The 57,671-nt window shown below is 38.0% G+C and carries 33 protein-coding genes (2 of these 33 cut by a window edge); 7 read left to right on the top strand and 26 right to left on the bottom strand.

What is annotated here, in order from left to right; all coding sequences use genetic code 11:
* A protein-coding gene (locus AC4MRQ_RS00965; RefSeq protein ID WP_491195759.1) for a hypothetical protein crosses the window boundary here: on the top strand, window positions 1–179 show its final stretch. Its footprint begins 346 nt before the window's first position; the window shows 179 of its 525 coding nt (coding positions 347–525); the start codon falls outside the window, past its left edge; it ends in the stop codon at window positions 177–179.
* A gap of 53 nt (window positions 180–232) precedes the next feature.
* On the top strand, window positions 233–982 hold the full coding sequence (locus tag AC4MRQ_RS00960; RefSeq protein ID WP_491195758.1) for a VOC family protein: 750 nt from the start codon (window positions 233–235) through the stop codon (window positions 980–982).
* 263 nt (window positions 983–1,245) lie between these two features.
* Here the strand turns inward: AC4MRQ_RS00960 and AC4MRQ_RS00955 are convergent, their stop codons facing one another.
* From AC4MRQ_RS00955 to AC4MRQ_RS00885, 15 genes are all read right to left on the bottom strand, one after another.
* Window positions 1,246–1,683 carry a thioredoxin family protein gene (locus tag AC4MRQ_RS00955; RefSeq protein ID WP_491195757.1) on the bottom strand — a complete coding sequence of 146 codons (438 nt, stop codon included), beginning with the start codon at window positions 1,681–1,683 and terminating at the stop codon, window positions 1,246–1,248.
* A 716-nt stretch (window positions 1,684–2,399) separates the two neighbouring features.
* Complete coding sequence (locus AC4MRQ_RS00950) at window positions 2,400–3,605, bottom strand: TolC family protein (protein ID WP_491195756.1); 1,206 nt, start codon at window positions 3,603–3,605, stop codon at window positions 2,400–2,402.
* A 1-nt stretch (window position 3,606) separates the two neighbouring features.
* Window positions 3,607–6,735, bottom strand: a complete 3,129-nt coding sequence (locus AC4MRQ_RS00945) for an efflux RND transporter permease subunit (protein WP_491195755.1) — start codon at window positions 6,733–6,735, stop codon at window positions 3,607–3,609.
* 15 nt (window positions 6,736–6,750) lie between these two features.
* Window positions 6,751–8,247 carry an efflux RND transporter periplasmic adaptor subunit gene (locus tag AC4MRQ_RS00940; protein WP_491195754.1) on the bottom strand — a complete coding sequence of 499 codons (1,497 nt, stop codon included), beginning with the start codon at window positions 8,245–8,247 and terminating at the stop codon, window positions 6,751–6,753.
* A gap of 80 nt (window positions 8,248–8,327) precedes the next feature.
* The gene (locus AC4MRQ_RS00935) at window positions 8,328–8,963 is read right to left on the bottom strand and encodes a hypothetical protein (RefSeq protein WP_491195753.1); all 636 of its coding nucleotides are present in this window, start codon (window positions 8,961–8,963) and stop codon (window positions 8,328–8,330) included.
* A 10-nt stretch (window positions 8,964–8,973) separates the two neighbouring features.
* Window positions 8,974–9,663, bottom strand: coding sequence for a HupE/UreJ family protein (locus AC4MRQ_RS00930; protein ID WP_491195752.1), 690 nt, complete (start codon window positions 9,661–9,663; stop codon window positions 8,974–8,976).
* A gap of 384 nt (window positions 9,664–10,047) precedes the next feature.
* Complete coding sequence (locus AC4MRQ_RS00925) at window positions 10,048–10,497, bottom strand: hypothetical protein (RefSeq protein WP_491195751.1); 450 nt, start codon at window positions 10,495–10,497, stop codon at window positions 10,048–10,050.
* A 919-nt stretch (window positions 10,498–11,416) separates the two neighbouring features.
* Entirely contained in the window at window positions 11,417–12,694 is a 1,278-nt protein-coding gene (locus AC4MRQ_RS00920; protein ID WP_491195750.1) for a sulfate adenylyltransferase subunit 1, read from the bottom strand.
* 28 nt (window positions 12,695–12,722) lie between these two features.
* Complete coding sequence (cysD, locus tag AC4MRQ_RS00915) at window positions 12,723–13,628, bottom strand: sulfate adenylyltransferase subunit CysD (RefSeq protein WP_491195749.1); 906 nt, start codon at window positions 13,626–13,628, stop codon at window positions 12,723–12,725.
* 174 nt (window positions 13,629–13,802) lie between these two features.
* Complete coding sequence (locus AC4MRQ_RS00910; RefSeq protein WP_491195748.1) at window positions 13,803–14,648, bottom strand: enoyl-ACP reductase FabI; 846 nt, start codon at window positions 14,646–14,648, stop codon at window positions 13,803–13,805.
* 130 nt (window positions 14,649–14,778) lie between these two features.
* Window positions 14,779–16,434, bottom strand: coding sequence for a DNA repair protein RecN (gene recN, locus AC4MRQ_RS00905; RefSeq protein ID WP_491195747.1), 1,656 nt, complete (start codon window positions 16,432–16,434; stop codon window positions 14,779–14,781).
* A gap of 1 nt (window position 16,435) precedes the next feature.
* Window positions 16,436–17,332, bottom strand: coding sequence for a type IX secretion system protein PorD (gene porD, locus AC4MRQ_RS00900; protein ID WP_491195746.1), 897 nt, complete (start codon window positions 17,330–17,332; stop codon window positions 16,436–16,438).
* A gap of 12 nt (window positions 17,333–17,344) precedes the next feature.
* Window positions 17,345–18,553, bottom strand: a complete 1,209-nt coding sequence (gene coaBC, locus AC4MRQ_RS00895) for a bifunctional phosphopantothenoylcysteine decarboxylase/phosphopantothenate--cysteine ligase CoaBC (RefSeq protein WP_491195745.1) — start codon at window positions 18,551–18,553, stop codon at window positions 17,345–17,347.
* Window positions 18,554–18,662: 109 nt separating this feature from the next.
* Window positions 18,663–19,001: a DNA-directed RNA polymerase subunit omega gene (locus AC4MRQ_RS00890; RefSeq protein WP_491195744.1), complete on the bottom strand. Its 339-nt coding sequence runs from the start codon at window positions 18,999–19,001 to the stop codon at window positions 18,663–18,665.
* Between the two features lie 10 nt (window positions 19,002–19,011).
* On the bottom strand, window positions 19,012–19,845 hold the full coding sequence (locus tag AC4MRQ_RS00885) for an outer membrane protein assembly factor BamD (protein WP_491195743.1): 834 nt from the start codon (window positions 19,843–19,845) through the stop codon (window positions 19,012–19,014).
* Window positions 19,846–20,207: 362 nt separating this feature from the next.
* Between AC4MRQ_RS00885 and AC4MRQ_RS00880 the strand changes: the two genes are divergently transcribed.
* The gene (locus AC4MRQ_RS00880; protein ID WP_491195742.1) at window positions 20,208–21,461 is read left to right on the top strand and encodes an aminotransferase class I/II-fold pyridoxal phosphate-dependent enzyme; all 1,254 of its coding nucleotides are present in this window, start codon (window positions 20,208–20,210) and stop codon (window positions 21,459–21,461) included.
* Between the two features lie 78 nt (window positions 21,462–21,539).
* Here the strand turns inward: AC4MRQ_RS00880 and AC4MRQ_RS00875 are convergent, their stop codons facing one another.
* The 7 genes from AC4MRQ_RS00875 to AC4MRQ_RS00845 all read right to left on the bottom strand — a co-directional run bounded on the left by AC4MRQ_RS00875 (window position 21,540) and on the right by AC4MRQ_RS00845 (window position 26,950).
* On the bottom strand, window positions 21,540–22,391 hold the full coding sequence (locus tag AC4MRQ_RS00875) for a hypothetical protein (RefSeq protein WP_491195741.1): 852 nt from the start codon (window positions 22,389–22,391) through the stop codon (window positions 21,540–21,542).
* Between the two features lies 1 nt (window position 22,392).
* Window positions 22,393–23,010 (bottom strand): cytochrome b/b6 domain-containing protein, encoded by a 618-nt coding sequence (locus AC4MRQ_RS00870; RefSeq protein WP_491195740.1) that lies wholly within the window; start codon window positions 23,008–23,010, stop codon window positions 22,393–22,395.
* Window position 23,011: 1 nt separating this feature from the next.
* On the bottom strand, window positions 23,012–23,959 hold the full coding sequence (locus tag AC4MRQ_RS00865) for a hypothetical protein (RefSeq protein WP_491195739.1): 948 nt from the start codon (window positions 23,957–23,959) through the stop codon (window positions 23,012–23,014).
* 90 nt (window positions 23,960–24,049) lie between these two features.
* The gene (locus AC4MRQ_RS00860; protein WP_491195738.1) at window positions 24,050–24,463 is read right to left on the bottom strand and encodes a c-type cytochrome; all 414 of its coding nucleotides are present in this window, start codon (window positions 24,461–24,463) and stop codon (window positions 24,050–24,052) included.
* Between the two features lie 25 nt (window positions 24,464–24,488).
* Window positions 24,489–25,367, bottom strand: coding sequence for a DUF5777 family beta-barrel protein (locus AC4MRQ_RS00855; RefSeq protein ID WP_491195737.1), 879 nt, complete (start codon window positions 25,365–25,367; stop codon window positions 24,489–24,491).
* 11 nt (window positions 25,368–25,378) lie between these two features.
* Window positions 25,379–25,759 carry a hypothetical protein gene (locus AC4MRQ_RS00850; RefSeq protein ID WP_491195736.1) on the bottom strand — a complete coding sequence of 127 codons (381 nt, stop codon included), beginning with the start codon at window positions 25,757–25,759 and terminating at the stop codon, window positions 25,379–25,381.
* Between the two features lie 69 nt (window positions 25,760–25,828).
* Window positions 25,829–26,950 carry a collagen-like triple helix repeat-containing protein gene (locus tag AC4MRQ_RS00845; RefSeq protein WP_491195735.1) on the bottom strand — a complete coding sequence of 374 codons (1,122 nt, stop codon included), beginning with the start codon at window positions 26,948–26,950 and terminating at the stop codon, window positions 25,829–25,831.
* A gap of 349 nt (window positions 26,951–27,299) precedes the next feature.
* Between AC4MRQ_RS00845 and AC4MRQ_RS00840 the strand changes: the two genes are divergently transcribed.
* Window positions 27,300–27,995 carry a Crp/Fnr family transcriptional regulator gene (locus AC4MRQ_RS00840; protein WP_491195734.1) on the top strand — a complete coding sequence of 232 codons (696 nt, stop codon included), beginning with the start codon at window positions 27,300–27,302 and terminating at the stop codon, window positions 27,993–27,995.
* 439 nt (window positions 27,996–28,434) lie between these two features.
* On the top strand, window positions 28,435–28,830 hold the full coding sequence (locus AC4MRQ_RS00835; protein ID WP_491195733.1) for a hypothetical protein: 396 nt from the start codon (window positions 28,435–28,437) through the stop codon (window positions 28,828–28,830).
* On the opposite strand, the gene AC4MRQ_RS00830 is transcribed toward AC4MRQ_RS00835, so the two are convergent.
* Together AC4MRQ_RS00830 and AC4MRQ_RS00825 are read right to left on the bottom strand one after the other, a co-directional pair.
* Window positions 28,827–31,199 carry a DUF5686 family protein gene (locus AC4MRQ_RS00830; protein WP_491195732.1) on the bottom strand — a complete coding sequence of 791 codons (2,373 nt, stop codon included), beginning with the start codon at window positions 31,197–31,199 and terminating at the stop codon, window positions 28,827–28,829. The two genes, AC4MRQ_RS00835 and AC4MRQ_RS00830, sit on opposite strands and share 4 nt — an antisense overlap.
* Window positions 31,200–32,008: 809 nt before the next feature.
* Window positions 32,009–32,896, bottom strand: coding sequence for a pseudouridine synthase (locus tag AC4MRQ_RS00825; protein ID WP_491195731.1), 888 nt, complete (start codon window positions 32,894–32,896; stop codon window positions 32,009–32,011).
* Between the two features lie 272 nt (window positions 32,897–33,168).
* On the opposite strand from AC4MRQ_RS00825, the gene glmM reads away from it, so the two are divergent.
* On the top strand, window positions 33,169–34,551 hold the full coding sequence (glmM, locus tag AC4MRQ_RS00820) for a phosphoglucosamine mutase (RefSeq protein ID WP_491195730.1): 1,383 nt from the start codon (window positions 33,169–33,171) through the stop codon (window positions 34,549–34,551).
* Window positions 34,552–34,708: 157 nt separating this feature from the next.
* Here glmM and AC4MRQ_RS00815 read toward each other — a convergent pair whose 3' ends face one another.
* On the bottom strand, window positions 34,709–45,382 hold the full coding sequence (locus AC4MRQ_RS00815) for a T9SS type A sorting domain-containing protein (RefSeq protein ID WP_491195729.1): 10,674 nt from the start codon (window positions 45,380–45,382) through the stop codon (window positions 34,709–34,711).
* A 490-nt stretch (window positions 45,383–45,872) separates the two neighbouring features.
* Between AC4MRQ_RS00815 and AC4MRQ_RS00810 the strand changes: the two genes are divergently transcribed.
* On the top strand, window positions 45,873–46,229 hold the full coding sequence (locus AC4MRQ_RS00810; RefSeq protein WP_491195728.1) for a response regulator: 357 nt from the start codon (window positions 45,873–45,875) through the stop codon (window positions 46,227–46,229).
* Between the two features lie 61 nt (window positions 46,230–46,290).
* Here AC4MRQ_RS00810 and AC4MRQ_RS00805 read toward each other — a convergent pair whose 3' ends face one another.
* Window positions 46,291–57,671, bottom strand: partial view of a DUF8693 domain-containing protein gene (locus AC4MRQ_RS00805; protein ID WP_491195727.1) — the 3' portion only. It continues 4,285 nt past the right edge of the window; only the last 11,381 of its 15,666 coding nucleotides appear in the window; its start codon lies beyond the right edge, outside the window — the gene reads right to left on this strand; it ends in the stop codon at window positions 46,291–46,293.

Raw genomic sequence — 57,671 nt, 5'->3', positions numbered from 1 at the left:
AAGATTACTTTCTGGAAGGGATCTTTTTCAAAAATAATAAATACACTGAAGGTAAGATGCACATGCCTGATGGTACAATAAAAACGATCAACCTGTTATTTGAAAATGATGAAATAAAAGTTGACATGGAGATTGACGGAACTTCATTCCAGGAAGCTTGGAAGCGAAAAGAGCTCTAACAGCCAAAGCAAATAACTATATAATATTACAACCACTTCTAAAATATATTACCATGGTACTCAACAATCCTATATTTTCAGATTTGTCGACCTACAACCCTGAGGAAACCATTCCATTTTACGAAAACGTGTTTGGATGGACGTACTATCACTCCTATGGTTACTATACAGCCTATTTAAACTCCAAAGAAGTAGCCGGCCTTTACCAAACGCCAGATAAATTCAAGCAAATGCGCATGCCTCATTTCTGGATGACATATATTGCGGTTAATAATGTGGATACAACCGTGGAAAAAGCACGCACATTAGGCGGAATTATCGAAATGACGGAGACAATACCAGGTTATGGCAAGGTGGCCTTAATTCGCGATCCTAAAGGCGCCGGATTTACTGTTTATGAAGGTGACAAACTGAAAAATACGCGAACCACTAACGTGCCCAACACATTAGTATGGAATGAACTCCACGTGTCTGATATTCCAAAAGTTATTCCTTTTTATGAAGGAATCTTCAACTGGTCATTTGAGATAAATAAACATGAAATAGCCCATGTTTTTAATCATAACCATGAGCATGTAACCGATATACTGGAGATACCTAACGAAATGAAGGGGAAATATGAATACTGGATTTCAAGCTTCGGTGTTGAAGATCTCAAAGAAAGTCAAAAGAAAATACTTGAAAACGGGGGTACTTTAATATTCAATGAAGGTCATCGTATATTATTCGCAGATAATTCGGGGCAGGCGTTTTTCTATATCACAGAACTATCATTTATAGAAAAGCAGGCAACTAAATCATAATAATTCGGGAAGCAGATAAAGAAAAGAAGGAGGATATTCTATCCTGCCTTCTTTTCTTACGCACACCTGTTTCCAATCTTAATTTTCTTTAACCAGATATGTCATTAGGGTATCATAATGAAGGTTCAAACAACAATAAAATCAAGTATTTGAATGAGGAATCATATCCTAAGCTATGCTGACGAGAACAAATGCAATGAAATGATTGATTTTGAAGCTGTTTGAATTTGTAATAGATAATCTAATAGCATTTCTGGATTTATTTACCGGTTTTCATTTACGATCTTCTTCCCTACTTCAATAAGTTCATCAGGACTATGATAACCGGCAGTGCGAGATACAACCTCACCATCACCATTAATAAACAGCAGAGTTGGATAACCTCTTACATTATACCTCTTCGCCAGTTTAACTCCCTCTCCTTTTTCGGCATCAACAGCGTAGTTAACGAAGTTCTGATTGAAGAACTCACCCACATTGGAATCTGGGAAGGTTTTTGCCTTTAACATTTTACAAGGACCACACCACGAGGCATAAACATCTAAAAAGACTAATTTATCCTCTGCCTGAGCCTTTTTCAAAACCGACTCCCAATTACCCTTTTCAAATGCTACTCCGGTATGATCATTCGTTTCAATTGTACCCATCGAACTTAAGAATACACCTAGTATCAAAACCGTAATTGCTTTTAAAATTTTCATGTCTCTTGTTTTATTTGTTATTACTTTTTTCAGCTTCATCATAACCGCCTCTTATATCTTTTGAGGTTTCCTATTTATTAAGTCGTTTTTTCATGAAAATCCTTACAGTTTCTCAGATAACCCATCATGGACAATCAAAACTTCCTTAGCATCTGTGAGATGCTTAGGAAGTAATTGTGCATACCTTGGTATTTACTATAGTATCACTCGTCGCCCGACTAAATTGACTTAATGCTGATTAGTCGGACGACGAGTAGGGTAATGAAACCTCAAACAAACTCGCTTATACCTAGGAAGTATATTATTCGATGAGTATTGGCATATTATGCAACAGTTGAAGTAAATATGTAATGTGTCGCACCTTCAGTGCTTTATTCTCGTCTTTATCATTCATCGCAGGGTTTCACACCCTGCGCTATTATGTATAGACCTTACAGGCCAGATTGAAAGCGAGGTTTAATAGTCCTGAAAGGACGACACATACTAGCATAGTCCGCAAGGGCTATGGTTAACAGACAATGTAATTGAGGGCTGGAAGTCCGGCACATCTATATGGTACTTATCCGATGAATATTGACATATCGCTTATATTCATCGGATAAGTAGCAGGTATAAAAAAAGAGGATTTTCATCCCCCCTAAACTAATATCACTCGTCGTCCGACTGATAGCCATCAATTCTATTTAGTCAGGCGACGAGTATTATGTGAAAAACTCTTAAAGCGCTACCTTATAAAGATCAATATAAGAAGTTTTAAAGGTCATTTTTACCTTCTCTAACTGATCCTGCAGGTCGTAATAAACGCTTAGCTGAGCGTAATATTCCAACAGTGAGATATAGCCTTCTTCAAGAGAAAGCATCAAGTGATTTAGCACTTTACCTTCAGGCAGATTATTGCTTAAAGACTGTACCAGGTCGGCATTATAGCTGGCCGTTTGATACAGTTTCTCAAACTGTAATGCTGCTTTCAGACGCATATCGTCTTCATTGCTTTCAGCATATATCTTTTCGAGTTTCGCTTGTTTAACCGTGTTTTTATTCTCCCACAAAGGAATGGTTACACCAAGCGATGGTCCGTTCATTGTGAAGGCATTGTTCTTCTCCTGACGGTAACCCACCATTAGCTTAGGTAATGATTGGCTCCTTTTAACACCAATATTTACATCGCTGATCTTTGATTGATAAGCTGCCTCAATAACGGCCGCATCAGAGTTAACCCATAAATCCTTTAGCTGAGTCTTTGCTTCATTACTCTTATCTAAAGACAGGTGAACAGATGCCAACTCACTTAATAAGTTGCTTTGAGCATTCATATCACCAACAAACAAAGCCAAGTCTTGCGAAACTGAATTAAGCTCTACCATCCAATTATCAAGCCTACTTTGTACCAAAGCACTTTCCATTTCTGCTTTACTCAACTCAATGGCTGTGATATCACCGTTCTCAAAACGTTTTTGCATCAATTCTTTCACATCTTGCGACTGTTGGGCACGTTTCTTCGCCATGTCCGACATTTTTAGTGCATAAGCATAATTGGTAAAGGCTTTGTATGCTTCGGCCAGAATATTTTGTCGATAAACACGGTATTCACCTTCGAGACGTTCAATTTCCAACTTCGATCCCTTACGCTTTTGAGTGTAAACAGTAGGAAAGTCAAACTGCTGTGTTACCTCAATCTCCTCGTTGTAATTATCTCCATCTGATATTCTTACATAATTAACCTGGGGATTGGACGGATTTAAGTTGGTTTTAGCCCCTACTTTAGTTGCTTCAATCTGATCCTGATAGGCCTTTAGCGTAGTACTGTTTTGCTCCACCAGTTCAATAAACCTTGAATCTATCGGATTATTTATCTGGGCTTCACTCCTTACAAACAAGAATAAGCCCAATACAAATATCATCCATGTATATTTACGTTTCATACTAATCCAGTTTAAAGGTTTCATTTATTACAGGTTTCATACCTTTCGCATCCAGATATTTCTCTCGTATCATAAACACAATCGGCAACACGAATAAATTCAGTAAAGTGGATGATAATAAACCTCCCAGAATTACAATTGCCATCGGGCTTTGAATTTCGTTACCGGCCGCTTCAGAAGCCATGGCCATTGGAATCAGTGCCAATGCAGCTGTAAGCGCTGTCATCAAAATAGGAACCAGTCGATCGGTTGACCCTGTCAGTACAGCTTCAAAATAACCAATTCCCTCAGCTTTTAAGGCATTGTATCGCGATACCAAAAGAATTCCGTTTCGGGTGGCAATACCAAACAGGGTAATAAAGCCAATGATCGCAGGAATATTCATTTCTCCTGATGTCAGCCAGATGGCAAAAATACCACCGATCAAGGCCAGGGGTAGGTTCAATAGAATGATAGCTGTAGTCGCTGTATTTCTGAACTCCTGATATAATAACATGAAAATGATCAGAATCGCAAGAATGGACGCTATCCATAGTGTTTTAGAGGCTTTCTCCTCACTTTCGAACTGGCCTCCATACTCGATGGTATAACCTTCCGGAAACTGAACCTTACTTTTAATTTGCTCCTGAATATCCAACACTACGCTCCGTACATCACGTCCGGCCACGTTGGATGACACCACCAGTTTACGCCTCACATTTTCGCGATTAATAACATTAGGTCCTGATGTAGAATTCACTTCTGCCACATATCCTAAAGGCACAGATTCTCCATTAGCTGTGGTCATCCGCAGATTCTTAATATCTTCTATTGAGCGGCGCTTATCTTCCTTAAATCTTACTACCAGATCAAACATGCGCTCATTCTCAAATACTGAACCAACAATTGAACCGCCAATTCCTGTTTCGACAAAACGGTTAAACTGATCCATGGTGATACCATAATTATTCAGCATAATTTCTTTGGGAATGATCTTCACTTGTGGTGTATTCACCAACTGCTCAACAGCAATATCTACAGCTCCTTCCACATCAACAATAGCAGTTTTCACTTCTTCACCAAGCTGATGCAAGCGTTCAACATCAGGGCCAAATAGTTTAAGTGCAATAACTGCTCTCGTACCCGACATCATATGATTTATCCGGTGACTAAGCGGTTGCCCCAGTTCATAAACAACCCCCGGAATAGTGTTTAATTTATCCCTGACTGCTTCAAGAAAATCTTCTTTATCACGATCACCTAAATCATAAGGTGCATCAAACTCCATCTGGTTCAGGCTGGCACTGTGTTCTGCCAGTTCGGCTCTACCTAACCGACCTTCTACCACTTCAATTTCATCAAAAGAAAGCAGAGCATTTTCCAGTTCACGCATGGTTCGCTGAGCATCTTTATAAGATACTTCGGGTAGCGTGGTTGCAATTATGGTAAAGCTGCCTTCGTTAAATTCAGGGAGGAAACTACGACCAAATGTCCCCATCAACAACAGTGATCCTGTTAACAATATAGCCACAGATGCCAATATCAGACGCTTATATCGCATCGATTTGCTTAATATCCAACTATACCATTCTTTCAATTTCCGTTCGACCACACTTCCTTTCGCATGTTTCTGAAGCAATTTCTTATCTGTCAGCAAGTAGGCTTCAAGCACATTTGTCAGGGTCATGGCAATTAGTAATGATGCAAATAAAGAAATGATGTAAGTTAACCCCAAAGGTTTTAGCATTCTGCCTTCCATCCCACTCAGGAAAAACAGTGGAATAAATGCTGCTATAATAATGAAAGTGGCATTCACAATGGACGAGCGTATCTCAAGTGACGCTGTATAAATTACTTTTATAGGATTTTGACGTTGATCATCCGGCAGCAAGGAGTTCTCTCGCAAGCGCTTGTATACGTTTTCCAGATCAACAATGGCATCATCCACCAGTGAACCTATGGAAATGGCCATACCTCCTAAAACCATGGTATTAATGCCATAACCCATCAGCTTAAGCGTAATTACCGCAATTAATAATGAAACCGGTATGGAGATAAGAGAGATAAAGGTAACCCTGAAGTTCATCAAAAATATAAACAGAATGATGGCCACAAAGATTCCACCTTCCATTAAGGCCCTTCCTACATTACCAACGGCTGCTTCAATAAAACGCTTCTGCTTAAATATTTCGCGGTTAATCTTAATGTGCGAAGGAATGTTCTTTTCGATATCATCCAAAGCCACATCAATTTTATCCGTTAAATCCAGGGTATTAACATTCGGTTGTTTGGTAATCAACATTACTACAGCATTCTTACCTCCATACGTTGCTCCACCAATAGTTGGTGCCGAAGCTGTTTTAACATCTGCAATATGACTGAACTTAATCGGTTCACCATCCTCCAGTCCTACAACCCTGTTTTTGATTTTCTCAACATCAGCTGTGCGGGCCATCCCTCTCACAACATAGCGGTTGCCGTTACCCTCAATAAAATCACCGGATACATTGTTATTCCCTTCCTTTAATATATCCATCACCTCGGTAATACCTACATCGTAGTAGGCCAGTTTATCGGGATCGATTAGTACCTGATATTGTTTCTTCTCTTCGCTATAGACAGTTACCTGGGCAACACCGTCTACGGCCAATAAGCGGGTTCTTATGTTCCAATCAACAACCGATCGTAAATCCATGTTGGAAATGGAATCAGATGTCAATGCCAGAATATAAACCTCCCCCATAATGGATGATTGGGGCATCAGTGTTGGGCTTCCTACACCATCGGGTAGCATATCGGCTACCGTTTGTAACTTTTCAGTTACCACCTGACGGGCATTATATACATCCATGTCCCAGTCAAACTCTACCCAAACAATTGAGAATCCTTGGGCCGATGAAGATCGAACTCTCCGAATCCCTGTTGAACCATTTACTGCTGTTTCAATAGGGAAGGTAATAAGTCGCTCCACCTCTTCCGGCGCCATACCACGGGCTTCGGTCATTACAACAACTGTAGGCGCTGTCAGATCCGGAAAGACATCTGTATCCATGTTGGAAGCTGTGTATACCCCGCCAATTGTCAGCAAGATGGTTGCAACCAACACAAATAGGCGGTTCTCCAGCGAGAACTTTATAATGTTTTTAACCATACTCTAATTTTTTTGTTAGTGTGTATGCTCTGGTATTTCACCACTTGATGCAGCTTGTTTTACCCTGTAGGCACCTTTTGTTACCACCACATCACCAGGTTGAATGCCTTCCTTGATCTCTACTTCTTTACCATTTCGGCTGCCAATCAACACTTCCTGCCGTGTATAGTTTTCACCTTCTAATTCAACGTACACCCAATAGTTTCCTTCATTTTCCAGCAAAGCTGATTCAGGAATAACAACTGACTTGTTATCGTTGGCTGCCTTGCATAAGACCGAAATACTTGCAAAAGAATTTGGTATTAACTCGGCATTGGCAGGCAGGTTAAAATAATAGGGTATATATGGCGATTTACCTGCTGCCAGTTTATTCCCGTAAAGCGGAACACCCCCCATTTCACTCACCTTTAAGGCATCATTTGTACTCATGTACTCGGGTACAAAGTTAGCATCTATAACCTGTGGCAAACGAGCTGATTCATGCTTCGGGAAATCAGCCTTCAATAAAAATGATTGTCCGACTGTTACCTCTGCTATGACATCTCCACTGCTCACATAATCGCCATTTCGCACATTTAAGACGGAGATAATACCATCGCGTGGACTAACAATTGAAAGCACTTTACGTGGATTAAACTCTCCTTTGCTATTGAAATCACCAAAGGTCAGCATTTTTGCTTTTGCACTTTGGTAATCGGCTTTAATCCGACTGAATTCCTTCTTTGAAATTGACTGGCTTTCAATCAGACGGGAAGCTATGTTATAACGTGCTTCAATATCTTTATACTCGGCCAAAGTTGTCTTATAAGCAATCTCACGGCTATTTTCCAGATCCTTTCCGCTAATTCCGGCAATTGACTGACCTTTCTGCACTTTTTTACCTGCAACTGTGTTATTGTTTAATTTGATAACTCCATTACTGTGAGAGATGATACTTATCCGACTATCAACAGCTGGTAAAATTTCGCCGGATGTATGAATTACATCTTCAAACGGTTTTAACTCAGCCTGGACTACACCAAATTCACCTACCCATGCCTGTTCCTTTAAAAACACAATATCGGGCTCCAGTTCTTCCGGTGCATTTTCTTCCGCGTCATGAGCAGAAGCGTAAACCTGCGAGTGTTTAAATGTAAATGGATATTCATTACCCGCATATCGTAATACAGCTCTTAACTGTCCTTTAGTGGCTGAGTTTGGTTTATAATTAAGAATAAATATACCATTTCGCAGTACTTTGGTTGCTCTGTCAACTTCCTGACCATTATAATATAGAATGGCAGTTGCATCCGAAATGGGCTTATAATTTATCAGGTTGGTAAAATGAGCTATAAACCTTGATGTTTCTCCTTTTACCAACAATGGATATTCAGCGAATATCTCGACACCGTCCGTAATCTGGCTGAATTTTACGGCCGGTATCTCATGATCGTGACCATGGTCGTCCTGTGCTTTCATCTTAGCAGAAGTAAAAAGATGAAACACCACTATTAGTAATATAAACTTGTTCATGATACTATGTTTTAATGGAGAGAGGAATGGGCAAGTAATGACTATCCCTTGTCCTCTCTCCTTTTTGCAAACTATTAGCGTTAATTAATCAACTCGTATTGACCTTTAACCCGTAGCTTAACCGTTACATCTTTCGACGTATGGTTTTTAAAATACCAACCATGCTTTCCGTGAAATGGCGCTAAAAGCGTTCCTGCCATATTATTGGAATAGGCGATTGTATAACTTTGATACCAGCCTTTAGTCGTTAAAGGATCACCATGGAAATCATGAAACAGGGTGACATCTTCGCTATTCCATTCATATTTGATCTGCCCATGTTTTTTGATCTTCACTTTGTACTCAAGTCCTCTGCCGGCAGGAACAGTAATCTCCAACTCGTCGTTTCTTTCACTGTATTGTTCTTTTGGAGCAGGATCATTTACTTCGGCAGGTATTTCCTGTTTCAGTATGTATTCACTTTCTATATCACCAGCAAGTGTTATAACACGGCGTTGTAATACCTCTTTTGGCTCAGCCTTAACTTCAACTGACTCCACTGTTTCGCCGCTTTGAACTTCATACAGCTTATTTAATCCAAGTAGTTTACCTGTTCCAAGCGGATCAATTCCAAACTCAGCTGGCATTACGGCTGCAATTACAAGGAATGTTCCTACTACAAATGATATTATAAATAATTTAATGATTGTTTTTGTTTCAAGTGTATTTTGATTCATGATGATGTTTTTAAAGATTAGTAAAGTAACCTGTCATTTGGAAGCCAAACAGTAGAAATCCGGCTGCCATTAAGATGGTATTTGTTAATGTGGCAAAGCGCCGGAAACTATTATAGCGTCGCCATAAACTGATAATGCTTACTACGAACAGCAATGCTACAAACTGACCAATTTCAACGCCCAGATTAAAGCCTAAGAGGTTGGCCAGCAAACCGTCAGCACTGAATTCAAATTCCTGCAGTTTGGTTGCCAGGCCGAAACCATGGAACAAACCAAAGATCAATACAGATAATTTTGTATTGGGTTGCTTGCCAAATATTTGTTTAAAACCACCAAGGTTATCAAATCCTTTATATACAATTGAAAGGGCAATAATGGCATCAATCAAAAATGCATTCATTTGAATATTAGCCAATACTCCCAACAAGAGCGTTATACTATGACCTAAAGTAAAGAAACTTACATAGGTCAATATCTCTTTGGGTCGATACAAAAAGAAAATAACACCAACCAGAAATAATAGATGATCGTAGCCTGTGATCATATGTTCGGCTCCAATATACAGGAACGGGCCAAAGGCCACACCTTCGTTACCAATCAAAAATGCCTGCGTGTCACCATCAACACCATGTGCTAATAACTGCATTGTAAATGCACTACTGATCAGTAATAACAGTAATGAAATAATTTTTTTTAACATGATTAAATGTGGATTAATTATCTGAATTAACAGTTAGACTATTAAAAAATCAACTACTTACGCGAATCAACAGTTAAAAATAAAGACATAATGTGTCGCACTTTCAGTGCTTTATCTTATTACTAAACGTCGCAGGATTTCATCCTGCGCTATTATGTACAGGCCTTTCAGGCCAAATTGAGAGCGATGTATAATTATCCTGAAAGGACAACACGTGTTAGCATAGTCCGTAAGGGCTATGGTTAACAGGCAACGTAATAGAGGGCTGGAAGTCCGGCACATCTATACATCTCACGCTCTTTTTCAACCGTTGATAATATATCAAATTCCAAATGGTATCAGATAGATAGTAGTTTGAGCTGCTTCTTTATTTCGCAACCCTGATTAAGCTCTGGATGGAGGGCCACGAAGTGAATGGGGATCACCTCGCCATTTTTCAGGCTTTAAAAGCGACTCAATAATTGGATAGGAACACTCATCACTTATATTTAAGTCGAATGAGTAATATAAGGTCGTCAATAAAACAGCGCTTAATTCAAAGTTTTCTGTTTTATTACGCAACTCTTCCTGATGTGATTGATGAATATGAGGTATATGATGATGTTCTTCATCTGCAACTTGATCATCAACTTCCTGAATAAGCTCAACATCATGGTGATGTTCATGATGATGATCGTGAACATGAGCATAAACTTCATCAACATGCTCATTCACCAATTCCAACTGGTGTAACTTATGGTCATTTTCATGGTGGTGCGAAAATAAATTATGCAGTAATAAGGTCGCATAAACCATAGCCAGCATAAGAGATATGTACTTTCGCATTCTACCCATGCTGCAATATTATAAAAATAAATGACTAATCTTGGTTAATGCTATGTTAATTTAGGTGAATGTAAAAAGTCATATTAAGTAATCAGGTCTGTTTAATGACGTATTTCCACTTGGATTAGTATCTGATTGATTGCTAATTTCTTTGTTAGTGTCCAGTGCACCAAGGCAATTGTATTTAACTGCTTTAACCACCTCCCCATTTCGTGGTACTCCTCCTTCAAAAGGAGGAGAATGGCGAAAACCCGTCCCCTCCTGAATTTTAGGAGGGGTGCCGACAGGCGGGGTGTATATTTATTTTTAAATGCGATTGCCGCGCATTGTGCACAGTGCACTGAGCTCAATAAACGGTTATTCTTCGGGTTGGTTCCATTATGCTAACCCTCTGAATCTCCTTAAAAAGGGAGACTTGAAATGCACTTATTTCCACCTTGCAAATCCCAACTATTCATATGTGGTAAACTAATTTCATGTCCTTCGTCCGCACTTTTGAGGAGCATCATTGTCTGGGCGGTTTTTGGCTCAACAGTTTTGCGGAGTACAATTATGTGGACAGATATTGACTCCACACTTTTGCGATGCATCATTATGAGAGTAGATATTAATTGCTCAGTTTTGTGGAGTGTCATTATGTGATCGTATTTTGACTCAACACTTTTGCGGAGCACCATTATGTGGACTGGTTTTGGCTCCATACTTTTGCGAATCATCATTATGGGATCAGATTATGACTCCGCAGTTTTGCGGAATGGTAATATGAGGTCATTTTATAACTACTCAATTCTGTGGAGCGCTATTAAGGGGGCGAATTATGACACTACATTTTTGTTGGGTGTCATCGGGTAAGTTTGGTATAATCGGATAAAAACAAAAGCCGTTTCTCAATATGAAAAACGGCTTTGCTAATTATTCTAATATCTTCTTAAATGATCATTCCTGCTGCAACAGTTTCGTTGGTGGCTTCATCAACAAGGATTATGCTACCTGTAATTCGGTTGCGACTGTATGAATCGAAAAATAAAGGCTTGGTCGAACGAATCTTAATACGTGCGATATCATTCATGCCAACTTCTTTATCTTCTGTATTTTTCTCTAGCGTATTGATATTCATCTTATATTGAATATCGGTTACCATACAACGGGCATCTGATGATGTATGTTTAACCACATACTTACCGCGCGGCATTAGCTTACGCTCGTTAAACCAACATACCATGGCTTCAATATCCTGACTGTTTTTAGGCTCAGAACCGTTATTCTTTTTAATCAGCATATCGCCACGACTGATGTCAATCTCATCCTCCAGTGTGATGGAAACGGATTGCGGCGCAAAACCAACTTCTAAAGGCTCTTCCATCATGTCGATGGTTTTTACCTTTGAGCTAAATCCGCTTGGCAATACTCCCACTTCATCTCCTACTTTGATGGCTCCACTGGCAATACGTCCGGCATATCCACGGTAATCAGGCCAATCTGCCGATTGTGGACGAATCACATACTGAACAGGGAAACGGAAATCTTCGTGGTTAATATCGCTGCTGATATGGATCTTTTCCAACAAATACATTAAAGTTGGGCCATCGTACCAATTCATTGTTTCTGATCGCTCAACCACGTTATCACCTTTTAAGGCGCTGATTGGTACAAAGCGAATATCTTTAACTGACAGCTTTGATGATACAGCATCAATATCAGACTTAATTTTTTCAAATGTCTCCTGGTTGTAATCAACCAAATCCATTTTGTTGATACAGAAAATCACATGAGGAATCTGTAACAAGGATGCAATATAAGCATGACGCAAGGTCTGCTCTAATACACCATGACGGGCATCTACCAAAATCAGAGCTACGTTAGCCGTACTGGCTCCTGTTACCATGTTACGGGTATACTGAATGTGCCCTGGTGTATCGGCAATAATAAATTTACGCTTAGGAGTCGCAAAATAACGATAGGCCACATCGATGGTGATGCCCTGCTCACGCTCCGAACGCAAACCATCTGTCAATAAAGCTAAATTTACTTCTTCATGCCCCGAACGCTCACTAACGCGCTCAATGGCTTCCATCTGATCTTCAAAGATGGCTTTACTATCGTATAACAAACGACCAATTAATGTACTTTTACCATCATCAACACTTCCTGCAGTGGTGAAGCGTAAAAGCTCCATATCTAGATATCCTGATTCTTTTCCGGACATATTATTGAATTTTCAGATTTAACAAAGTTTAGAAATAGCCTTCACGCTTACGGTCTTCCATAGCCGACTCGGAACGTTTATCATCAGCTCGTCCGCCACGTTCAGTAGTTCTTGTCGATGCAACCTCGTGAATAATATCTTCAAGTGTATTGGCTGTTGAAAGTGTTAAACCGGTACATGTTACATCACCGATAGTACGACAACGCACATCAAGGGTCTCTACCTCTTCATTATCCTTTAGTTGCATAAATGGTAGTTTAGCCAACCAAACCCCATCGCGGTTAAATACTTCGCGCTTGTGAGTAAAATAAAGACTTGGCAACTCAATTTGTTCCATGTAGATGTATTGCCACACGTCCATTTCAGTCCAGTTGCTGATTGGGAACACACGGAAGTGCTCGCCCATATTTTTACGACCATTGAAAATATTCCAAAGCTCTGGTCTTTGATTTTTTGGGTCCCATTGTCCAAACTCATCACGGTGCGAGAAGAAGCGTTCTTTGGCACGGGCTTTTTCCTCATCACGACGTCCACCACCCATAGCCGCATCAAACTTATGTCCTTCAATCGCATCTAAAAGTGTTGTTGTTTGCAGTTTATTACGACTGGCATTTACTCCTTTTTCTTCAACCACTCGTCCCTGATCAATTGAATCCTGAACCAATGCCACAATACACTTGGTTCCTGTTTCTTCCATCACTCGATCTCTGTATTCCAATGCTTCAGGAAAGTTATGCCCTGTGTCGATGTGCATTAACGGGAATGGCACCTTAGCCGGCCAGAAAGCTTTTCGAGCCAAATGAAACATCACAATTGAGTCTTTTCCTCCTGAGAATAACATCACAGGATTTTCAAATTGTGCTGCAACCTCTCGAATAACATAGATAGACTCTGCTTCCAGTTCCTTAAGGTGATTTATTCGGTATTGATCCATGATAAATTGATTTGTCCTACAATATAACTTGGCTGACGAATTGTCCACTGCCATCTTTTACAAAAACGTCGCCAAATTTAACGATTAATACAAGACTATGAAAATTTTGAGTGCAGTGCTTTTATGGAAATTAAGCCTACAAAAAAAGGGTGCTTTGAGCACCCTTTCTATGTTTTAGTATTTTGTTTCAAGGTCGCCTATGTCGAAACTCTTATTGTATTGAGTCATGGCTCTTAAACTCATTCCAACATTCGAGAATCCTCCGTCGTGGAATAAGTTCTGCATGGTAACCTTTCTCGTCAGGTCGGAGAACATGGTAATACAATAGTCGGCACAATCAGCAGCATCTGCATTTCCAAGCGGTGACATACGGTCTGAGAAGTCGATAAGGCCATCAATACCTTTTACTCCACTACCGGCAGTTGTAACCGTTGGCGACTGTGAAATTGTGTTTACACGCACTTTGCGTTCGCGACCATAGATATAACCAAAACTACGAGCAATTGACTCTAAAAGCGCTTTAGCATCTGCCATATCGTTGTATCCGTAAAGGGTACGTTGTGCTGCAATATAACTTAAACCAAGAACTGAGCCCCACTCACTGACTGCGTCCTTTTTAAAAGCTATCTGTAGCATTTTGTGAAATGAAATAGCCGAAATATCTAAAGTCTTGTTTAGATAGTTGTAATCTAAATCATGATAAACCCTCTTTTTACGAACGTTTAAAGACATACCAATAGAGTGAAGAACAAAATCTACTTTTCCTCCAAGCACTTCCATTGATTTATCAAAAACATTCTCAAGGTCGGCCACACTTGTTGCGTCGGCCGGAATGATTTCTGCTTCACATTTTTTACCTAACTCAACCACTTCGCCCATACGGCAAGCAACCGGTGTATTAGATAGTGTAAAACGTGCACCTTCTTCGTAAGCTCTTTCAGCTACTTTCCATGCGATAGACATGTCGTTAAGGGCTCCAAAAATAATTCCTCTTTTTCCTTTTAAAAGATCAAATCCCATATCAATTTAATTTTGAGCGCACAAATATACTGCATATGTTGTACAACACAAGTTTCAATGTTAATATTCTATACCTAACCTATTACAACAAGTTTGTTGCGAAAAGGTTTTTCAAGCTGTAATTATCTGATTAGTTATTCAATAAGGCACGTGCATTCTCAATGGCTGCATCCGATAATGTTGAGCCACTCAACATTTTAGCAACCTCTACAACTCTGTCTTCATGAGTCAGTTTTCTAATATTTGAGATAGTTTTGTCTGCTTCATCCGTTTTAAATACCTTAAAATGATGATCTCCTTTAACTGTTATCTGGGGTAAATGTGTTATACTGATTACTTGCATTGATGTGCCCATTTGTTCCATAATGCGTCCCATCTGATCGGCTACTTCGCCCGATACTCCCGTATCAATTTCATCAAATATAATAGTTGGTAACCCTTTTGATGATGAAAGAAGTGATTTGATGGATAACATCACGCGGGATATTTCTCCACCAGATGCCACTTTATTAATCGGTGCAGGCTGGCCTCCTTTATTTCCGGCAAATAGAAACTCAATTTCATCCTTGCCACTTTTGGTAAACTCTTCGCTAAGCCGATGTTCAATGACAAAGTTGGCATGCGGAATTCCTAAATTCTTCAAGTTATCTTCTATACTGGCCTTAACCGGCTTAAAGACATCTTTCCTTGATTTGGTAATTTTACGACAGATTTGTTCCAACTGCTTTTTCAGTTTTTCCAACTCTGTTTTTTTGATATTCAGTTCTTCATCGAAGAAATTGACTTTATCTATTTTGCCTTGCAGGTCTTCTTTTAAAACAATCAATGCTTCAACGGTGTCAAGGCGATGCTTTTGCTGTAAGTCGTATATCTGATTTAGTCGATCCTGTACCTGTAGTATTAACTCAGGGTTATAATCCAGATCTTCAGCTCGTGTTTCAATATCATCAGCCAAATCTTTCAAATCAATCCGAGCTGATTCGATTCGTGTGATTAGCTCACCCCCATCTGGTAAATAACTCGAAATCCGTTCCAATTTATTAACTGAGTCTGTCAACAAATCCAAAACCGGCGAAGGTTCCTGACTCAGGTTATTTACCACATCTACCAGGTTGGTTTTAATTTCCTCGGCATGTGATAATTGCTCTAATGATTGCTCCAGTTCAGTCTGCTCTCCTTCTTTCAGGTTAGCATTATTTAATTGTTCGAACTGAAATTGCATATAATCCAAATCTGCTTTCTGTTTTGCATTATTGGCAATCATCTCATCAATCTCCTTCTGCAGGGATTTATAAGTCTGATATTTGCTTTCGTACTCTTCTAATGTTGATTTATTTTTGGCCATCGTATCGATCACCATCATATGAAAACCATTGTCATCGAGCAATAAGTTTTGATGTTGAGAATGCACATCAATCAGTTGCGCACTTATACTCTTTAAAAAGCTAAGATTAACCGGCGTATCATTCACAAAGGCTCTTGATTTACCGGAAGGTAGCAATTCACGGCGAATAATGGTTACATCGTCATAATCTACATCACTCTCTTCAAAAAAGTTTACCAAGCCGTAATTACCAATGTAAAACTCCCCTTCTACAATACACTTTTGCTCTTTATTAAGCAATGCGCCCGTATCGCTTCGCTGTCCTAATATGAGAGATAGTGCACCAAGCAACACCGATTTACCAGCTCCTGTTTCACCTGTGATTACAGATAAACCGCTATCAAAAGCGACTTCTACCTTATCAATTAAGGCATAATTTGAGATAGATAATGACTTAAGCATATTATTTAGATGATAATATCTTTTCGTATTTCTTATTGTTGGCCGGATCTACTTCCTGTAAAAGCTCAACAACCCGTCCTTTTTCCATGGAAAAGGATTCTTCAAATATCTTCACTAGCTCATCTGACTTAGCCGTAAAGAATACTTGCGTAAAAAATGAACTCGGACGTTGACGGTGTACCTTGCGAGTCAACTCCAATGCCTTTGTAATTTCAGCACGCCCTTCTTCAACTTTATCGCTCATCCGATCTAAACCCTTACGATGATATTGATACATGCATTGACGCAAAGGACGATGGTGTTCATTCAATATATTTTCAATTAACCAGTAACGATTTCTCTGATTCTCAAACGACTTCCAGCCACCTTCTCTGGCAGTTTGTGCCCTGTTCACAATTTGTTCTGCTTCCTGAAAATAAGCTGTTCCTCCATTGTTTTTATAAGAATCATAATCCAGCCCTAAAATAACATTCGCATAATAAGCTAAAACAGCTACCAGATTTGAATCAAAGTTATTCGGGTTGTACACCAAAGGCTCAAACTCTACGTATTTAAACTGAAAATCCTGATCCTGATGATTAAACAGCACGGTGTAATAACTTGAATTATAAACCGGACGTCGCGCCTGTATCTGAATTGATCCCTTAAATTCATCTATGGAAAGAACTTCTGCAACATTAATCATGATATTGCAATCAATACGTTCCTCTGGTGCAAACTTATCATCTGTCCATTTCTGGTTATTCATAAACTCCATAATGGCCGTTTGAAGGGTTTCGAATACCTTTTTATTCGATCCCTGCACCTGCGGACTTACTACCTGAACAGCACATTGAAATTCCTGAGCACTACTATGCCAGCCCAGAAGTATAAAGATTGTAATGATCAGATATCTCATAGCATTTATTCGTTACAGATTTGAAAGTTTAGCAACCAATTCATCAACAACATCTTTGGCTACTTCAGCTTTAGACTTTAACGCAAATTCGTTGATTTTATTTTGATTATCCAAAATGGTAATCTTATTGGTATCCGTATTAAACCCTGCTCCTTCGTCTTTCAGGCTATTTAAAACAACAAAGTCAAGGTTCTTTTTGCTGAGTTTTTTTTGAGCGTTTTCAATAGCATTTTCAGTTTCCAGAGCAAAACCAACTAAAACTTGTTTTTCACTCTTTTGTGTTCCTAAGGAAGCAGCAATATCTTCATTTGCTTCCAACTCAATTGAAAGATTGTCCTCAGTCCTTTTTATTTTTTCATTCGCTTTTAAAGATGGTCGATAATCAGCAACTGCAGCAGTCATTATAGCAGCATCCATCATCGGAAAACAAGAAATACATTCTTTGTACATTTCCTGTGCACTCACAACGTTAATCCGGTTAATTCCATTATGATTCACATCCAATTGAGTAGGACCACTCACCAATGTTACTTCAGCACCTCTGTCGGCCAACTCCTCAGCGATAGCATACCCCATCTTACCTGAGGAATAATTACCAATAAATCTAACTGGATCAATTTTTTCATGAGTAGGGCCAGCAGATACCAGTACCTTTATCCCTGCCAGATCGTTATTATTTTCAGAGAAAAACTCTTTTAAACTGGCAACAATCTCTTCAGGTTCAGCCATTCTCCCCTTACCAACCAATCCACTTGCCAATTCTCCTGCATTGGGTTCGATCAAATGATTGCCATAAGATCGTAAAGTATCCATGTTACGCTGCGTAGAAGGATGTTGATACATATCCAGATCCATGGTCGGGGCCACAAACACTGGACATCGTGCTGAAAGGTAAGTTGTGATCAATAAATTATCGGCCACTCCGTTTGCCATTTTACCCATCGTATTTGCAGTAGCAGGTGCAACAATCATTGCATCAGCCCACAAGCCACTATCTACATGGCTATTCCACTCTCCATTTTCAGGATTAAAAAATTCAACTAAAATGGGACGTTTTGATAAGGTAGCCATTGTCAAAGGTGTGATAAACTGCTTAGCCAGTTTGGTCATGATCACCTGCACCTCTGCTCCTTCTTTAACCAGCAACCTTGTCAGCTGTGCACATTTATAGGCTGCTATCCCACCTGAGATTCCAAGAATAAACTTTTTTCCTTTAAGCATAGTTCAAAAATAAAAAAAGATAAAAGAGAATACACCATCCTCCTTTACCTTTTATATTTTAACAACTGAAAGCTTTATAAGCTAATCAGTATGTACCAAACTAATAATATTAGTCTTGTTTCTCTTCTTTATCAGGATTGCGATGATACACATTCCCTTCAACAAACTCCTGTGTAGCAATACACACAGGCTTAGGTAAACGCTCATAAAATCGTGAAATTTCAATCTGCTCACGATTTTCAAAAACCTCTTCTAAATTATCAGTGTAAGAGGCAAACTCCTGCAGCTTTTTATTCAGCTCCTCCTTCATCTCTGAACTAATCTGATTAGCTCTCTTACCCATAACCACGATTGATTCGTAGATATTACCGGTTGGTTCAGACAATTCGTTTTTGTCCCAGGTAATGGTTGAAACCGGTGCGTTTGTTTTTTTGTAGTCGATTGACATATGATAACTTTTAATTTACTGCAATTTCGTTGTTATATATTTTCAGCATATTGTCTGTATCTTCAAAAATACGATCTGCCTTTTTGCGAAATTTTCCTTCCGGAAACTCATTAATGAACGAATAATATTCATCCATAGTATCTCTAACACGCTCTTCCTTCTTTTCCTCAATACTATTAACAGCCTGAATGTACTTAGATTCCAAAATCAGGAATGACAGTTCTTCGCGATATTTGGTATCAGGAAAGTCTCTCAAGCTATTTTGAGCAGCGATAACAGCTGACATATAATTATTACCTAAATAGTCGCCCAAATTATAATAAAGTTTCGCATTTAAGTAAGATTTGTAAACCAACTTATCACGCAATTCATCCATCAGACGTGTCGACTCCTCAACACGAGCACTATTGGGGTACATATTAATAAACAGCTGAAATTCCTGAATTGCCTCTTCAGTTGTGGTTTGATCCAATCGAGGTTTCGGCGAACGCATGTAGTAACAATATGCACTCATATACTGGCATTCTTCCGCATAATCTCCAGCCGGAAAGTTCTTGACATACTCGCGGTAATAATGTCCTGATGTTAAAAAGTCATTGAGTCCATATAAGCAGTTTGCATAAACGTAGTTGATTTCCTCTGCTTTATCTGTACCACGGTATATATTAACTAACTGCCCTAATAAAGTTGCTGCACGCGTGTAATCTTCCTTTTCATAGTAGCTCATTGCTTCCGTATACCATAATTCATAGTCCTGGCTTTTAAGTAGTTTTTGATACTTACTACAACCAGTGCCTACGATAGCTAATAAGGTCGTTACAAACAATAAGTGCTTCAACTTCATATATTTGATCTTAACTGTAAATGTTACATTAATTAAAAACAGCCCTACTTGAAGACTGTTTTTACATCATGCAAAGATAATCTTTCGTATCAAACCTCACAAGCCCCAATTTGATATATTCAACATGCACAAATAATTGCATCTATTAACGTCCGTTTTTTTTCAACAAAAAACATGTCAATCGCGCATATAATGACAAAGGAAATATCACGTAAAAAACAATTACCACATATACCCGATAACCAGCTAAAACACCCATTTTCATTAAGAAAACGGGACTCAATCCTTTTTTAATAAGGTTTCTTTCAAAAAGATAAGATAAAACATTACATTTGCAGCGAAAATTTTAAAAGCTCAGTATAGTGGATATTTTCGATAAAATAAAAGAACATATGGGCCCTTTGGGTCAGTATGGTAAGGAAGCACACGGTTACTTCATGTTCCCAAAGCTGGAAGGCGAAATCAGCCCAAAAATGAAATTCCGTGGAAAAGAAGTACTTACATGGAGTTTAAACAATTACCTTGGATTAGCTAATCATCCTGCAGTACGTAAAGCAGATGCTGATGCAGCAATAGATTACGGTATGGCTTATCCTATGGGTGCTCGTATGATGTCAGGTCAGACAAGCAAACACGAAGAATTAGAATCTAAACTTGCTGAATTTGTTGGTAAAGAAGATGCTTACCTTCTTAACTTCGGTTATCAGGGAATGGTATCTATCATTGATACTCTAGTTAGCCGCAACGATGTTATTGTATACGATTCTGAATCGCATGCCTGCATCATGGACGGTATCTTCCTACACAAAGCAAAAGGTGGTAAAAGCTTCGTATTTGCTCATAACGAAATGGACAAATGCGAGAAAATGCTTCAGTTTGCTACCAAGCGTGTGAAAGAAACCGGTGGTGGTATCTTAGTAATTACCGAAGGTGTATTTGGGATGGCAGGTGACCTTGGTAACTTAAAAGATATTGTTAAGCTTAAAGAAAAGTATAATTTCCGCATTTTAGTTGATGATGCACACGGTTTTGGTACAATGGGTAAAACTGGTGCCGGTGTTGCTGAGCACTATGGTGTAGTTGACCAAATTGATGTGGTATTCAACACTTTTGCCAAGTCAATGGCAGGTATTGGTGGTTTTGTTGCTGGCACTGAGGAAGTAGTTAACTACCTTCGTTATAATATGCGTTCTCAGATTTTTGCTAAGTCGTTACCAATGCCAATGGTAATGGGAGCTCTTAAGCGTCTTGAGATGTTACGTGACGAGCCTGAGCACAAAGCCAACCTTTGGAAAGTTGTTGAAAGATTACAAACTGGACTTAAAGATGCAGGCTTTAACCTTGGTAAAACTGAGTCTCCGGTAACTCCTGTTTTCTTAGAAGGAAATGTGGCTGAAGCAACTCAGTTAACTATGGACTTGCGCGAAAACTACAATATCTTCTGTTCGATTGTAGTTTATCCGGTAATTCCAAAAGATCAGATTATGCTTCGTATTATTCCTACTGCAGTTCACACTATGGAAGATGTAGACTATACGATTAAAGCATTCCGCGAAGTACAAGAAAAATTAAAAGACGGTAAATACAAGAGCGATAAAATCGCAAGTGTTATTTAATCGTTTTTAAATGAACATATAAAAAGGGTAGCCAAGTTATGGTTACCCTTTTCTTTTGGATTATAAATAAACTCAACACTAATATTTAAATCTCAATAATAAACTGACAATCAGTAAACCTAAGCTTATATATTTTAATTCAATCCAACGATCAAAAACTAAACTTAAATCTGCCAGCTTTAATTGATCTGCATTTCTGCCCGATTCATTTTTTTTAGATATCACCCATCCTTTCAATCGGTAATTGTTACAATCATTCAGTAATACGTCTTTATAATCACTAACTGTATTGAAAAAACGCACTTTGGCTTCAATTCCTATTTCATTTTGAATATTTGGATTTTCATTATTAGCCAACAGCTTGACAGCAAAAGGCAACCTGTAATATTTACCTGAATCATCCTCAGCTTCAAACAAGGCTCGATCTTCACCTATTCGCATAGAAAGCTTATAGTAATCACGTTGAGCCATCACTGTCGAATAACAGAACAAAAGCAATGCTACAACTACTAAAACGCCAGACCAATCCTTCTTAAACTCAGCCAAACTCTTACCAATATAGGCACCGACAACAATTGACAAAAACACAGATAAAAATAAAGCTGGTGTCTCGAACAAGCTTATAGGAATAACACCTGCTGCTCTCTCTGGCCATATAAAAATGTGCAATGCCAAAACAAACAAAACACTGCCAGCAGCCGTTACAAATGAACCATCGGTAATCCTTTTTATAAAACCTGAATCGGAAATAATTCCAATGCAAAGGCCAAGAGTTGATAGTATTAATAGAAAATACAAATTCTGAGGCCACACAAGTCTCACTAATCCAATAGTTCCGATAATTGGATTTAATAAGTAACCAATCAACAATATTCCTAAGGAAATAAGAACCCCATTCGAAAATCTTCTCTGTTTCGATACTACATCCATATTAATGAGTTTCGTGATAACCGTTAACAATGCTCTTATAATTAGAGAAGAAAGACGCTCCCATTGTAGCAAAATATAAATGAATTATTAAAAATATACTAGCCAGGAAACCGGCACTTGCATGCACCAAAGCAGTTAACAAAGTTCCTCCTATTCCAAAAAAGTTATCAATAATAACCTCGGGAAACATCAATGGCAAACCAGTTATAATTAAAACAGGAAGCAAAATAAACAGAACTACCACATAGGTTACCTGCTGCAAAGGATTAAACTTAGCTTCTTCTAATGTCGGAAATGGAGGCTTTTCACCTTTAAATACTCCAAAAGTATAAAACTTCATCTGAATAATCAGGCGTTGAAGTAAGCCTTTGAATTCTATTTTGTAGTGCTTTCTATTGGAAGAAAAACTAAAAATAAACAGAAAGCAAAGATAAAGTACTATCAATCCTACTCCAGCTATGTTATGACTTGTTACTGCCAAATTAAATGGCAATAAAGGAACATCCGGATTTGAATATTGCATACTAAGACCGGATATTAACAATACGAGAAAAAACACAGCATTTAATGCATGCCAGATCCTGACCCAAATCGGGTACAAATATAATTTACCACTCATTTTATTTCTTTTTAATCAGAGTAAGACGCAAGGTCAAGTGAACTAATAAGCCTAAAACAATCAGTCCAAATAAACCAATACTAACATAGTTTAATGTTCGATTTCTATTGGCACCAATAATATAGCCTTCATTTAAAATTACAGCATTTACGAAACCTGATTCCGCACGATTTTCTCTAGCACGGTGTGCGTATAAAGACTCCATTAAAACTGAATTTGCACTATGGCATTCAACACAGTTTTTAAGCGCCTCTTCTTTCGGAAGAATATTATGAGCAACTAAAATATCCGCCTGAACTTTTGTATGACAATCAATACACCTGACTTTATCAAAATGACGACCTTGCTTAGGCAACCACGCATGTACTTCTGCCATATTTTTTGGCTCTTCGTCAGATGTCAATCCATATTTAAACTTATTATCATGGCAGCTTAAGCACATATTATTGCTGATGCTGACCACCTCTACAATTGGTTTATCTTCACGAAGAGCCAACTCATATCCATGCGGATTGTGGCACATCCAGCAATTAAATCGCTCATCAGAAGCCTTGTAATGGACGCTTTCCATAAAGGACTCTTCAATTCCTTCAAAGTTGAATTTTGCGAAAGTTTCATCTCCACCATGACAGTCCATACATTTATACTTCTCTTCGAGACGCAACTCTCCGCTATGAGGAAATGTTTCATACTCCATTGAATGGCAATCAATACATGCAAACATTTTATGCACTGAAGTATGTAGTTTCACACTGTCAATATGGTGAAAAGGGTTGAGCGGCTTTCGATCAACTTGATCGGTCCACTCGTTATGATATTCGTAAAAAACCTGACCGTGGCATTTTAAACATTGACTGTTGTCAGCAACATCCTGTGCTTTTAACAACACATTAAGTGCAATAAAGCAAATAACAATGCCGATTTTTAGTATTAGTCTTTTTATAACCATTGTATTAAACACTATAGAATAAAACAAAAAACTGCCAGCAAAAAGTTTTAACCTTTTGTGCGGGCAGTTTTATAAATAATGGCGATTTCTTTACTTTTTAAGTGTACGGATGTACGTCACTATTGCCCAACGATCCTCATCATCAGGAATTTTCTTTTCGAAATTTGGCATTTCATCGCGCCCAATAAAAGACTGATAGTATATTACACCATCCTTTTGTGCCTGAAATTCTGCTGATGTAAAATCACCCAAATCTGCATCTATACTTCTTGCTTTTGGGCCATCACCTTTCCCCATATTGCCGTGACATGATTTACAATGACGGGAGTAATTCATTTTCCCAACCTTGATCATTTCAGCATCATCAGCTGCCTGAGGGTTTTTCATACTTTGGTATTTAGCCGGTATGTCCCAAGGCTTCTTTTCATGAACAAAAGACATCAACACAAAGCTTAACATCACCAATGTACAGCTTATTAATACAGACATTTTAACCTTTCTCATAATATCAGTTTTTACGAATTATAATCTAGAAATTCCACAATCGCGTAATATTAAATCCAAATCGGATACTTTCACTATCAAACTCACTTAAGTTATGCATATATAACTCTTGAGGCAATATTCCCATACCATTTGTTATAAATATTTGGAATGCATGCGTACTGGTTGACACCTCATAACCAATTGAAAAATGCGGTTTTGGGTGATTAGTGAAAGATGTATGTTGAGAAATACCTTCAATTTTTAACGGTACTCCTAACTCAAGTGTCAATGATGATTGTGGACTAAATTTAATACGGCCTCCAAACCCCAGACCAATTTTATCGTTATCCAGTAAGCTATCCACTGCGTTGTAGTGAGTAAAATTAGCGCTTGCCTGAACAGATAACCAATCGTTTACTTTTCGTCCTACGATTATCTCTGAAAAGTAAGACATTCTATCCGAAAATTCATAATTCACTCCAAAGTCCTCATCTGCCCGTCCATCAATTGCAGCATTACCATATAAAGTTAAACTGACTGGAATCGTATTCTCACGTGTTTGTTGAAATGGGGTATATTTTGCCTGAAAGTCCTGATATTTCTTCTGACTATTTGTACCGTAGCCTACCACCAGGTTATCCAAAATTGAATAGTTAAATCCAATACGAATGTTTGCACCGGGAGCCATGATACCAAAAACATCACTAATTCCGTTTTCAACAGGTCCAAAGCGGTGACTAATCACCATCTCTAACGTGTTTTTATATTGTGTAACGCTTGTTTGGTGGTTAACCAAGGTTCCGGATTCCCACGGAGATCTTACCGGTTTATCAACTTTCTTTTCTGCTTGTTCTTCTTCCTGGGCCAATGCAAAGTGACCAGAAAACAGAACTAAAACAATAAGATATATAAGTTTTTTCATTACAATCGTTTTTAGTTATTCTCTGCTCCCTGATCGATCCAGGTTGTAATTATTAATTTCTGATTTCCAACATAGGTATAGCTTGAGTGTAAACCTGATGATCCGGGCACCGTCACTATCTTACTATTTTCTGAATTATCTAAATCCAGTAAATTGTTATTCATCAGTGATTGGTAAGCTTCACCTTGCTTCAGGCTAAATAATCCGCTCCCATTGTGACAATTTGTACAATTTTGTGTAGTCCAGATAGGCTCAACTTCAGCCGAGAAACTAATTGGTTCCTCCGGATCAATCGGATCTCCTGTATCTGGTGTTATGTATTTATAGTCGCAGCTCGTTGCAAATACTGCCAACAGTATTACAGAAGCTAATATTAATTGAATTGCTTTCATATGACCTATTTAGTGAGTTAAACAAAAAACTGAATGGCTATGCTCTATATAGCCATTCAAGTGATTTTATTAATTAGTACCTAAATAAGTTCTGGCAGCATTAATCAATTTCTGAGTATATTCCCAATTATGGATTCCATAACTATGATCATTCTTAACAAGTGCAAAATTCCAGTATGCTGCTAATTGCTGGTGAGTCCATGTTCCACCAATTAGGTGACCTTCTGCATCAGCTATACCTGCATCAATCAAATCAGTATGCAAGTCTTCCAATAATATTTTATTTGCTGCCATTATACCTGGTAAATCTATATTTTTGCCTCTATCTGTATGACACTCATTGCAGTGTGAAAACACAGGTTCACCATCCAAATCAGCTATCTTAAAGGAGTGTCCACCTACATATTCGCCATAGTTCCCTGTCATCGGATTGCTATAATCCTCACCAAATGACGACATGTGACAATTTTTACAACTATGTGGTCCACTTATTTCTGATGGAACTGTCGGATCAGTTGTGCCAATATACCCACCAACTCCACCAAAAATTGCACCTTGCGCACCATAGTGAGGTCCCCAGTGAGCGGCGGCACCTGCTGATATCTCAATTGTTCCATCTTGTGAAGGATCTGGTTGGCTATCTCCCCTGTGACGTGGCTGATGGCATTTCACACATGTATTACTTGATTCTCCTGCGTCAACAGATAATTCAGCAAATACATTATTCTCATTTTCATTAAGATAAAGATCTACTTCATTTGTATAATAAAAAGCATAATCTTCACGTGTATAACTTGTATGAATCTGGTGACATGTATGGCAAGACATTGCGGTGGCTTCTGGATGCAATCCACCATAATTAGAATCATCTTTAATAGCTTCCTGAAAACCATTATGTGAGTGACACATCGAACATGAACCTCCTGCATAATTAGCATATCCTACATGCTCCGCTCCGCCAATAAAGTGTGTTGAATGCTCAAATTGAGCTGTAAAAAGCTTTAATGTATCATTATCTGCATCTGTATGGCACTGGATACAACCAGTAGTACCATCAATACCATTTGTGCCATCTAAACCATCTGAACCATCAGATCCCGGAGGGCCTTGTGGACCTTCCTTTGTACAGCTGGCAAAAACTACTGCCATAGCCACGACTAGTAACCAAATAATTTGTTTTAATTTTTTCATAACGAATGGACTTAATGAACTATGATTTTTTCTTAATAAAATTCTTTTAACAATTTTAAACATTCCAATCAAGAATCACACAATGTAAATTATACATCTATTAATTGACACAAATCAATATAACACACGCATCTATCTGAATATCTACACTATACAATTATCATTTCCAATAAACATGTACGTCTCTATTTATATTCAATCCAACTAAACAAAAGAAACAATCGTCAACAAATTACAACCCAATCACATAACTCTTGAAGTCTTAATGAAGTGAATTTATCATTTGCAGAATAAATAATTTATCTATAATTTCATTACCTACAATCCTTTTAGTTATTAAAGTACTAATATGACGAATAAGTTAGTTGACATTACAGGATGTGAAATGTGTCACATTAAATTCCAGGGCTTTGATACATTAAGTAAAGATGAACTATTAGCTTTTAAGCAATCTCATTGCAAGGTTGTATACCAAAAAGGTGAAACGATCATTAAAGAGGGAACTCGGTGCAATAATATTATTTGCATTAGAAAGGGATTTGCTAAACTATTCATTAAAGGACTTGAGAATAAAAACATCATCATTAAAATTTTAAAAGAGGGAGATTTTATTGTAAGTCCAGGGTTATTTACTGATAATTTAAATCACTTCTCTGTTTCTGCTATTACTGAAATGGAAACATGTTTGATAAGCTCAGAAGCTTTTACCAAAGCATTTCGACGCAACAACTTATTTGCTGAACAGATTCTTAAACTTAACCATCAAATCACAAATAATCTTTATAGTCAATTAATTAATTTTTCCCATAAAAAAATGACGGGAAGGGTGGCCAATACAATTCTTTATTTATCTGAAATATATAATGCCAGACGGTTTTATACAACATTGAGCAGACAAGATATCGCTGATTTATCAAGTGTATCTAAAGAAAGTCTAATAAGAGTATTAAAGGACTTTAAAGAGAGTGGTATCATTAAAATTGAAGGTAACCACATTGAAATACATGCTATGTCGACCCTTCATAACATTAGCAGGGTTGGTTAACCTCATTCAACAAAGAGTTATTTTTAAACAAGTCAAGTCTGCACTAATCTACTCAAATCTGTGGGTAGCATTTTCTGTTGCTACACTTACTTGTGTTGCTGCAATTCATCTCAATTGGTGGAATATCAGATCATTTCTATTCAACTTTTGCATTGCTTATACCGGTTATAATTATATCTATTGGTCTGTTTACTTCTTATCACCTGAAAAAATAAAAGTTCGCCGTTGTAGTTGGATGAAGAAGCATCAGTCAGTGGTCATAAGCAGCAGCCTTATAACTGCGCTGGCAGCTATATTAATATTTTTGAAATCAACAAATATTAATCATTTTGCATTAATTACTTTCATATGCCTATCGGTAACATATGTGATACCTGGTAAAGGAAACAGAGGTATCCGGTTTATACCTTTTCTTAAAATTCTGATAATAGCTATTTCCATGACCCTACTAATTACCATATACATACCGCTCGAAATATTATCTGACAATAAAATCTTATTTATTGCACTATTTGCTTTCATCGTTGCATATACCATCCCTTTTGATATCAGGGATTTAAAATCAGATCCTAAACAACTCAAAACAATCCCGCAGCTAATCGGCACAAGCCATTCTGTGCGGTTGTCACAAACCATTGTAATAGTGGTTATCTCAATATTGAGTTTTAAATCGAATAATGCCTTGATTTATGTAGCCAATTTACTGTTTGGTATTCTCTCTCTAATAGCATTTGAGAAGGTCAAGCACAACAGTAATCGCGACTACATTAATTTCTATATTGAAGGTTTACCTGTTTGGTGGCTGATTCTATTACTTCTTCCCGCATTGGTTTAAAATGCAAATTCAAGTCCTAACTTGAAAGCCCAGTTATCGATAGCATCGGGCAATTTATAGGCACCATAGCGATAATGAACTGATAGTCCATATTGAAAAATAAAGTTTGAAAACAGGTTTTTAAAATACACACCTGATTCATAATACCCTTTACTAAAGTCTTTAATTCCAACTGGGGCATTACCAAAAGCAACATTGGTACTTAAAATGATTTCCGGTTTGATACGATTTTCGGTATTCAAACCTAGTGGAATTCCATGAGACAGGTATAATGCTCCGAACTCGTTGGCTGCAAATTCATTCAAACGCATCGTACCAAATGTATAGGGAACAAAAATTGTGAAAGATTTGTAACTACCCAAAGCGCTATACAACAAAGTAGAAGAGTATTCTCCACTTAAATAACCACCTTCAAGCCGAAGCGTAGTATACATGGAATTAGGATAATTAAATTGCTTATGTATTCTGGCTTCGTAACGCTCATAGTCCATTTTCTCATTGGTTTCCATACGGCCAAATCCAGCATTAACCCATACAACGGGCCATTTGGTTCCATTCGATATCTTTCCCAATGGTGAATTGGTAAAAGTTTCTTTCTGCGCCCATTTTAATTTTAGCTTAGTCTCTTTTTGTTCAAAGGATGCTGCCACATCTGTATTATCAGAAAAATGATATGGTCGTAGCGGGGTTACATCCTGATTGGAATATTCAAGACCAGCTTTCAAGTATTTCAGAAATCGAAATTCAACTCCTGTTGTATATCCTTGACTCATATCCATAGTCTCAGTCAGAAACCGGCTAAAGCGCTCACTCGACATAGGTCTCACACCATCAATAAACTCAATGTCTCCGGTTGCCATCACATCATCCTGATATTTAACAAATGCCTTGTGTTCTTTATTTTCAAATGGCGTAATAGCAAGTTCGAGTCCATATTTACTTGCTTTATCACTAAAGCCATAAGTGTAATAACCTCCCGTCGAGAACTTATCAGACAGGCGCGGACTCGTATAAATACCAAGTCCTAACTTCAAGCCTTCATAATCGTTATAATCGATTAATTTAGACATATCAAGCTGTAGTTTCCCCATGGGAAGATATCCTTTAATCATTGAAATCTGTGTCTTGATTAAGGCATCCAAATGGTTTTTACGCCCGATACTATCCAGAAAACGATAGGTCAAAGAGTCTTTGGCTGTTAATGGTTCATATCTGAAAGTTGCCACATCATTCATCTTATCTGATTCCGAAATTCCTTCTAAAATAACATTATCGAAATCTTTGGCATCAAAATCCGGTTCCGTATTAATGGCCGTTATATAACTTTTCCCTTTACCTATTATAGGGAAAGGGAGTCTGCGAGCCGCTCCAAGCTTTCCAAACTGTAAACTACTTTCCAATTGCTTTGGAAACCATAACCCATTATCTGACAGTTGATACTTCTGGCGGACAAATAAACGCATACCGTTATCAATACCAGTGGTTGTGGCCGAAACAGTTTTAATGGCCATGGTATTACCATCTATATGAAATGTACCTGTTAGCCCCCGGAAGCTCTTATCCGGTTTTGGTCGATATGAAATGTAAAACACAGAATCTCCGTTGGCTTCTTTAATGGTTTCCTCCAGAATAAATTGATATGATGACAACCCTACCTTAGAGGCCGGATTAAGGTATTGGAAGCCTAAAAGCTTAATGGAATTATCGTAAAAAGAAAAAGGTTGAAGCATGGCAGGAAAGGATGCCAAAAACGGATCTTTCAAACCGCTTACCCGGCCAGATATAACTTTTTCTTTACCAATCCCTTTCTTCCAATGTTTTTTCTCTGAAACCGATTCGAACAGAAATAAATAACTATCACTTTTTAAACCAAGCGAATCTTTTAACTCGTTTATCTCTTCCGTGCTTAAATCAACCGGATAGTCAAAATCAAGCGTCATCTTATGATACATGATACAGCTAAACGGCTGGTAGTTATCTGTATTGTGTTTGCTTTTCTCAGCCACTACCTTGCGCATAATGGCTACTGCCGGATTTTCAGTTGGCAGTACATTAACCGTTGGTAAGCTATATTTAAGTGGACGCAGGTATATTTTATTATTCTTTAAAACCTCATCAACAGAAACCTGCCTGGATTCATAGCCCAAACAACTGATGGTTAACTCACTTATCGATACATTAGTCCTGATTTCAAAACGACCGTCAATATCCGTTACAGTTCCTGCCCCCTCGCTGTATACCACATTTACAAACGCAATTGGCTGCTTTGTTTTCTCATCAAGAACCTTTCCTTTATACACCTGACTGTAAGCCGAGGGGCACATCAGAAAAATTAATAGTATTATCAGTGGTAAAACGCGTTGATTCATCGGTTGTTGAGTTATGTTTGATTACAACACCGAAATTATAAAAAAACCTTGGTGTAACCTTAATTCGGCAGCTGGAATTTTACAGCCCTCTGATAGCGCGAATTTGTGATGAAAATAGTTTCAGGTATTTGGGTGAATAAAAACACATGGTAACCCAGCTATTTCAGGACAAGCCTGAAAAGGTTGTTAAATGAGAATTGGGTTCCTTTCTTACTCACCAGCTGATATTTACATAATGCTAATAGTCGGCAGGTGAGGTCAAGAACGTTTCTATTGGTATCACAGGTGATGCTCATGGTGCCGAGAACGCTTCTTCAAGTCGTTCGGACGTATCTCAAGGTGATTCGAATGCATCTCTTGTTCTCGCGGACGATGCTCGTGGTTCCGAGGATGCTTCTTCAGGTTGTTCAAACGCATATCAGAGTGATTCGAACGCATCTGTTGTCGTTGCGAACAATGCTCATGGTTCCGGGTATGCGTCTTCGGGTCATTAGGATACAAGTCAGAGTAATTAGAACGCATCTATTGTTGTCATGAATGATGCCCATGGTTCCGAGAACACTTCCCGGGAAAAGAAAAACTATAGATGCTACATTTTTTCAGGGCAAGTCTGAAGAAAAGTTACTAAGTGAGAATTGGGTTCCTTTCCTACTCACCAGCTGACATTTACACACCACTAATAGTCAGCAGGTGAGATCGGGAACGTTACGGTCGTGACTACGAAGTGCTAAAGTCGTATAGAATACGAATCGTCCGACTAAATTGATTTGATGTCTATTAGTCGGACGAGGATATGTTCATTTGGAATTTTATTTTAGCATGCCTGCTTTTAAGCGAGTAATTTCCTTGGCCGATAAATAGCGCCATTTGCCTCTTGGTATGGTCTTTTTGGTTAAGCCGGCAAAGTAAACTCGGTCAAGTTTCATCACTTTATACCCCAGATGTTCAAACATGCGACGTACAATGCGGTTTCGTCCTGAATGTATTTCAAGACCTACCTGTGTCTTATCATCTTTCTCTACAAAACTGATGGCATCGGCGTGTATAGGGCCATCTTCAAGGGTAATGCCCTGAGCCAATTGATCAAGGTGACTGGCGAATACAGGCTTATCGGTAAATACGTGGTAAATCTTTTTAGCATTATACTTCGGATGTGTCAACATCTTTGTTAACTCTCCGTCGTTGGTCAACAACAACAATCCGGTTGTTTGCTTATCCAGCCGTCCAACGGGATAAATTCTTTGTTCGCAAGCATCCTCAACCAAATCCATTACTGTTTTCTTAGCATGCTTATCTTCTACCGTCGTCACAAAACCTTTTGGTTTATTTAACAGCACATATACTTTTTCTTCCGGATCGAGTTTTGTGCCCTTATAATGCACATCATCCTTTAAACCTACAGCGGTACCCAATTGTGTTACAACCTTACCATTCACGGTTATTTCACCTTTTTCAATCAGTTTATCCGCATCACGCCGGCTGCATACACCTGCATTAGAAATGTATTTATTAAGCCGTATCTTACTTTCTTCTTTTGGTCCGGCTGCCTGCTCTTTGGTTTTAACCGGTTTCTTTCGCAAAAAATCAGGAATCTCACCTTCCTGCTTTTTGTTACGTCCCGGTCTTTTATTCTCAAATCGGTTGGAATCCTTTTTAAAACGACCTTTATCACCGTGTATATTTCGTTCTCTGCTCATCTTCTGTTCTCTCTGATTTAAGCCACAATCAATTGCAGGCTATTTTTGAATCTGCAAAGTTGATAAAAAAGCGTCGAAAAAAAGCTTATTCATCGAAAAAAAGCAGTTCGAAAGCTATTGAATAAATATCCATAATGCGAATGAATCACTTCGAAACCTTTCGTAAGTATCTGCCTTATCTAAATTGACAATTAAAAATGTTTCGTAAGAAAAAGTTGGGTTTTTAAAAAATATAAGCGAATTTTGCCTACTTATCTAAAACTAATTTTCCTATGACATTAATAAAATCCATTTCTGGAATAAGGGGAACTATTGGAGGCCAGACCGGAGAAGGTTTATCTCCACTTGATGTTGTTAAATTTTCAGCGGCTTATGGTCAATGGGCCAAGAACAGGCACTCAGGCCGCATTAAGGTGGTGGTTGGACGCGATGCCAGAATTTCTGGTGAGATGGTTAACCGCTTAGTTATCGGAAGCCTGCAAGGTTTAGGAATCGATGTTGTTAATATAGGTTTAGCTACTACGCCTACTACTGAAATAGCAGTAACTAACGAAAAGGCTCATGGTGGTATTATCCTCACAGCAAGTCACAACCCAAAACAATGGAATGCACTTAAGCTTTTAAACGAAAAGGGTGAGTTTTTATCTGCTGCCGATGGTGCTGAAGTATTGAAAATTGCGGAAGATGAGAGCTTCATTTTTGCAGAAGTTGATGATTTAGGACAGGTCTCGGAAGATGATTCGTATACCGATTTCCATGTACAACATGTGCTTGATTTGGAAATGGTAGATGTTGAAGCTATTAAAAAGGCCAATTTTACTGTTGCTATTGACTGTGTGAATAGTGTTGGTGGTATTGCATTACCAGCTCTTTTGAAGGCTTTGGGTGTTAATAACGTTGTTGAACTGTATTGCGAACCAAACGGCCATTTCCCACATAATCCTGAGCCACTACCTGAAAACCTGACTGAGATTTCGAAAGTGATTAAGGAACAAAAGGCTGACCTTGGTTTTGTAGTTGATCCTGACGTGGACCGATTGGCCATTGTCAATGAAGATGGTTCTATGTTTGGTGAAGAATATACGCTTGTAGCGGTGGCCGATTACTTGTTAAAACACAAAAAAGGTAACACTGTATCAAACCTTTCGTCGTCAAGAGCATTAGCTGATGTAACCAATGGTCATGGCGGCTCTTACCAACCGGCTGCTGTTGGAGAGGTTAATGTGGTGGCAAAAATGAAAGAAACCAATGCTGTAATCGGTGGTGAAGGAAATGGTGGTGTTATTTACCCTGAAAGTCATTACGGACGAGATGCTTTAGTAGGGATCGGTTTATTCCTGACGCATCTGGCTAAATCGGGCTTAAAATGCGCTGAACTGAGAGCTCAGTACCCTGAATACCATATTTCGAAAAATAAGATTGAATTGACACCTGAAATTGACGTGGATGGTATATTAGAAAGCATTGAGCAGAAATATCAGAATGAAAATATCAACACGATTGACGGTTTGAAGATTGATTTCCCTGAAAAATGGGTTCAGTTACGCAAATCCAATACCGAACCAATCGTACGTATATATGCCGAAGGTCAATCAATGACTGCTGCTGATGAGCTGGCTCAAACGATTATTGAGGATATAAAGGCTCTTATTTAATACAATGCCAAAACAATTTGGTGAAGATATTAAAGGCCGTCTCAAAAAGTAAATTGAGACGGCCTTTATATTTTATCACTAGTGTATGTAAGGAGATTTTCACAAAAAAGCCGGCTCGAATTAGAATTGAGCCGGCTTTTTATTTTCAATTATTTACTTACTTATTCACAAATATCTTTTGCTCAAATTGGTTCTTATCACCAATTATTTTTACCACATAGATACCTGGTTTAAGATTTAGATCTTTCGTATAATCTTCGGCTTTAAATTCATCGTTTTCAACCATCCGGCCTTTAAGGGTATAAAGCATCACCTGCTTCTCACCTATCCAACCACAATTTACTATAAGGGTTGACTTATTCTGAATATAAACCTGTACTTTATCTTGTTCTTCATCGGTTCCATCACCGATATCTGTCGGTACTTCGGTTTTTCCAAAATGCAATACGAAACGATCGTTATTTTCTACTTCTTCAGCTGTAAAGGCGTATTCTGAATTAGCATCCAACGGTACTTTAACGCCTACTGCTTTGTCTTCCAATTCAAAATCGTACTGATCAGTTAAAGTATTTATGCCTTCAATCCGGATGGTGTGATTGCCTTCTTTAGATTTTATACCCAATTGCACTGTCTTATCCTGCATTTCTTTTGGCACTACATTAATAACGGCTTTATTACCATCTACCATCGAATAGATGTAAGAAAGGTCATTTCCATCTACAAATCGCTGTTCGGAATCCATTCGCGTATAGATCATCTTACCGTTCTCACGAAGGGCAATTACCGCTTCGTCTTCAAGTCTACCATTACTTAGCTTAATACGCAAAACATCACTGTCTGTATTAGGTGCTGATTTCAATGTTACTTTATTCACATCGTGGATTCGATTACCTTCACGCATATATACCAACTGACCTGCTTTGCCATCATCTGTTTTTACATAAAAAGACTGAGATGGAGCAACAATACCGTTTGTAAATGTTTCCGGAGATGCTAAACCAGAAATAGTATTAAATGTTTCAAATGTCTTATCACTGTTTCTGGTTGAAACCGTTACATACACCGTTCCTGTTGTGTGTTCAAAATCGGCACCTGCTCTGGTTTGCTTTGGTAATTTATAGTACGAAGCATATGGGTTTGCTATAATCTGCCATCCATCCTGAAGTTGGCGCTGATAAACCGCATTATCGTTTAACTCACCTACATGAGTCACTTCTGCACCCGTATCCCTGACTTTAAACAGGAAGCCTTTCAATTCGTTTTGTGCAGCCAGATCATAGGTACCTGCATTGGCAGATACTTTATAGTAGCTATCACCATCCTGATAGTCGTACATGGCATAATCGTTAACCGGACGCAGTGCTTCATAGCTGGTCATAACGGCATTACTAATGGCATGCCCTATAAACCACCAACGAAGGTTATCGTAGGTCCATTTTATCGAAACGTCGCCATTGACTGTTCCATTTGTAATTAAGGAAGATGGATTGGCATTGGTATTTTCTACATATAATCGATCATTTGTGATTAAGGTTCCGTTTACCGTTAACTGTGAACCCGGCTGCATGGTTAATCCTGAGCTATGGTCGATGGTTAAATCATTCACCTGGGCAACAAGTGCGTCATTAGGAATAAATGGCGCATTTCCTGCATCATTCAGTGTAATGTTCGTGCCTGCTGACGGCAGTACTCCACCTTGCCAGTTGGCTGTATTAAACCAGTCGCCATCAGATCCTGTTCCTAACCAGGTATAGGCTGGTATAGATATCGAACCGAATGTAAAGTAGTTACCTTCTGCTGCAAATTCATTGTAACTTATTCTTGATGCCGACTCAACGGTACCAGCACTATTATCACCTGCCGGTGTATCAATAGAAACCTCATTCCAGTCTGAAGTGGATTTCCATTCAACCACTCTAAAGTTGGCATCTGGTGTTACACCACTCAGGTTATCCCATCTCAGCTTTACCTTCGCCTGTCCTGAAGCCGGTCCCTGGATACGCCAGTATTCGTTCTGACTAACAAACTGAACGTCGCCGGCAACACTGGTTGGGTCTTTACTCTCGTTAGCAGGACTGTTATTAAAGTACTCTGCTATCCAGTAATCGGCACCTGAGGTTATAGTACTACTGATTAAAACATCACCTAAGCGGTCGGCGTCTCCAACCGGGAAGCTAAAACTATCGCCATTATTAACCAGTTTGGTAAGTGGTCCCTGGACGTATGAAGTTGCTCCCCCACCAATTATTGCTGAAGCTAAATTACTTTTAACAACCAGGTTTTTATCGTTATTGTTGAAGATAATACCACTCGACAAGTTCAGGTAATTATCGATGTCAACATCAATATTAATGGCAACACCATTTGTGTTGTTAATCTCAAAATAATCAATCCCATTTGTTCCGGTAAGTGCAGATGTCCCTCTTATTGACTGCAAAGAGGTACCGCTAAATACAACCCTCGCACCATTATCACCCGAATCAAATGCACCGGCGTCAAAAATGAAATCTTTTTTAAGAATTAAGTTTTTGTCATTATTGTTGACTACTGAAGCTCCATTAATCTGCAGATCACCTAATATGGTGAGGTTATGGTTTGGTAACCTTCGTTCATTGGTTCCTGCAAAAATCAAGTTATTTACACTGGTTAAGTCTCCCAGCATACTATAATCTGTAGAGCCGGTATATTCCAGTGTTCCTCCCGATGATGATATAAAGCTATCATAAACACCAGCAGGCATAACACCTGTTTCGGCTGAAAACTTACCAGTTCCATCAACATCACCTAAGCGATGAGCATAAGTGCTTCCAATAGCAAGTGTACCATTAATGGTGGTTTGGTATGATGATACTGCATCTGCCGTAACCGAAACATTTGTACCTACGTCTACAATAACAATTGATCCGCGAGGTCCGCCAGCCGGCACTGCACCTCCGGCCGTTGGATAAGTATCCCAGGTTGATGCCTGATTCCAAGGTCCATCTGTAATTGATATATAGGTTGGCACTCTGTCTGGAATTGCCGGATCAACACCTGCCGTATAATCACCAGTAATTTCCGAGCTTGTTATAGTTGTTGTCAAATCAAACACCAACTCTTTATTTCCCTGATCAATCGTACCAAGATCTTTATTCCAATCTCCTGAACCATCAGCTAATAATCTGGCTGTTATATAGTCATCAATTGTATTAGCACCACTAACATTAACATCACCAGCATCGTACTTCATACGAATTTCGCCAGTAAATCCGGTTATATCTTCCGATTTCAGTATCCAGTGGTAATCCAATACATTGGCAGGATCGATGGCACTTGGGTGATATTCATCTGCAGCTTTCACTGTAATGTAACCAGTTGATGAAGTGTTCGAATCAATCCGAATTGTAACAGGTGTATACTTTCCACCTGATCCCATTGGATAAACAAATGTTTTTGGTGTAGTATTAAAGTATTTTCTTACACCATTGTCGGTAAACGAAATATTCGTTTGGATCATATTGGATGCAGAGAAAGGATTAACCGCTTCAATGGTACTTCCTGAATTAAGCATCAGTAAGTTCTTGTCAATGTTAAATACTCCATCTTCTAACCTTAAATTCTTCTTAATGGTTAGTTGGTTACCTAACGGTACATCTACACCAGCACTGTTGTTTATGGTTAAAACATCGAATATACCTGAACCAGACAAGGTTTGTGCAATAGTTCCATTGACAACAATACCTTTCCCGCTTGTATTTTGATGCTCTCCGTCGAAGCTTATATTTCGCTGTATCTCTATTTGGTTGCCATTATCGGTTAATGTTCCGCCGGCAAAAACCAAATTGTTATCTATATCCAGATTAGCACCTGATGCATGTAACACCAATTCGTGGGTTCCGCTTTTTTCAAGGTCAAAGAAGTTAACATCTCCCGAAATAGTCTGTCTTGAGGCCCCATTTAAGTACGTTGTGTTACTATTATGGGTAAATGTTCCGTTATTAACAAAGTTACCTCCAACACTCAGGTCTAATCCGGCTGCATCAAACTCTGCCAGTGCATCAATTTGGAATGCTCCACTTAAAGATAATCCTTTAACACTAAGGCTGGCTATTGGATTGTTGTTACTAGAATTATCAACAGTCAGGTTGGCTAAACCTATTGAAGAATTAATACCTAAAATCTGGCTCGCATTTGTGGAAGTACCACCAATCATTATCGTAGATGCCGAACCAACGCTTGATGTTTCAGGGTCGAGTAATAAAGCTGCTACTGTTGGTGTTGTCTGTGCATTTTCAATGTATAAACTTCCACCGGCATGAGTGAAGTTACTACCTGAACCGAGTATTTCAAATACACCTCTATTATTCACAGTGGCAGATCCTGTACCAATTCGAACGGTTCCTGCTGTCTGATTATAACCTAAGACTCCTACATCTGAAACAGTTCCTCTTCGAACCTGTCCTCCAACAATTAAGTTACCGCCTGCAACTTCAATTAAGGCATTACCTGATGCTGAATAGATAATCGGATTATCTCCTCCATCCATATCAAGTGTTCCTCCTTCTATTCGAAGTAATCCATCCAATTCTATTCCTGAGTTACCTTCTGCATTAACTAATCCATTTTTAATGATCAAGGCAGATGTAGATGGAAGGTTAAAGTGTGCATTACCTGTCGTCAGGTCAATGTCAATACCTGCATTATCAAGAATAAGAGTACCACTTGTTAATTCCAGTGCTTTAGGATCACCATCGGTGGCTCCATTCAAATTAAAATCACTAACAAAATTAGCTGTTACTGATTGATCAACACCTTTATTGACAACAATACGATATAAATCAGCTGTTGAGGTAGCATCTTCTACATCGAAGGTCATATTTTCGGATCCTTCCAAATAAAGCGTGACGTGTTCTGCAGAGTTCGAGGTCCACAAATCTAATCCATCACCAGATTCTGTTTGTGAAATATGCCTGTTCACCCTCAGTTGATGATCTAACATAGCACCACCTGTTCCTCGAACCTGTATTGTATTATTACTATTATCCATAATGATGTCTCGCCCGATTGTTACCGTGCGCGCTGTTCCTGTATTTTGGTATGCTAATTCAGCACCTCCTCCACTTGAACCGCGCATAAACATGAAAAAGTCACGACCAATCGTTAAATCGCCATCTGCATCATTTGTTAATAGAATATTTGCATCACCTAATACCTCAAGATTTCCATTTGTAACTATATTCTTTGTGAAACTAACATCTCTATCATAACTTCCCCAACCAGGTGAGGCAACTAATAAATTAGGTAACTCATCTGGTGTATTAGTTAATTCTCTTACATTACCCGAACCTGGGTCTGAAAACTCATAAAGAACATATGAACTATCGTTAGCAGCAAATTCGCCTAAGTCCATTGTACTCATATCTGGATCACTGTGCCGGTTCCAGAACATTCCTTCACCCCTTACCATTTCAGCTGAGAGCTGACCTGTACCATTGATACAGATCGCAGGTCGGAATTGGAAATTATAGCGGTAAGCACGCGGAACCGGATTACCGCTATCATCTGTCATCTGATCAAATACAATCTCCGCACAAGTAATGTCATCGCCGCTATCTACACAAACACCATGCGGCAGTCCATAACTGGATGATAGGGAAGCCTGGTCGTCCCATGGTATCCATCCAATAACAGCAACATCTCCATTGCCAGGTATATCACCAGCCTCTGCCTGACGGCTATCATGCTTACCATAAGATGCATTCGCACCAAATGTCCAGGATGAATTCTCATCCCACTTGGCCTGGTAAGCGTCACTACCTCTATACTTGGTATAGAAAACCCTTACTGACCCCGTAAAGCGATTGGCAACTCCTGCAGAATAATTGGCATTTTCCAGTGTAAAGCCGTTTTGGGTATTACTCTGCTCCGAACCTCCACTAGTTGTTTTTGTATCATTAAAAGTGATAATGTTATTGCTGGTATTAACATTGCCCAAACTATTTTCATATGAACGTGTGTAAGGATTCTCATCTAATACTTTACCCGGATAGAAATTAGCCTCATCACCTGCCAAATCATCTGAACCATCGTATGTAAAATTATATTGGGCAGTTGGTAATGTTGTAAAATCTGAGTGACTTACACGCCAATAATAATCCAGAAGATTTCCTCCTGTTAAATCGGTTGTCTTCAACTCTCCATCGACAGGACGAACAGTTACATATCCATCATCGCTAAAATTAGTAATAGTTAATTCAGCAGGTGTGTACTTACCTGTTACACCAATTGGAAACGAATAAGTTGAATTACCTGTTATTAATACCGAAAGGCCACCATTGGAAGCTCCTCCGTCGGTTAAGAACATTTCATCCGTTGCATTACCTGACGTAACATTATAAGGATTAAGCGTCCCCCCTTCGTGGATATAATCAACCTTTAAGTTATATGCACCTAAATTCATTCGTCCGTGATGGTAGCTAATTCGCTTGATGACTACATCACTGGTTAAATCAAAAATACGGTCAGCCGGCGACGGATTCATTTTAATATTACCTAATACCGAACCATTTTCAGTGGTAATACTAACCACATCCTTAATCATAATCAAGGCATCTTTATGTGTGGTGCCATGTTCGTAAACACCACAAACTCCATCTGCACCCACATACATTGGTCCATACAGTCGTATCGCCTGATCTCCCTGATCAAATGTACCACTCTCTACCCTTAATTCATTTTCTACCTGAATAATTCGTGCATACCACAGGTCAGAAGGAGCATTAGCTTCAACATAAGGTGCTTTTTTCTCAGCACTCGATTCGATTAATAAGCTCTTACCAACAGGTTTATTGATTGTTAGATTATTAATGTTTAACTCATAGCTATCCAAGGTTGGATGACCAATATAGAATGTTGCATCCTCCGTTCCGTTAAATGTAAGAGTGTTATCATCGGCTGTTGAATATCCATGATCATAGGCATTATCTGCAATTGTAAAATTACGACCAACAGTTACGCTGTTACCCTGGTGATCAAGGAAGCCAGACCCGTTTATCGTTAAATCATTTAATACGGTCAGTGCAGTATTTAAAACAACTGTGTGATTTCTATCTGTTCGTTCATGGTCAATTGTTAAATTGTATACAGGTGGAACCACATACATGTCATAAGATTTATCGGCAGCTCCATTATAATAAAACCTGATGGTACCACCTGTAACATTGGCATTATCTGTTGTTGATGGAATATACAAATCGTAGGTATAACCGGAATCATCATGGATTAATATTTCCCCACCAGACATAGTAAATACATCATCAGCCGATGATAATCCAAAAATTGCATGTGAAGATGATATCTCACCCGATTCAGTTTGATTACCACGAACGATAACTTGTCCACCCGTTTGAATATAAGAAGCGCGACCAGATGCAGTACCTGTTGAGCGGAATTGTGCTATATTAACAATTCCACCATTGACTTCAAGAATTGCATTACTTGAAGGCCAATAAGCAATACCGGCACTATTACGTGTACCAAATAATCCATCTTCAACTTTTAACTCTCCGATCAGAGCCAAGGCCTGACTACCAGAACTTGATCTAACCGATGAAGCATCACCTTCGAAACCAGGTATCTGGCTTTGAGCAGATGCAGTTGAATAAACTGTTACATTTGCACCTGCAAGCCATAACCGGGCAGTTTGTCCAATGGCAAAGTCTCCTTTACTAGCGCTGGCTTCCGACAAGGTTGGAATGTGTATACTTCCTGTTAATTTGAGCGTGCCATTTTTTATCCACAAAGATTTCCTGACTTCCGGATTCTCAACGCTAAATGGTGATGTTTCAATACGCGCTAAAGTATTGGCTCCAAACAATCTAAAGTAATCAGTATTATCCGCATATACTTCTAATACATAGGTATTGTCAATACCTTTATCGATAACCAGATTATTTAAGTTGGTTGTATTGAACAAGCTTAGTGAATTATCATTTGCTCCTTCAAAACGTAAAGTAACACCTCCAGTTGTGGTCAATGTATTGTATTGAGGTGCTGTTTCGTTAGTAAAACGAACAGTTCCTCTGTTTGTAAAGTTTCCATTAACAATAAATTGATGATAAATGCTATGATATTGTCCAATTGCCGGTAAAGTGCCAGCTATAGAGTATGAGCCAATGGTATTTCCTTGCCCAACAATTAAAGCTCCACTTCCCAAGACTTCAACATTGCCACTAACATTAATTGTGATAATATCGGTCGATACATCATCATTGATTTTGATCTGCCCCTGTGTTACCGTAAGGTTATTATTAATTGTCAGATCTCCAAGAAGCGTCACAATTTGCTCTGATCCGGACAAATTAACTTCCATATCGAAAAATGTCTGATCATTACTGATGGTATATCCACCACCTTGATAAATAACGGTTCCCTCACCCTGATTTTTCGATACAAAGTGAGTTGCATCACCTGTTGGAAAGTTATCAGCTTTCATGTATACGCGTCCATCCCCTAATATCTTATTAAAAGAATGACCCGATGTTTCTTCTAAATATAAAACACCTTCAACTGTCAGGAAGTTACAAGCAATATTATCAACATTCATTGTTATCTCCCTACTGTTTTTAATTACAACCTGATCGGTTGCTCCCTGAGGATAATAATTCGTAGGGTTGTTATAAATTGCACCTGACGGATCTAAAGTCCACACACTTGGATCGTTCCAGTTTCCGGTTTTTAGTGTGTACCAAGCTTCTGATGATCCACGAGCTGTCCATACTCCTTCAATAACATCAGTACCAGTTGTCGTTAATTTGTTTGTCGTTGTATTGATAGCAGGATTAGCAGGATCCTCCCATGTACCTCCTGCTGAATCATATCTTTTAAGCTCGTAATCTGCTTCTTCACCTGATACATCGGTGTCCAGATAATTAAACTCAATATCTGCACTTGTAAGAGTAATATTAGCCTCACTTAGTTCCCAATATCTCAGTAAGTCAATTGCTGAAGCTTCAGGCGCAGTAGCATTGACCATTTTAATACCGATTTCACCTGTTCCGGTTACAGAACCATTCATATTGGAAATTGTCATCGGTGTATAATCCGTACCAGTACCAATTGGTAATGTCATATTAAATGAAGCAATGCTAGTCGCTTGTTTTTTAACAGCTCCACTACCTCCACACACTATCATATGCGTATTATCAAATGTTCCGCTAAGTGTTGCTCCATCATTAATAGTTAAATCATAATCTCCTATTAATAAGTTACCGTTTAATAGATTCAGATCATTCGAAACAGCAACGGAGGCGCTCAACGACACGTTTGCTGAGTTATCAATTTGAAGTTCGTTAATTATTGCAGGAAGTCCATTACCTGTAATTTGAGTGGAGCTACCATTATATAGATAATTTGCACCTGCATCATAATTACGAATGTTTGTTTGAATATTACCATCGGCATTACCAGCAGTTGTGATTCCACTGGCATGACCTATACCTAATGTAGCAGCATTTGCTAATGAGAAAGTTCCTGTACCTCCAATAACATAGTCTACGCAGTATAAGTTTGAAAGAATGTTAGCTGTTCCAAGTACATCAATATTTGAAGCCAGGTATTTGTCAGCTGAATTTGAAAACTCTATATTAAAGAACTGATAATAGGAATTGATGTTTTGTTGTGCTCCAGAGCCATTAAAGCCAACAGTTCCGCTTGCAGCAACTGTTCCATCATTATCACTTGTAATTGCACCTCCTGTAATACTCCCTCCAATATTTAAAGTCCCGTTGCCATCAAACCTTATAAATGTTCTGGCTGCAGTGTTGTTCATGGTAATATCACCATCAACATTTACTGTACCATCATTAATGAGAATATATGCATCACGTGTATTGTAATCATTACTTTGAAGTTCCAGGCTGCCTGTACTAAATGTTCCATCATTTACTCTGATGCCTTTTTCATCATTTCGATTAGTAGAGTTAATAAAAGTTAAACCTGAAACAACAAGAGCATTATTTCCCTGTATATCAATATACGAATCTTGATTCCCCCCGGGAATACTTAAATAACCAATCTGATTTGCAGGTGATACATCTAAAGTAATAATTCGTCTGTTAGAAATTTCAACTTTAGCAGGTGATGAGTTTTCTCCCGGATACCCTTCTAAAACTGTTGGAGTTTCCCATGAATCTCCATCCCACCTTTCCCAATTAGTTCTGTCAGACCAAACTCCAGTTTGAGCAGATGCCTGATAATCACCTATTACAGGTTTGAGATCACCAGTTATTTTAACATCATCAATATTCCAGCCCGAATAATACCAACTTCCATCAGTAGAACCTAGAGCATACCTTATTTGAACATTAGCATTGTCATCAGCATAAGCAGATAAATCAATAGATTGCGAAGTCCAACTATTATCGTCTTCTGTAGTAGTCCCATTCTCCCAGACAACATTCCAATTCGTACCATTTGTTGAAACCTCAATATAAGCATGGTCATACGATGAACTCTCAACATTCAACCAACGCTGAAAATCCAGTTGAACACTAACATAACCACTACAGTCTATAATTGGCGATGTAGCCAAGAATTCTCTATCAACCAAATCATCCGGATAAGCACCATCCAAATCTGTACCAATAGCATTGGTACCACTATAAGCTGATGTCGGGTTGGCATTCCCATGATCACCTGCACCACCTGATGGAGTACCCCTCTCAAATTCTCCTGTTAACGTCCAACCTTTATCTGTTTCAAAGTCATCGGACCAAATTGTTTCCTGCGCCTTGTTTTCACTAACAAACAATAAAAGGGTTACTATTATACACCCTAAATAATTTGTTTTCATCAACATACTTCTTTTAAAGTTATATAACTTGCTTCTTTGATAGGCCTACTAAAATATTTCCATATTGTATAGATATACCTTAGCATTATCCCCAAGATTAATAATGACCTATCGATATTTTCGACTACAAAACTATAAATATTCAATATTCTAATACTGATATAACGGAATTTGGTTACATGTAGTAAATTCTTAAAATTCAACTATCCAGTTACATACTCTATTTTACAAGGAATTAGAGTATGGTTTTTTTTGACTAATAGGTATTTTTTATGGATAAACGACTATTTTCTTAATGCCACTACTTACTCTTTTTAAATATTGATCAATATCGCCAGAAGCCTGACTAAATGCTTGTATTTGTACATTAATAAAGGATTTCTATAGACTAACATTAGCTATATCACAGCAGCATCAAAACATTACTGAAATTTTAGATTTATATTAGATATCATCTAGAAAATCAAAGAATACACAAACAATAAACAGCATGAAAAAGGTTTTAATAGTTGATGATGCAGCCGATAGTCGCCTGATCATTAAAAGCATGCTCAAAAACTATGATATTGAAATTTCAGAAGCCCATGATGGTATAGAAGGATGGAAGAAAATTATCGCTGAGCAACCCGATTTGGTATTACTGGATTTGCATATGCCAAATAAAGATGGTTTCTCTATTCTTGAAGACTTGGATGAGGAGTGGTTGGATATACCTGTCGTTATAATATCCGGCGACTCTAATGATGAAACAATTAATACATGCGAATATTATGGCGCTAAAGCATTCCTTAAAAAGCCAATAATTCTTGAAGAGCTTAAAGAGGCTATTAAAGTTTTACCAATTTAATAAGAAACGCCCGACATCTTATGCCGGGCGTCTTTTTTATTCATTTTAGTTCTGAAGATTTTTACCTCACCAAGATTTTTTGTTTGTATGAATGATCTTTGCCAGCAACTTTTACAACATAAATACCTGGCTTGACATTTAACTCATATTCAAACTGCTCTCCTTCAAATTCCTCATTCATAACTTTCGTACCTGAAATGGTATAAATAGAAACTGTTTTCTCCTGAATTGTCCAATCACAATATACTTTGAGCGTATTATTATCGGCTACATAAACACGAACAGTTTCTGCCGACTTATCATCATCTATACTTGTTGGAATAGGTACTTCATTAAAATGAAGCACGAAACGATCATCATATGTACCTGCTTCACATGCAAAATCATAACTTGTCTGATTATCCATAGAAACCATGTTACCAGTAACCTTATCTTCCAACACAATATCATATGTATCTGACAAGCTTTCAATTCCTGTAATCTGAATACTATGATTTCCATCCTTAGCTTGTAAACCAACGGCTTGAGATAATCCATCAACATTTTTAGGTAAAACGTTAATCACAGCCTTGTTTTCACCAATTATCGAGTAGATATATGATACATTATTGGTATAGAATCGCTGCTCTGAATCCATTCTTGAGTACTCAAGATCGCCATTATCCCTCAGTGCAATTACAGCTTCATCCGTTAACTCATGTTCGTTACTCACATTAATTCGTAAGACATCTGATTCACTATTTTTAGTTGATTTCAGTGATGATCTAGCTGCATCATGAATTCGTTTATCAGCCCTCATGAAAACATCTGTTCCGGCTTTTCCAGCATCAGTTTTTACATAAAAGGCCTGCGATGGAGCCAAAATACCATTAAAAGAATTTGGTGAACCAATACCACTTAGCGTATTAAAAGTGTGAAATACTTTATCAGTGTTTCTTGTTGATTCCGTTACATACACAGAACCCGTTGTATTTTCAAAATCGGCACCAAGACCAGGTTCTTCTGCTAATTGGTAATACGCCGGATATGGATTTGCCATTATCTGCCATTCATCTTGCAATGGGCGACTGTAAACAGCATCTGTATTAATCGTACCAGTATGAACAACTTTTGATCCTGAATCTTTCACCTTGAACAGGTAGCCTTTCAGCTCATTCTCTACAGCTAGATCAACTGAACCTGGTTTATCGGATAGCTTGTCATACGTTCCATTGTTCAGATAATCATACATAGCATAATCACTTCCTTGTGGTGCTCGAATAGATTCGTAACTGCTCATTTGCGGATTTGATATACCATGACCAATAAACCACCAACGAAGATTGTCATAGGTCCATTCGACGGTGACATTACCATTAACCAAACCATTACTGATGTATGATGCAGGGCTCACATTGGTATTTTGAATAATAAACCCATCAGCAGTATTAACATCACCATTCGTGGTCAATTGTCCACCAGGCTCAATTGTTAATGTTCCTCCCAATGTTATATCAAACCCATGTATTTCAACTGTAGATGAATTGTCAATAATTACCGTACCATCTGCTGGAATAGTAACGGTAGAACCTGCATCAGGCATCACATCATTGTACCAGTTTCCGGCATCGAACCAATCGTTACTAACATCACCTTCCCAAGTGTAAAGGCTCACAAATGGCCAGCGCAACAAGCCGGATGATGGTGAAGGTGTTCCTTCATCATCTTTTTCGAACAAGTAGTTACCCAGATCTCCGCTTGCATCCTCAAAATGGAATACAGTTGTTCCGGATGTTCTTGTTACATTATAAGTAGGCCCTGAGTTGAATACAAGGTTACGTAATGTGTCCTGAGCTGCAGCCATATCATGAAGTATCGTCATATAACTACCCGATCCCGGATCTCCATTTGAGAAGATACCATTAGATAAGTCATACGTTTCATCAATATCTGCTCCTGAATGCATATACAACCCATCAGCATCTGTGTAATCCACATTGTAATAACTTGCTTTAATAGAAGCTCCAGAGTTAACATCAAATGAATATCTACCTGCGGTACTACTTGTTAATGTAGCGCGGTTCAATTCATCAGTACCAAGCAATTCAATAGCTCCTCCTGAGTTCACATTAAGGCCTGCTCCGTCAGCCATATCCAAGGTTGCTCCTGCATTTATTAGTAGTGTACCTGAAATAGCTACCTCATCAGTACCTGAACCATCACCTATTTGTAACGTATTGGTTTGAACATCCACCGTACCTGCAAGAATATTCATCTGCTCAGATACAGTCATATCACCTGTTAGATTATAGATTACTCCTGAAGCATTAACATTTAAATTGTAGAAATCAGAGCTACCTGCCTGAATAGTTTTCGTACCTGAAGTTGCTGTTAAATAAACAGTTCCTTGCTGCGCATCAAATGTTCCTGAATTAGTCCAATCACCTTCTACATATAATGAATAATTGGAAGATCCTACGTCTAACGTAGCCCCTGATTCAATGGTCAAATTAGTATTTACATCAGTATTACTGGCTAGTTGATATTGAGTTGTTCCTGAAATAGTAAGAGAATAAAATTCCTCTCCTCCATTATCAATTGTTTTTGCATTTCCTGTTCCATCAAATGTTACGTCTCCATTTAATAAAGCAGTTGCAACGCCACCAACAGTCCAATTTCCTTCCACTGTAATTGAATCCTCAGCGGAAATCGTTCTTAAAGTTCCGTCAATTGTTAAATCTCCATCAACATTCATATCTATTGCATGATCTCCAACAGAAGTATTTATTCTTAGTTCGGCACCAGCCTCAATAGTTAAATTACCTGTTTGTTGACCCGCAATGGTTAATATTGGTTGATTCACTGCACTTGCAATCACAACATCATTGGCTGCTGTTGGTACAATAGAACCTCCTGAACTAGCTGTCCAGTTAGCTGCTGTATTCCAATCTGTACTAATTGATCCATTCCATGTTAATGAAACAGGCCCTGTCCAATTAATAAGATCACCCGGATCATTATCATTACCCTCACCGGCAAATACACCTGTTGAGTTATAGAATTCTAAGGTTCCTGAACCTGCTGTGTACTTAGCAACATTTGAGGCAGTACCTCCCGGATCATTTGGAAACGAAACATTTTCAATACGGTTTCCACCTCCATCGGTAAAACTTTGCGTATTTTCTATCCTTAATTGTGGACCGCTTGATGACGAGCCGGAGAAGGTACCGTTGCTAAAATGATATGTTGCATCGATTGTTGATGAGGTGGTTAAGTAGATACCAACGCTCGACATATTTTCGAAAAGATAATACTCTGCCGCTATTTCTCCTTCTACAGTGAACGAATACGAACCACCTGAATCATTATTTGATACTTTAGCTATCCCTGTTCCATCTCCAACAACCTCAATTTTTCCTGTTGAACTTACAGTTAATGAGGTACCATTTCCAATACCAAGTACTCCACCTGCTCCAACTTTATATGTTCCATCAATAGTTACTACATCAGAACCTCCATTTCCAAGGTTAATTGTATTTCCATTTCCGTCAAATACTCCTGAAGTCAAAGTAAAGCTGCCATCTAAAGTAATATCATCCTGCGCAGTATAAGTTGCACCACCATTAATTGTAATATTCCAAAATTCTGATCCATTTGCACCAATATTAGCAGAGCCCGAAGCCTTATTTAAATAATACGAACCTGATTGTACAAAGCTACCGGAAGCATTTGCCACTAAATCTCCACCAACATAGATGGTTCTGCTATTTCCGCTAAATTGTCCGCTTGTTACATTTAGATTGTTTTGAACGGTAAAATCATTTACTACATTGTTGTTTGCATAAACAATGGCACCTGAGTTAATAGTTAAATCATAGAAATCATTGCCATTAGCTGCTCCAATGTAAATAGATCGGTCTATTGAATTATTAAATATTACTTCTCCTGAACGACAAATAAAATTACCTCCACTACCATCATCATTATCCCAATATCCACCAACTGTTAAGGTGTAATTACTTGTACTTACATCTAAAGTAGACTCAAGGAATATCAGGTTTCCTTTTACTTCTGTGTCACCTGTTAATGTTTTGGTATTTGCATTATCAAAATATAGATGACCATATGAAACGCCTTCTATATTCTGATCAGATGAACTGTAATACCTCGTAATACTGGTTGCTGACAAGTTATAAGATGCAAATGATTTAGGGAAATTATCGGCTCCATATACATAAACATTAACAGCATCTTCAACAGTGAATGTACCTGATCCATCACTTGTAATTGTGTTGGTTTGAAGGTCAACACGATTAATTCCATTTCTAAAGGTCATATCACCATTGATGGTAACATCTTCTTCCAAATACAATCTTTGGGCAGTACAATTAATATCTAAATTATTAAAGGTCGATGCATATAAATATTGGTACCCTGAGGTTCTGTTAAAGACAATTGTTCCTGAACCAGAATAAGTTCCTGATCCATACCAATTAGTTCCAGTGAAAGTATGACTTTCACCACCATCAGCAAAAGTACCCGCTGCATCAATATTAACATCACCTGTAAATGTAATGCCTGAACCCGCCTGAGCACTTAATGTCGAATAAATATCCGTGTTTCCGTTTACAGTTATTACTCCCGTGAAATATTTGGTTCCACTACCATCTACCTGAAGATTTTCAAATGCACCTGCCGTAACTGTTTGGTCACCGCTCGCTTTTAATACAATGGTTCCATTAGAAGCTCCATTATGATCGAAACTACCGTTTGTGATGGAATAATCTCCATACAGGTTAATTATATGATTATTTGTAGTTGGAGATAAAGTTCCATTTGCGATGGTTAAGTCTCCTTCGATATTCAGACTTGCAGAAGATAAACCAAACGTGGTACTTGCATTATCGAATACAACATTATTGAAGTTTGAGGTTCCTGGCGTAATGGTAACATAACCATTTCCCGAGTTGAAGGTTACAGTGGCGTCCCCATGCGTAAAGTTACCGAATGTACTAACTGTCCAATCTCCTCCTACATATATATTACTTCCAGAAGAATTTACAAATAACAAACCATCTGTAATAGTCACATTTTCAGACACTGTGATGTTATTATCACTTTCCAGCCTTAATATTCCATCTGTAATGGACAGACTCTTACATATAGCATTTCCACCAAATATAATTGGATCTACAGCCACATCAGGAATAATAGCATCCATTAATTCTGTAGGAACTCCATTATCCCAGTTTCCATCTTTATGCCAATCTGTATCAATTGCACCTGTCCAATATGTTTCAGTAACTAGAGGCCAACGACATAAACCATTATCATATGCCACCGCCTGATCATCATCCTCAAATTTATATTTACCCAATGCTCCTGAAACATTCTCGAATGTTATATCTGTTGAAGCTAACTTACGCTCTACGTTGTAGTGCCTTCCTTCAGCTGGTATTCCATCGTAATTAAATACTACATTAGTAATATTTCCTCCTGTATAATCCGCCTCTAATACAAGATAACGGGCATCCTGCTGATCTCTCATATTAACAAATGCGCCATCTGAGAAGTTATTCACTGCGTCCAACGTAGAACCCGGCATCAAGTTAATTCCTTCATCGGCAATATATTCAATTATATAATAACGTGCTGCCATGGTCGCACCGGACTGAATATTAACCTGTGTTTTATTTACATTACTTGTTGTTTCGCTGGTAAGAGTAGCTATATTAGATGCATCGGTACCCACAACGTTAAATGCTCCATACACATCTAAAGTTGTCTGTGAATTATCATTATTCACATACAAATATGATCCTTCATCAATAGTAAGCGTTCCGTCGATTGTATGGGTTACCGCACCGGTATTATCTCTTCCTAAGTACAACGTTTGATTATTTAAATCCAACTCTGCATTTGTTCCAATGTATAATTGGTTTGTGAATCGCGTTGCCGTACTTACAAGATTATATTTTACAGATGCTCCCGGGGTAAAGTCTACATCGTAAAAATTATCTCCTCCACTTGTAATGGTAACTGGAGATATTGATCCATTAAATGTTACTTTTCCGTTGCGATCATAAAATGTTCCTTCGTTTGTCCAATTACCTGCAATAGTTATATCATAGTTCGAACCATTTCCTACATCCAAAGTAACTCCTGATTCAATCAACAAATCACCTCCTACTGTCCAGTCTGAACTTAAATATTTAGTACTACTGCCACTACAAGTTATATTATTTACTGCAAAATTTGGAGAATTTACTGTCTGACCTCCTCCATCTAAATTAATATTTGCATTAGCACTAATTAAAGTACCGCCTGACGTATTAGTAATTTCATCCTGTATTGTATAATCTAGACTTCCAAGATCAACAGTACCTTCATTTATGGTGAAATCATTGTTGATATCTGCTCCATTATTTACAAAGGTTTTAGTTGAAGCACCTGAGAATACAACAGTATGAAAATAATTTGAAGCATCCGGTGCACCGGGATCAATTGTTTGATCTGAAGTTCCACTAAAAGTTAAAGAATTAGCTGTTTGTGAATAAGTACCATTATTAGTCCAGTTTGCACCATTAAAAGTAATATTCTCATATGCGGTTACAGAAATTCCAGGATTAATTGTAAGATCTCCATTAATAGTTGCTACATCATTTCCATCACAAATCGTCTTTATTCCTGTACCGGTAAATGTGATATTTTGAACTATTACCTGATTATTTACATCATCTCTAATATGCTGATCTCTTAAACCATCCAATATAATTGTCCTGTCACTTGATGAAGCCACATAATCCGTTAAATAAATGTTTGCTCCGGCCACTTCAATATCTGTGCCTCCATCATTATAGGTAGCATCTTCAATATCGAAATCTCCATTCACATCCAGATTAGCTACACCATCCCCTGTTACAGTTTTGGATGATGCTGTATAAAATGTAAGGTTTCCATACGCAATATTTGACCCTGTATATACAGTCTGGTCAATACCGTCACTATATAAGTAGTAACCACTATTTTCATTAAAGTCGTATGTTCCAAACCCTTCCGGGATAGCTACACCATCTGTTGCCGGTCTTGAATTTCGTATTGTTGCACCTGTCTCCATTGAAAGTGTACCTGAAGCTGTACCTGTTATATTTTTGTAATTATTTCTTCCACTTGAAGTATACATAAACAGATCTACCCCACTTTTAATTGTTAAATCACCTGTAATAGTCAAGTCACCTTGGGTATACTTATCATCAGTACCTGCTAATATTAAGTGATTAAATCCTGTTATGTCTGCATCAATATACCAACGCCCACCAATATGCTCCAGAATAGCATCACCTGTTCCCCAGGTCATTGAACTATTGCCCCTTAAATCAATATTATCACTTAAAGTGACATTAGCATCATTAGTAGCTAAATCTAGAATTGCATGACGAGTTGTACTGTTCATGTACAGATCATTGGTAATGAATAAATCACCCAAAGCTGTTTTTGTTGAGGTTATTCCATCTGTTAAACTCCTTAGACTTAAGCTTCCGTATGTTGTCGCTTCTATTTGCTGATCAATATCCGAATAATAGTTAGTTTGACTTGCCGATGAAAAACTATGTGTCTCAAATCCTGTAGGGAAGTTACTTGCTCCTTCAATTTGTAAATCTTCATTATTAGTTAATGTATTATCCGCTCCAATACCATTAAGTGTATATGTTACTACATTAACTGTTCCGGAAGCATCACTAATTAGTACATCACCATTAACATTAACATTGTTAGCCAGTATTTTACCTCCCGTATTTGAGAATGTAATATTGTTAAAGGTTGTAGTGTTCGTTCCCTGATCAATATATTGTGTTGAAGTACCATTAAAAATAACTGTACCTAAACCTGTCTGCGAAAATGTTCCTCCATCATTTTGCCAATGACGGGAAATATACATGTTATTTTCCTGAGCATTAAGTGAAGAACCATTATTAAGGGTAACTGAATTGTCAATTGCAATATTTGAATTAACAGTTGTTGTACTTGTACCACCAATAATCAGATTATAGAATGTGCCATTGGTAATCGATTGTGTTGTTCCATCGAAAGTAACGTCGGCATTACTTGCATCAAAAGAACCACCATTGGCCTGATCCAGGTACCAATCTCCTCCAACAGTTATATCATTATCTGAAGAAGCCTGATCAAATGTTCCACTGGTAATGGTTAAATCATTATCTATATCAAGCACTGTATCAATAGTATATAGTGAAGTTCCTGCATCAAATTCTAAATCATAGAATGCTTTACCAGCACCTATACCTCCACTTGAAATTATATAACTACCCGATGCTCCATTAAATACTACTTTTGAATTACCGTGCGTATAAGTTCCGTTATTAGACCAATTTTTACCTACATAAATCAAAGCTGTATTATCTGTTTGAGATAGTGTAGCTCCAGTACCAATGTTAACATTTTCCTGAACATCTAATTTCGTATTGCTATCTACATTAACACTAATTGCATTTCCTCCCTGAACGTCCATATTTAATCGCATACACGCACCATCAGTTCCTGAAATATTTATATTATAAGCATCGGTTAAAATACTATGATCCAAATAAACAATATTATTAATTCCAGGCACTGTATTACCATCCCAGTTTAATGGTTCATTCCAGTCTGTATTTGCAGCACTTCCTTGACCATCCCAATAAAAACCTGCAGGGAACGTCCACTCGATTAAAGTACCCGGAACGCCATTATCTATTTCGTAAATCTCTCCTGCTAAATCTCCTGAAGCATCTTGTACAGTAACCACACCATTACCCGATGTACGTGAAATATTATTGTCAGCTCCCGAGTTAAAAGTCATATTAGTTAGGGTAATATCTCCTCCTAAATCCAATCCATTTAAAGTTATGTATGAAGTTCCAGAATCACCTTCCTTATAAGTCCCATTACTTAGGTTATTTGAAGCATCAATGGCAGAACCACTAATCATAATATTTCCTTTTTGAATACTATAATGGTTGGCATATAAAGTTCCACCAATTGCATTAACTGTAAAACCATTTGATGAATGTGAGTTTTCAAGGTTAGCTGTCATCCCTTCTTTACCTACTAAGTATAGCTCACCACTGTTTAGATTAAGGCTCTGGGTATTGGTAAATAATATTGTTGAAGCAGAATCCACGATTAAGGTACCTCCATCAATATCTATTTTTCTACCACTATCATATAATTGTAACTGATTCTTATTTAAATCTAGTGTACCAGCCAAAATACTCATATCAACATTATCCAGGATAAAGTCACTTTGCATTTCATAGGTAGCTCCTGAAGCATTAATAGTTAACCCCCTAATAGTAGCTCCATTAGGATTAAATATTTTTGACCCTCCAGTTGCGTTTAGTGTGAGCAGGCTTGAATTATTGTTACAGTAATAGGTTGCCTGATTATCGAAATTACCTGCGACATAAACATCGTAAGCATTGGTTCTCAATTGATTTGATAAAATACTCAGATCATTTTCAACCACTAAATCACCATATAAGTCAACCCTATTACTCTTATTAATTTCTACATCATAAAAGTTTTTTCCTGCTAAAGATCCTGTTGTTGTTCCACTATGAACCTCAGCCAAACTTGATCCATTAAATATCACTTTACCATTTCCATGGACATATGAAGCACCTACAACATTATTATTCCAATCATCTCCTAATGTAATATCATTTCCATTTGCATCCAGAGTTGCTGTTCCTTCAATGTATAAATCGTACCTAATTGTAATATTTCCAGTCAAAGCTTTTGTGTCTGACCCCTGGAAGTTTACATGATAAAATTCTGATGAACTTATATTCTGAGCAGTACCATCAAAATATACTGTTCGTGAATGGGTAAAGGTTCCATTATTACTCCAATCACCACGAACATATAGAGATACATTATTACCATTAACAGTGGACCCATCTATTGTAAAATTCCCATTAACATCAATATTTTGCGATGCCAAATCAGGATCCGGCGGATTATTATAATCAAAAGTCTTATCTCCCGAACCTTCAAAAACAAGGTTGTTGAAAGCCAAGTTGTCCTCATGGTATGTTGTAATTTGCTGAGCTGCCGAACCATTAAAAGTCACCGTACTTCCTGTAGAAACGAAGTTAGTTACACCTGTGTAATCGTAAATAGTAAGATCATCACCTACATATAGATTCTGGTTACTAATATCTAATACACCAGCATCTCTGTTAACCGTTAAATCATCCAATATTTGAACATCAGATAAGAGAGATACCGTTTCACCGGCAGGATTCGTCTTATTTATTGTTAAATCACCAATGGTACTTGTATTGGTTAATGTAATACTTTGGTCAACGTCACCATTCATATTTGTTATTCCTGTTGTTTGAGAATAAACACCAGTTCCATTAACTAATATGTTACCGCCAATATTCATATCCAATGATGACGCATTAAACGCACTTCCATCATTTACAGTAAGGTTCCCATAAATATTTAAGTCTCTGAACAAGTTAGCTGTACCACTATTAGCAATAGTAATATTATTAAAATTGTATCCATTAATATCCTGATCTACCCCATCAAATACAATTGTACCTGTTGCCGAGGTTTGAGTATAATAGTTAGTGCTGTTCAGTATCCAGTTTCCGGAGATAGTATGGGTATAACCGCCATCATAAAATACGGGAGTATTGCTAATCCTTGAAATATCTCCATCAATATCCAAAGCTCCTTCTGCAGTTTTATCTCCTCCATTAAATGTTATGTTTCCGTAGGTTATACCATCAGCAATATCCTGGGCTCCATTAAGGTTATAACGAACAGTACTTGTGACATCAAAAGTTTTTGTGCCAGTAAAGTTATCTATTACCCCTGAGCCAAATGAAGTGTGACTTGTATATAATTTACAATAGGTACCAAGGGAAAAATTATTAGCTGGTCCTTCAATTTCATTATCATACAAATTTACAATATTTTGAATAGCTACAGTACCACCACTATTTTCAATTGAAAGATCATTAGTAACGCTAATATTACACCCACTATAAAAATTTTTGGTTCTATTTCCCGTTGCCCCAGTTTGCGAAATTATTAAATCCTTAAATACATATCTACCAGTTCCTGTTGACTCAAAGTATTGACTATATTTACCTCCATCAATTGTAAAAGTTGCGTTTGAGCCATCTATAGATCCATTATTCCCACTGTTATAGATAGATGCTCCTGAAAAAATATGTGAGTAATTTTGTAAATCAAAATTACATTCATTTCTTAAGTATAAATATCCTGTAATTACTACAGGTCCATCTACAGTTTTATTATAAGCATATCTTAAAATTAATCTTCCATATGTACCTGCTCTAATTACCTGATCCATTGCTCCATCGTAAGTAATCAATGCTGACTCATCAAACGCATAGGCTCCAAAACCGTTAGGAAAGTTATCAG

Source organism: Carboxylicivirga sp. (genome assembly GCF_982718395.1).
This window is presented reverse-complemented; position numbering and strand designations above follow the sequence as displayed.

What these genes read in the sequence shown, in the direction of transcription:
- AC4MRQ_RS00865 (WP_491195739.1), bottom strand. Translation starts at nt 23,959, where the DNA reads ATGGTTATAAAAAGACTAATACTAAAAATCGGCATTGTTATTTGCTTT.
- AC4MRQ_RS00825 (WP_491195731.1), bottom strand. Translation starts at nt 32,896, where the DNA reads ATGAGCAGAGAACGAAATATACACGGTGATAAAGGTCGTTTTAAAAAG.
- AC4MRQ_RS00910 (WP_491195748.1), bottom strand. Translation starts at nt 14,648, where the DNA reads ATGGGATTTGATCTTTTAAAAGGAAAAAGAGGAATTATTTTTGGAGCC.
- coaBC (WP_491195745.1), bottom strand. Translation starts at nt 18,553, where the DNA reads ATGCTTAAAGGAAAAAAGTTTATTCTTGGAATCTCAGGTGGGATAGCA.
- porD (WP_491195746.1), bottom strand. Translation starts at nt 17,332, where the DNA reads ATGAGATATCTGATCATTACAATCTTTATACTTCTGGGCTGGCATAGT.
- AC4MRQ_RS00960 (WP_491195758.1), top strand. Translation starts at nt 233, where the DNA reads ATGGTACTCAACAATCCTATATTTTCAGATTTGTCGACCTACAACCCT.
- AC4MRQ_RS00950 (WP_491195756.1), bottom strand. Translation starts at nt 3,605, where the DNA reads ATGAAACGTAAATATACATGGATGATATTTGTATTGGGCTTATTCTTG.
- AC4MRQ_RS00890 (WP_491195744.1), bottom strand. Translation starts at nt 19,001, where the DNA reads ATGTCAATCGACTACAAAAAAACAAACGCACCGGTTTCAACCATTACC.
- AC4MRQ_RS00835 (WP_491195733.1), top strand. Translation starts at nt 28,435, where the DNA reads ATGACCCTACTAATTACCATATACATACCGCTCGAAATATTATCTGAC.
- AC4MRQ_RS00860 (WP_491195738.1), bottom strand. Translation starts at nt 24,463, where the DNA reads ATGAGAAAGGTTAAAATGTCTGTATTAATAAGCTGTACATTGGTGATG.
- cysD (WP_491195749.1), bottom strand. Translation starts at nt 13,628, where the DNA reads ATGGATCAATACCGAATAAATCACCTTAAGGAACTGGAAGCAGAGTCT.
- AC4MRQ_RS00875 (WP_491195741.1), bottom strand. Translation starts at nt 22,391, where the DNA reads ATGGATGTAGTATCGAAACAGAGAAGATTTTCGAATGGGGTTCTTATT.
- AC4MRQ_RS00945 (WP_491195755.1), bottom strand. Translation starts at nt 6,735, where the DNA reads ATGGTTAAAAACATTATAAAGTTCTCGCTGGAGAACCGCCTATTTGTG.
- recN (WP_491195747.1), bottom strand. Translation starts at nt 16,434, where the DNA reads ATGCTTAAGTCATTATCTATCTCAAATTATGCCTTAATTGATAAGGTA.
- AC4MRQ_RS00935 (WP_491195753.1), bottom strand. Translation starts at nt 8,963, where the DNA reads ATGAATCAAAATACACTTGAAACAAAAACAATCATTAAATTATTTATA.
- AC4MRQ_RS00885 (WP_491195743.1), bottom strand. Translation starts at nt 19,845, where the DNA reads ATGAAGTTGAAGCACTTATTGTTTGTAACGACCTTATTAGCTATCGTA.
- AC4MRQ_RS00810 (WP_491195728.1), top strand. Translation starts at nt 45,873, where the DNA reads ATGAAAAAGGTTTTAATAGTTGATGATGCAGCCGATAGTCGCCTGATC.
- AC4MRQ_RS00930 (WP_491195752.1), bottom strand. Translation starts at nt 9,663, where the DNA reads ATGTTAAAAAAAATTATTTCATTACTGTTATTACTGATCAGTAGTGCA.
- glmM (WP_491195730.1), top strand. Translation starts at nt 33,169, where the DNA reads ATGACATTAATAAAATCCATTTCTGGAATAAGGGGAACTATTGGAGGC.
- AC4MRQ_RS00925 (WP_491195751.1), bottom strand. Translation starts at nt 10,497, where the DNA reads ATGGGTAGAATGCGAAAGTACATATCTCTTATGCTGGCTATGGTTTAT.
- AC4MRQ_RS00845 (WP_491195735.1), bottom strand. Translation starts at nt 26,950, where the DNA reads ATGAAAAAATTAAAACAAATTATTTGGTTACTAGTCGTGGCTATGGCA.
- AC4MRQ_RS00840 (WP_491195734.1), top strand. Translation starts at nt 27,300, where the DNA reads ATGACGAATAAGTTAGTTGACATTACAGGATGTGAAATGTGTCACATT.
- AC4MRQ_RS00830 (WP_491195732.1), bottom strand. Translation starts at nt 31,199, where the DNA reads ATGAATCAACGCGTTTTACCACTGATAATACTATTAATTTTTCTGATG.
- AC4MRQ_RS00920 (WP_491195750.1), bottom strand. Translation starts at nt 12,694, where the DNA reads ATGTCCGGAAAAGAATCAGGATATCTAGATATGGAGCTTTTACGCTTC.
- AC4MRQ_RS00870 (WP_491195740.1), bottom strand. Translation starts at nt 23,010, where the DNA reads ATGAGTGGTAAATTATATTTGTACCCGATTTGGGTCAGGATCTGGCAT.
- AC4MRQ_RS00815 (WP_491195729.1), bottom strand. Translation starts at nt 45,382, where the DNA reads ATGAAAACAAATTATTTAGGGTGTATAATAGTAACCCTTTTATTGTTT.
- AC4MRQ_RS00850 (WP_491195736.1), bottom strand. Translation starts at nt 25,759, where the DNA reads ATGAAAGCAATTCAATTAATATTAGCTTCTGTAATACTGTTGGCAGTA.
- AC4MRQ_RS00955 (WP_491195757.1), bottom strand. Translation starts at nt 1,683, where the DNA reads ATGAAAATTTTAAAAGCAATTACGGTTTTGATACTAGGTGTATTCTTA.
- AC4MRQ_RS00855 (WP_491195737.1), bottom strand. Translation starts at nt 25,367, where the DNA reads ATGAAAAAACTTATATATCTTATTGTTTTAGTTCTGTTTTCTGGTCAC.
- AC4MRQ_RS00940 (WP_491195754.1), bottom strand. Translation starts at nt 8,247, where the DNA reads ATGAACAAGTTTATATTACTAATAGTGGTGTTTCATCTTTTTACTTCT.